Source organism: Trebonia kvetii (assembly GCF_007827045.1).
Classification (GTDB): domain Bacteria; phylum Actinomycetota; class Actinomycetes; order Streptosporangiales; family Streptosporangiaceae; genus Trebonia; species Trebonia kvetii.
In genome coordinates, this window is sequence record NZ_RPFW01000008.1 from 1 (window position 1) to 57041 (window position 57041).

General features: G+C 71.4%; 52 protein-coding genes and 1 rRNA gene (1 of these 53 running past the window's edge). 32 read left to right on the forward strand and 21 right to left on the reverse strand.

Going from position 1 to position 57041, the window contains the following annotated elements:
* Positions 1-7: 7 nt before the first annotated feature.
* From rrf to EAS64_RS34715, 3 genes are all read left to right on the forward strand, one after another.
* Positions 8-124, forward strand: a 5S ribosomal RNA gene (rrf, locus tag EAS64_RS34710).
* Positions 125-416: 292 nt separating this feature from the next.
* Positions 417-2969, forward strand: a complete 2553-nt coding sequence (locus tag EAS64_RS44100) for a tetratricopeptide repeat protein (protein WP_187366390.1) — start codon at positions 417-419, stop codon at positions 2967-2969.
* A 166-nt stretch (positions 2970-3135) separates the two neighbouring features.
* On the forward strand, positions 3136-3501 hold the full coding sequence (locus EAS64_RS34715) for an STAS domain-containing protein (protein WP_281283369.1): 366 nt from the start codon (positions 3136-3138) through the stop codon (positions 3499-3501).
* 32 nt (positions 3502-3533) lie between these two features.
* On the opposite strand, the gene EAS64_RS34720 is transcribed toward EAS64_RS34715, so the two are convergent.
* The gene (locus EAS64_RS34720; RefSeq protein WP_145860059.1) at positions 3534-4919 is read right to left on the reverse strand and encodes a DUF1015 family protein; all 1386 of its coding nucleotides are present in this window, start codon (positions 4917-4919) and stop codon (positions 3534-3536) included.
* Positions 4920-4922: 3 nt separating this feature from the next.
* Here EAS64_RS34720 and EAS64_RS34725 point away from each other — a divergent pair, with 3 nt between their 5' ends.
* The 5 genes from EAS64_RS34725 to EAS64_RS34745 all read left to right on the forward strand — a co-directional run bounded on the left by EAS64_RS34725 (position 4923) and on the right by EAS64_RS34745 (position 9160).
* Positions 4923-5465: a tetratricopeptide repeat protein gene (locus tag EAS64_RS34725; RefSeq protein ID WP_145860061.1), complete on the forward strand. Its 543-nt coding sequence runs from the start codon at positions 4923-4925 to the stop codon at positions 5463-5465.
* A 10-nt stretch (positions 5466-5475) separates the two neighbouring features.
* Positions 5476-6492 carry an HAD-IIA family hydrolase gene (locus EAS64_RS34730; protein ID WP_145860063.1) on the forward strand — a complete coding sequence of 339 codons (1017 nt, stop codon included), beginning with the start codon at positions 5476-5478 and terminating at the stop codon, positions 6490-6492.
* 185 nt (positions 6493-6677) lie between these two features.
* Complete coding sequence (locus tag EAS64_RS34735; RefSeq protein ID WP_145860065.1) at positions 6678-7094, forward strand: cysteine dioxygenase; 417 nt, start codon at positions 6678-6680, stop codon at positions 7092-7094.
* Between the two features lie 177 nt (positions 7095-7271).
* Positions 7272-8216 (forward strand): ABC transporter ATP-binding protein, encoded by a 945-nt coding sequence (locus EAS64_RS34740; RefSeq protein WP_145860067.1) that lies wholly within the window; start codon positions 7272-7274, stop codon positions 8214-8216.
* Positions 8217-8227: 11 nt separating this feature from the next.
* Positions 8228-9160 carry an ABC transporter permease gene (locus EAS64_RS34745; protein ID WP_145860069.1) on the forward strand — a complete coding sequence of 311 codons (933 nt, stop codon included), beginning with the start codon at positions 8228-8230 and terminating at the stop codon, positions 9158-9160.
* 162 nt (positions 9161-9322) lie between these two features.
* Here the strand turns inward: EAS64_RS34745 and EAS64_RS34750 are convergent, their stop codons facing one another.
* Positions 9323-9973, reverse strand: coding sequence for an HAD family hydrolase (locus EAS64_RS34750; RefSeq protein ID WP_246116006.1), 651 nt, complete (start codon positions 9971-9973; stop codon positions 9323-9325).
* Positions 9974-10055: 82 nt separating this feature from the next.
* Here EAS64_RS34750 and EAS64_RS44105 point away from each other — a divergent pair, with 82 nt between their 5' ends.
* Entirely contained in the window at positions 10056-10199 is a 144-nt protein-coding gene (locus EAS64_RS44105; protein ID WP_187366391.1) for a hypothetical protein, read from the forward strand.
* Here EAS64_RS44105 and EAS64_RS34755 read toward each other — a convergent pair.
* The 3 genes from EAS64_RS34755 to map all read right to left on the reverse strand — a co-directional run bounded on the left by EAS64_RS34755 (position 10196) and on the right by map (position 14751).
* Positions 10196-12043, reverse strand: a complete 1848-nt coding sequence (locus tag EAS64_RS34755; protein ID WP_187366392.1) for a serine/threonine-protein kinase — start codon at positions 12041-12043, stop codon at positions 10196-10198. The two genes, EAS64_RS44105 and EAS64_RS34755, sit on opposite strands and share 4 nt — an antisense overlap.
* A gap of 57 nt (positions 12044-12100) precedes the next feature.
* On the reverse strand, positions 12101-13777 hold the full coding sequence (locus EAS64_RS34760; RefSeq protein WP_145860073.1) for a serine/threonine-protein kinase: 1677 nt from the start codon (positions 13775-13777) through the stop codon (positions 12101-12103).
* A 125-nt stretch (positions 13778-13902) separates the two neighbouring features.
* On the reverse strand, positions 13903-14751 hold the full coding sequence (map, locus tag EAS64_RS34765; protein WP_145860075.1) for a type I methionyl aminopeptidase: 849 nt from the start codon (positions 14749-14751) through the stop codon (positions 13903-13905).
* A gap of 20 nt (positions 14752-14771) precedes the next feature.
* Between map and EAS64_RS34770 the strand changes: the two genes are divergently transcribed.
* The 3 genes from EAS64_RS34770 (at position 14772) to EAS64_RS34780 (ending at position 16834) form a co-directional block, all read left to right on the forward strand.
* Entirely contained in the window at positions 14772-14951 is a 180-nt protein-coding gene (locus tag EAS64_RS34770) for a hypothetical protein (RefSeq protein WP_145860077.1), read from the forward strand.
* Between the two features lie 89 nt (positions 14952-15040).
* Positions 15041-15967 (forward strand): heavy metal-binding domain-containing protein, encoded by a 927-nt coding sequence (locus tag EAS64_RS34775; RefSeq protein ID WP_187366393.1) that lies wholly within the window; start codon positions 15041-15043, stop codon positions 15965-15967.
* Between the two features lie 24 nt (positions 15968-15991).
* Positions 15992-16834: a heavy metal-binding domain-containing protein gene (locus tag EAS64_RS34780; RefSeq protein ID WP_187366394.1), complete on the forward strand. Its 843-nt coding sequence runs from the start codon at positions 15992-15994 to the stop codon at positions 16832-16834.
* On the opposite strand, the gene EAS64_RS34785 is transcribed toward EAS64_RS34780, so the two are convergent.
* From EAS64_RS34785 to EAS64_RS34795, 3 genes are all read right to left on the reverse strand, one after another.
* The gene (locus EAS64_RS34785) at positions 16794-17291 is read right to left on the reverse strand and encodes an NUDIX domain-containing protein (RefSeq protein WP_145860081.1); all 498 of its coding nucleotides are present in this window, start codon (positions 17289-17291) and stop codon (positions 16794-16796) included. The two genes, EAS64_RS34780 and EAS64_RS34785, sit on opposite strands and share 41 nt — an antisense overlap.
* A 70-nt stretch (positions 17292-17361) precedes the next feature.
* Positions 17362-17943 carry a hypothetical protein gene (locus EAS64_RS34790; protein ID WP_187366395.1) on the reverse strand — a complete coding sequence of 194 codons (582 nt, stop codon included), beginning with the start codon at positions 17941-17943 and terminating at the stop codon, positions 17362-17364.
* A gap of 111 nt (positions 17944-18054) precedes the next feature.
* The gene (locus EAS64_RS34795; protein ID WP_246116007.1) at positions 18055-18420 is read right to left on the reverse strand and encodes a VOC family protein; all 366 of its coding nucleotides are present in this window, start codon (positions 18418-18420) and stop codon (positions 18055-18057) included.
* A gap of 162 nt (positions 18421-18582) precedes the next feature.
* On the opposite strand from EAS64_RS34795, the gene EAS64_RS34800 reads away from it, so the two are divergent.
* Entirely contained in the window at positions 18583-19566 is a 984-nt protein-coding gene (locus EAS64_RS34800) for a TIGR03557 family F420-dependent LLM class oxidoreductase (protein WP_145860083.1), read from the forward strand.
* Positions 19567-19626: 60 nt separating this feature from the next.
* On the opposite strand, the gene EAS64_RS34805 is transcribed toward EAS64_RS34800, so the two are convergent.
* Positions 19627-20163, reverse strand: a complete 537-nt coding sequence (locus EAS64_RS34805; RefSeq protein ID WP_145860085.1) for a hypothetical protein — start codon at positions 20161-20163, stop codon at positions 19627-19629.
* 167 nt (positions 20164-20330) lie between these two features.
* On the opposite strand from EAS64_RS34805, the gene EAS64_RS34810 reads away from it, so the two are divergent.
* The 7 genes from EAS64_RS34810 (at position 20331) to EAS64_RS34840 (ending at position 25904) form a co-directional block, all read left to right on the forward strand.
* Positions 20331-21020, forward strand: coding sequence for a response regulator (locus tag EAS64_RS34810; protein WP_145860087.1), 690 nt, complete (start codon positions 20331-20333; stop codon positions 21018-21020).
* A complete protein-coding gene (locus EAS64_RS34815) occupies positions 21017-22207 on the forward strand; it encodes a sensor histidine kinase (protein WP_145860089.1) in 1191 nt (396 codons plus the stop codon). The genes EAS64_RS34810 and EAS64_RS34815 overlap by 4 nt, the downstream gene beginning before the upstream one ends.
* A 113-nt stretch (positions 22208-22320) precedes the next feature.
* A complete protein-coding gene (locus EAS64_RS44110) occupies positions 22321-22827 on the forward strand; it encodes a hypothetical protein (RefSeq protein ID WP_187366396.1) in 507 nt (168 codons plus the stop codon).
* Complete coding sequence (locus EAS64_RS34825) at positions 22827-23777, forward strand: FAD:protein FMN transferase (protein WP_145860093.1); 951 nt, start codon at positions 22827-22829, stop codon at positions 23775-23777. The genes EAS64_RS44110 and EAS64_RS34825 overlap by 1 nt, the downstream gene beginning before the upstream one ends.
* Complete coding sequence (locus EAS64_RS34830) at positions 23774-24322, forward strand: ferric reductase-like transmembrane domain-containing protein (protein ID WP_222849840.1); 549 nt, start codon at positions 23774-23776, stop codon at positions 24320-24322. Before EAS64_RS34825 ends, EAS64_RS34830 begins: the two co-directional genes overlap by 4 nt.
* Positions 24319-25599 (forward strand): NADH-ubiquinone oxidoreductase-F iron-sulfur binding region domain-containing protein, encoded by a 1281-nt coding sequence (locus EAS64_RS34835; protein ID WP_145860095.1) that lies wholly within the window; start codon positions 24319-24321, stop codon positions 25597-25599. The genes EAS64_RS34830 and EAS64_RS34835 overlap by 4 nt, the downstream gene beginning before the upstream one ends.
* Positions 25596-25904: a ferredoxin gene (locus tag EAS64_RS34840; RefSeq protein WP_222849841.1), complete on the forward strand. Its 309-nt coding sequence runs from the start codon at positions 25596-25598 to the stop codon at positions 25902-25904. Before EAS64_RS34835 ends, EAS64_RS34840 begins: the two co-directional genes overlap by 4 nt.
* On the opposite strand, the gene EAS64_RS34845 is transcribed toward EAS64_RS34840, so the two are convergent.
* Positions 25851-26465 (reverse strand): hypothetical protein, encoded by a 615-nt coding sequence (locus EAS64_RS34845; RefSeq protein ID WP_145860096.1) that lies wholly within the window; start codon positions 26463-26465, stop codon positions 25851-25853. The two genes, EAS64_RS34840 and EAS64_RS34845, sit on opposite strands and share 54 nt — an antisense overlap.
* Before the next feature lie 102 nt (positions 26466-26567).
* Between EAS64_RS34845 and EAS64_RS34850 the strand changes: the two genes are divergently transcribed.
* Positions 26568-27263 (forward strand): response regulator transcription factor, encoded by a 696-nt coding sequence (locus tag EAS64_RS34850; protein ID WP_145860098.1) that lies wholly within the window; start codon positions 26568-26570, stop codon positions 27261-27263.
* Between the two features lie 18 nt (positions 27264-27281).
* Entirely contained in the window at positions 27282-28613 is a 1332-nt protein-coding gene (locus tag EAS64_RS34855) for a sensor histidine kinase (protein ID WP_145860100.1), read from the forward strand.
* Here the strand turns inward: EAS64_RS34855 and EAS64_RS34860 are convergent.
* Both EAS64_RS34860 and panB read right to left on the reverse strand, forming a co-directional pair.
* Positions 28570-30201: a PrsW family glutamic-type intramembrane protease gene (locus EAS64_RS34860; protein WP_145860102.1), complete on the reverse strand. Its 1632-nt coding sequence runs from the start codon at positions 30199-30201 to the stop codon at positions 28570-28572. The two genes, EAS64_RS34855 and EAS64_RS34860, sit on opposite strands and share 44 nt — an antisense overlap.
* 259 nt (positions 30202-30460) lie before the next feature.
* Positions 30461-31327, reverse strand: a complete 867-nt coding sequence (gene panB, locus EAS64_RS34865) for a 3-methyl-2-oxobutanoate hydroxymethyltransferase (RefSeq protein ID WP_439333637.1) — start codon at positions 31325-31327, stop codon at positions 30461-30463.
* A 90-nt stretch (positions 31328-31417) separates the two neighbouring features.
* Between panB and EAS64_RS34870 the strand changes: the two genes are divergently transcribed.
* The 3 genes from EAS64_RS34870 (at position 31418) to EAS64_RS34880 (ending at position 35835) form a co-directional block, all read left to right on the forward strand.
* A complete protein-coding gene (locus EAS64_RS34870; RefSeq protein ID WP_187366397.1) occupies positions 31418-33193 on the forward strand; it encodes a serine hydrolase domain-containing protein in 1776 nt (591 codons plus the stop codon).
* Between the two features lie 174 nt (positions 33194-33367).
* Complete coding sequence (locus EAS64_RS34875) at positions 33368-34978, forward strand: MFS transporter (protein WP_145860106.1); 1611 nt, start codon at positions 33368-33370, stop codon at positions 34976-34978.
* A 50-nt stretch (positions 34979-35028) separates the two neighbouring features.
* On the forward strand, positions 35029-35835 hold the full coding sequence (locus EAS64_RS34880; protein ID WP_187366398.1) for a TetR/AcrR family transcriptional regulator: 807 nt from the start codon (positions 35029-35031) through the stop codon (positions 35833-35835).
* On the opposite strand, the gene EAS64_RS34885 is transcribed toward EAS64_RS34880, so the two are convergent.
* The 4 genes from EAS64_RS34885 to EAS64_RS34900 form a co-directional block, all read right to left on the reverse strand.
* Positions 35732-36499 (reverse strand): potassium channel family protein, encoded by a 768-nt coding sequence (locus EAS64_RS34885; RefSeq protein ID WP_187366399.1) that lies wholly within the window; start codon positions 36497-36499, stop codon positions 35732-35734. The two genes, EAS64_RS34880 and EAS64_RS34885, sit on opposite strands and share 104 nt — an antisense overlap.
* Positions 36500-36583: 84 nt before the next feature.
* Positions 36584-38401 carry an NAD+ synthase gene (locus EAS64_RS34890; RefSeq protein ID WP_145860110.1) on the reverse strand — a complete coding sequence of 606 codons (1818 nt, stop codon included), beginning with the start codon at positions 38399-38401 and terminating at the stop codon, positions 36584-36586.
* A gap of 121 nt (positions 38402-38522) precedes the next feature.
* Positions 38523-39065: a carboxymuconolactone decarboxylase family protein gene (locus tag EAS64_RS34895; RefSeq protein WP_145860112.1), complete on the reverse strand. Its 543-nt coding sequence runs from the start codon at positions 39063-39065 to the stop codon at positions 38523-38525.
* Positions 39053-40048, reverse strand: a complete 996-nt coding sequence (locus EAS64_RS34900) for a phosphotransferase (protein WP_187366400.1) — start codon at positions 40046-40048, stop codon at positions 39053-39055. The genes EAS64_RS34895 and EAS64_RS34900 overlap by 13 nt, the downstream gene beginning before the upstream one ends.
* 135 nt (positions 40049-40183) lie before the next feature.
* On the opposite strand from EAS64_RS34900, the gene EAS64_RS34905 reads away from it, so the two are divergent.
* The 4 genes from EAS64_RS34905 to EAS64_RS34920 all read left to right on the forward strand — a co-directional run bounded on the left by EAS64_RS34905 (position 40184) and on the right by EAS64_RS34920 (position 45249).
* A complete protein-coding gene (locus EAS64_RS34905; RefSeq protein WP_145860116.1) occupies positions 40184-41131 on the forward strand; it encodes a patatin-like phospholipase family protein in 948 nt (315 codons plus the stop codon).
* Positions 41132-41236: 105 nt separating this feature from the next.
* Entirely contained in the window at positions 41237-42430 is a 1194-nt protein-coding gene (locus EAS64_RS34910; RefSeq protein WP_187366401.1) for a PP2C family protein-serine/threonine phosphatase, read from the forward strand.
* A gap of 82 nt (positions 42431-42512) precedes the next feature.
* The gene (locus EAS64_RS34915; RefSeq protein ID WP_145860120.1) at positions 42513-43784 is read left to right on the forward strand and encodes a PP2C family protein-serine/threonine phosphatase; all 1272 of its coding nucleotides are present in this window, start codon (positions 42513-42515) and stop codon (positions 43782-43784) included.
* Positions 43785-43887: 103 nt separating this feature from the next.
* Positions 43888-45249 (forward strand): glutamine synthetase family protein, encoded by a 1362-nt coding sequence (locus EAS64_RS34920; RefSeq protein WP_145860122.1) that lies wholly within the window; start codon positions 43888-43890, stop codon positions 45247-45249.
* Here EAS64_RS34920 and EAS64_RS34925 read toward each other — a convergent pair.
* Positions 45223-46767 carry a serine/threonine-protein kinase gene (locus EAS64_RS34925; protein WP_342782104.1) on the reverse strand — a complete coding sequence of 515 codons (1545 nt, stop codon included), beginning with the start codon at positions 46765-46767 and terminating at the stop codon, positions 45223-45225. The genes EAS64_RS34920 and EAS64_RS34925 overlap by 27 nt on opposite strands.
* Before the next feature lie 143 nt (positions 46768-46910).
* Between EAS64_RS34925 and EAS64_RS34930 the strand changes: the two genes are divergently transcribed.
* A complete protein-coding gene (locus EAS64_RS34930; protein ID WP_145860126.1) occupies positions 46911-48023 on the forward strand; it encodes a WD40 repeat domain-containing protein in 1113 nt (370 codons plus the stop codon).
* 1 nt (position 48024) lies between these two features.
* Here the strand turns inward: EAS64_RS34930 and EAS64_RS34935 are convergent, their stop codons facing one another.
* Positions 48025-48816 (reverse strand): GNAT family N-acetyltransferase, encoded by a 792-nt coding sequence (locus EAS64_RS34935; RefSeq protein WP_145860128.1) that lies wholly within the window; start codon positions 48814-48816, stop codon positions 48025-48027.
* Positions 48817-48925: 109 nt separating this feature from the next.
* Between EAS64_RS34935 and EAS64_RS34940 the strand changes: the two genes are divergently transcribed.
* Complete coding sequence (locus tag EAS64_RS34940; RefSeq protein WP_145860130.1) at positions 48926-50107, forward strand: hypothetical protein; 1182 nt, start codon at positions 48926-48928, stop codon at positions 50105-50107.
* A gap of 6 nt (positions 50108-50113) precedes the next feature.
* Here EAS64_RS34940 and EAS64_RS34945 read toward each other — a convergent pair whose 3' ends face one another.
* Both EAS64_RS34945 and EAS64_RS34950 read right to left on the reverse strand, forming a co-directional pair.
* The gene (locus EAS64_RS34945; RefSeq protein WP_145860132.1) at positions 50114-50812 is read right to left on the reverse strand and encodes a DUF4097 family beta strand repeat-containing protein; all 699 of its coding nucleotides are present in this window, start codon (positions 50810-50812) and stop codon (positions 50114-50116) included.
* Between the two features lie 173 nt (positions 50813-50985).
* On the reverse strand, positions 50986-52827 hold the full coding sequence (locus EAS64_RS34950; protein WP_145860134.1) for an alpha/beta hydrolase family protein: 1842 nt from the start codon (positions 52825-52827) through the stop codon (positions 50986-50988).
* Between the two features lie 182 nt (positions 52828-53009).
* Between EAS64_RS34950 and EAS64_RS34955 the strand changes: the two genes are divergently transcribed.
* Positions 53010-56147 carry a bifunctional [glutamine synthetase] adenylyltransferase/[glutamine synthetase]-adenylyl-L-tyrosine phosphorylase gene (locus EAS64_RS34955; protein ID WP_145860756.1) on the forward strand — a complete coding sequence of 1046 codons (3138 nt, stop codon included), beginning with the start codon at positions 53010-53012 and terminating at the stop codon, positions 56145-56147.
* A gap of 424 nt (positions 56148-56571) precedes the next feature.
* Here EAS64_RS34955 and EAS64_RS34960 read toward each other — a convergent pair whose 3' ends face one another.
* A protein-coding gene (locus tag EAS64_RS34960) for a hypothetical protein (protein ID WP_145860136.1) crosses the window boundary here: on the reverse strand, positions 56572-57041 show its 3' portion. The gene runs 400 nt beyond the window's last position; 470 of the gene's 870 nt are visible here — the last part of the coding sequence; its start codon lies beyond the right edge, outside the window; the stop codon is at positions 56572-56574.

A 57041-nucleotide genomic window follows, 5' to 3' on the forward strand; every position in this document is an offset into this window, starting at 1 on the left:
ATAGAGTTGCGGCGGCCATAGCGAAAGGGAAACACCCGGTCCCATCCCGAACCCGGAAGTTAAGCCTTTCAGCGCCGATGGTACTGCGAGGGAGGCCTCGCGGGAGAGTAGGACACCGCCGGAACATACTTCCCTAAGAGGGCCGAACCTATTGCAGGATCGGCCCTCTTAGCTGTTTTTCACGAGTTGGTTGTTTTACCGGCTCTACGCCATCGGCATCGATGCGCAACCGCGCACTGGCGCCGTTCACGGCGCGGGCGATCGCGCGCACTCAGCACGAGTGCACGGCAGACGCCCCCGTGAACCGATGGCAGCGGCGATCCGCGCTTGGCTGAAGACGCGAGGCGGGTCGGCGGCGGATTGCCGGGTGCTGATGCCTGAGCGTACGGGCCAGCACGTAGGGTGAAGGATTAAGTGTGCAGGAGGTTGGGATAGTGGCCGAGGACGGCAATGCGCCACAGCGTGGCGACAGCAACGGAGGTTCGCGCTCCGGGAGTGGCGCTGGGCGTGGCTCCGGCGGTGCGGGACGCTCCGGCTACGGCCGTCCCGGAGGCCAGGGCGGGCGTGATGGCGGCTACCGGCGCGACGGCGAGTCGCGCGGCGGCTACGGCGCCGGCCGGTCTTCTTCTGGTGCCAGGGGCGGGTATGACCGCGGTCCCTCCCGTTCCGGTGACAACGCGGGAGACCGCCGTCCGCGCTGGGAACGCGACGGTGAATCCGGCCGCGGTTCCGAGCGTGACAGCGGCCGCCCGGCCAGCGGTGGTAACCAGAGTGGCGGTTACCGCGGCGGCGGCAGTCGCGGGCCTGCGAGCGGGCCGTCGCGGCCATACCGGCGCGACGACGCCGGTTCCGGCGGCTACCGCGGCGATGATCGCGGGCCGCGCCGTGAGGGCGGCTATGGCGACCGTCCCGGCCGTTCCTCCTACGGCGACCGTCCGGGCGGCGACCGTCCCGGCTACGGCAACCGTTCCTCGTCCGGCAGCCAGCGCGACAGCGGTGGCGGCGAGCGCGACGGCGGCTACCGCCCGCCGCGCAGGGACGTCGGCGGCGACGGCGGCCGCGGCTATGACCGTGGACCCAGCGGCGCCCGCCCACGTTCCGATGGCGGCTTCCGCGGCGGTGACCGGCCGCAGTCTCGCGGACCGCGACGTGACTTCGGCTCGGGCGAGCGCGGTTACGACCGCGGCCCAGGCGGCAACCGCGGTGATCGTCCGTCCTACGGCGGCGGCGCCGGCCGCTCGGACAGCGGTTTCCGCGGCGGTGACCGTCCGTCCTACGGCGGCGGCGCCGGCCGCTCGGACAGCGGTTTCCGCGGCGGTGACCGTCCGTCCTACGGCGGCGGCGCCGGCCGCTCCGACGGCGGCTTCCGCGGTGGTGACCGCCCGCAGTCCCGAGGTCCGCGGCGTGACTTCGGCTCGGCCGAGCGCGGCGAGCGCGCCGAGCGCGGCTTCGACCGCCGCCCTGGCGGAGACCGCGACGGCGGCAGGCCGTACGGCGGCGACCGCGACGGCGCGAGGTCGTACGGCGGCGGCGACCGCAGGCCCTCCGGTGACCGGCCGCCCTATCAGGGGGACCGCGACGGAGGCGCACGCGGCGGCGGCTACCGCGGCCGTGATGACGCAGGTCGCGACGGCGGCGACCGCAGGCCGGGCGGCTACCGCTCAGGCCAGGACGGCCCCGCCCGCTCTGACCGGCCCTCCTACGGCCGCTCCGACAGCCGTTCCGGCGGCGCGGGCACGGACCGCCCGGCTCGCGGCCACGGCTTCAGCAGGGCCATGTCGGACAGGATCGGCGGCGCGTTCCCCGATGACCGGCAGGCCAGGTCGCCGCGTCCAGGCGGCACCGGCGCCCGCGGCACGTCCACGGGTGCGGGCAGGACTGGCGCTGGCAGGCCATCCGGCTACGGAGCAAGGCCTGGCGGCGACCGGGGACGGCCCGAGGGGTACCGGGACGACAGGCGAAGCGGCGGCATGTCCGACGCGCCTCGCATTCCGGACAGCGTCACCGACGATCAGCTGTCGCGTGAGGTAAAGGACGAGCTCGGCAGCCTTTCTGCGGACCGGGCGAGCATCGTCGGCAGGTACATGGTCGCCGCCGAGCTGGCCACCGACCCCGAGCAGGCGTACCGGTACGCGCAGGCCGCGCGGAAGATGGCAACCCGCATCGGCCTGGTCCGCGAGGTGTCGGGCATCGCCGCCTACCGGACCGGACGCTGGGCGGAGGCCCTGTCCGAACTGCAGGCCGGCCGCAGGATGACTGGGCGCAACGACTACCTGCCGCTGATGGCGGACTCCGAGCGCGGCCTCGGCCGCCTCGACCGCGCTCTCGACCTGGTGCACAGCGCCGAGGCCAAGCGGCTGCCGCGCGCCGCCCAGATCGAGCTGCGCATCGTCGAGTCCGGCATCCGCCGCGACCAGGGCCTCGCCGACGCCGCGGTCCTCGCCCTCCAGGTACCCGAGCTGACCGACGGCAAGCAGCGCCCCTGGTCCGCTCGCCTCTTCTACGCCTACGGTGAGGCCCTCATCGCCGCGGGCCGCGCCGAGGCCGCGAGGGAAGCCTTCTCCCGCGCGGTCGTCGCCGACGAGGATGAGGAAACCGACGCTCTCGCCCGCCTGGACGAACTGGACGGCATCTCCGTCCAGGATCTGGAAGAAGACGACGAGGACGAAGAGACCCTCGGCGACGACGAGGACGAGGACGAAGAAGACGAAGAGGACCTCGACGACGCCGCCGACGACCTCGCGGATGAAGACGACGAGGATGAAGACGACGAGGACGACCTAGACCTCGACGACGAGTCCGACGACCTAGAAGACGAGGACGAGGACGAGGACGAGGACGGCGAGGACGACCTTGACCTCGACGATGAGGCCGACCTCGACGACGAAGACGACGACCTGGACGACGAGGCGGACAACGACCTAGACGCCAAGCCCGACCCCGAGGGCGAGTCCCCCGCCCACGAGTGAGTAGCCGCGCGCGTCGCCGTAGACCACGCGCGCGCCGGCCTCAGCGGGGTAGGGTCGGCCAGGTGCGTAGCCGGCCATCCTTGCGTCAGCCTGGAATCTGCGGTCGTAGCGATGCCGCTACGCATCGGGCTATTGTCCCAACCAAGAGAGGGGACAGGACATGGAGCTGACGCTGAAGGTGGACCCGGAGGACCATGGGTTCACTGTCATCGCGGTGAGCGGCGAAATCGACGTCTACACCGCCCCCAAGCTGCGTGAACGGCTGATCGGGCTGGTCGAGGCCGGCAGCTACCAGCTGATCGTGGACATGGAGGGAGTCGAGTTCCTCGACTCGACCGGCCTCGGCGTCCTCGTCGGCGGGCTCAAGCGGGTCCGCGCCCACGATGGCTGGATCGACCTCGTCTGCACCCAGGGCCGCATCCTGCGCATCTTCCGCATCACCGGCCTGAACAAGGTGTTCAGCATCCACGACTCGGTGGCCGACGCCGTGACGGCGCACACGCAGCCGGGCCCCGACGACACCCAGGAATAACCAGATCATCCCGGCTTCGCCCGTTCCCGTCGCTACTCGTCGAAGCTGCGCAGCACAAGGCCGGTGCGCGGCTTCGGGCCGAATGACGTGGACTTGCGCGGCACCTTCTCCCCGCGCGCCGCGATGTCCATCACCGCTGCGAGCGGCATCGGGTTGCAGATGACCGCGGTGCCGCCAGAGCTGGCCGCCATCTTGATCGCCTCGTCCGCGTCGTGCGAGATGAGCACGTCACGGTCGTTGTCCTTGATCGACCAGAGGCCGGCCAGCAGCAGTTCCTGCATGACGGAGGCGTCGAGTGCCTGCCACCGCGGTGACGCCGCCGGCGGCATGGCGGAAGCGAGCCGCTCCCGGTCGGGCTCGGTCAGCAGCCACCGGCCGTCCCGGCCGGCCAGCAGGAAGGCCGTCCCCGCCGCGCCAGCGGCCGTCAGGCGATCCAGTGCCGTCTCCGCGGTCACCGGAGTGACCGTGAACGCCTCCGCGGCGAGCCGGGCCGCCTCGGCCGGGTCGAGCCGCGGCAGCACCCGGTGGATGGGGCCGAGGCGCAGCGGGTAGGCGTCCGCGTCCACCAGGTAGGCCAGCCCGTAGTCCCACGGCCCGTCGCCCGCGCCGCCGTCGCGCATCTCCGCGCGCAACTCGCTGTAGGCGGCGTAGCGGTGATGCCCGTCGGCGATGAGCGCGCTGCGCCCGGCGAGATCGGTTTCGATGGCCGCCTGTGCGTCCGGGTCGGTCAGCGCCCACAGCCGGTGCGTCACGCCGTCCTCGGTCACCGCGACGGCGAGCGGTGGCCTGCCGTCCGCGATCTCGTCCACTATGCGCGAGGCGGGCCCGGCGGTGCCCCCGTGCCCGCCGGCGCCCGCCCTCTCGGTCTTGCCAGCACCAGTCAGGCCATTCCCGTCGGCCTCGCTGACACTGCCCCCACCGTTATAGACGAGCAAAATGGGCTCAAGGTTGCTCCTGGTCGCCTTCATCAGTTCCCGCCGCCCGGCGACGGGCCCCGGCATGACGCCCTCGTGCGGCAGCACCGCGCCCGTGCCCACCCTGACCAGCCCGATAAGCCCGCGCTGCACCCAGTCAGTGCCGCGCTGCTCGTACACGTAGAGCGCCGGCGCGTCGTCGGCGGCGAGCGCACCGACCGTCATCCAGTCGGCGAGTCGCGCCGCGGCGAGCAGCCCGGCGTCCCGCGCCGAGGGCTCGCCTGAAGAGATCGACCGGGCAGGCAGGATCAGCCGGACAACGTTGTACGGAGAGTCGGCGAGCAACCGCTCCAGGGTCTCGGGGCCAATCACGTCGTACGGTGGTGATGTGACGTTTGCGAGTCCCCCTACCCGGGATAGGTCATAACGGACGCCGCGAAACGGCGCGAGGACGAGTCCCGCGCCGTAAGCGGAGTCACCGCCGGACGGAAAGTGGGTCTGCACACCATGTCTGAAGTACCAAGCGGCAGCTGGGATTCCCCCCGCAGAGAAAACTTCTCCACGGAACCCCGCGAGCGGCGTGAATCACGGGACTCCCGCGACACAAGGGAGCAGCGCGGACCCCGCGAGCCGCGCGATCCCTACGGGGACGAACCGGGCAGCCCGGATCCCGCCGTGGTGCACGGCTGGTACACCACGGGCCTGGACCTGCTCGGCAAGGGCAGCCCCGCCGCGGCGGCGCAGGTGCTGCAGCGAGCCGCGAACGCCGAGCCGGCCTCCCGCAGCGTCCGCGAGGCGCTGGCCAGGGCGCAGTTCGACACCGGACAGTACAGCGCCGCGGCGGAGAACTTCCGGGTGATCGTCGAGGCGAGCCCGACCGACGACTACGCCCACTTCGGGCTCGGGCTGTCGCTGGCGCGGGCCGGGGAGCACGAGGCCGCCGCCGAGTACCTGGCGCTGGCCGCCGCGATGCGCCCCGACCGCAAGCACTACACCGACGCGCTGCGCCAGGTCCGGGCCACGCTCAAGTTCCGCCGCCTGGACACGTAGGCTTACGCCCGTGCCGAAAACGCTCGCCGAAGCCTACGACGTCCTTCTCTTCGACCTCGACGGGGTCGTCTACATCGGCGGGACCGCCATCCACGGCGCGCCAGCGGCGCTAAAGCAGGCCAAGCGGGCGGGTGCGCACGTCGCCTACGTGACCAACAACGCCTCCCGCACCCCGGCGGCGGTCGCCGAGCTGCTCGACGGCATGGGTGCCCCCGTCACCGAGGCCGACGTGGTCACCTCCGCCCAGGCCGCGGCCCGGCTGCTCGCGGATAAGCTGCCGCCCAAGTCGAAGGTCCTCGTCATCGGGGCCACCGCGCTGCGGCTCGCGATCAGGGAGCGCGGCCTCGTCCCCGTCTCCAGCGCCAGCGAAAACCCGGCGGCGGTCGTCCAGGGCTACGGGCCGGGCATCGACTACACCAGGCTCGCCGAGGGCGGCATCGCGGTGCGCGCGGGCGCCCTGTTTGTCGCGACCAACACCGACTCGACGCTGCCGGGGCCGCGCGGCACCCAGCCGGGCAACGGCTCGCTCGTCAAGGTCATCGAGAACGCCACCGGCGTCACGCCGCTCGTCGCTGGCAAGCCGGAGCCGCCGCTGCACCGCGAGTCGGTGATCCGCACCGGCGCGAAGCGCCCGCTGGTGATCGGCGACCGGCTGGACACCGACATCGAGGCCGCGTTCAACGCCGGCGCCGACAGCCTCCTGGTGCTCACCGGCGTGGACAACCCGCGCACCGCCACGCTCGCGCCCAAGCACCGCAGGCCAACCTACATCGCGGAGAACCTCGACGCGCTGCTGCGGCCCTACCCCGAGGTCACGACGGAGGCGCGGGCCGCGACCTGCGCCGACTGGACCGCGACAGCGGGCGATGACGGCACGCTGACCCTGAAGGGCGACGGCGAGCCGATCGACGGCCTGCGTGCCCTCACCGCCGCCGCCTGGGCAGAACATGACGCAGCGGGCGGCCTTGACGCCGCCCAGATCGCGAAGGCGCTGGACACGCTGGCCGCCGCGGGCCTGCGGATTTGACAACGGCGCGTGATTAGGGTGTGATGGCCCGCATGTCAGCACGTCACATGAGCCACATGGCCATGTCGTGCTGCCCGAAGACGAGCAGCCTCTCGACGGTGGGCTGCTGTCATTTCTCGTGTTGTCGCTGACCCCGCATTCTCAGCCGGAGTCACTAATACAGCCGACACGCGAAGGAACCGTCGTTGAACACCGACCTTTCGGTCGCTCCTGAGATCGCTCAGCTCGCCGCCCCCTTGCTTCCCTTCCAGCAGGCCGCCGCCGCGCCGCGCACCGACGGCAGGATCGCCGGCGACCTCGCCGCCCTGGCCGCCACCCCGCAGCGCTGGTGGGACCTGGTCCGCTTCGACCCGGCCGGCCCGGTCCGCATTCCGGTGCCTGGCGCGCCGGGCGCCTGGCTGCTCGTCCTGCCGCCGGACACCGCGGCGGACTGCGACTGCGCGCAGGCCACCGCGCTGGCCGGCGAGGCGGTCGAGCTTGCCGCGGACGGCGCAGCCCGCCCGCTGCGCCCCGGCCGCGTCCGGGTGCACGGCACCACCGCGCCGCACCGGCTGCGCGCCGCCGGTCCTGGCTACTCGGTCACGCTGCATACCGCGCGTTAGCCGGCCGCGACCGCCCTCAGCGTATTCTCAGGGCTGATGCGGCACTCTCTGCGCGCGGCCGCCGCTTCCGCGGGACTAACCCCGCAGGAGTACTCCGCAAATCATCACCGCGGGTGACGCGCACGTCGGCGGCCCCGAGCAGACTTGGGAACGACCAATAGAGAGGATCGATTTCCCATGATCGAGGTACGGGGCCTCACGAAGCGATACGGCGAGAAGATCGCCGTCAACGGGCTGACCTTCGGGATTGAACCGGGCAAGGTCACCGGCTTCCTGGGGCCGAACGGTGCGGGCAAGACCACGACGATGCGCTGCATCCTCGGGCTCGACTACCCGAACGAGGGCACGGTGACCATTGACGGCAAGGCGTACCAGGACGCCGCGTACCCGATGCGAGAGGTCGGGGCGCTGCTCGAGGCGAAGGCGGTGCACGGGGGCCGCTCCGCCTACAACCACCTGCTGTGCCTGGCGCAGACCAACAGCCTGCCGAAGCGGCGGGTCGGCGAGGTGCTTGAGCTTGTCGGACTGACCGAGGTGGCGAAGAAGCGGTCCAAGGGCTTCTCGCTCGGCATGAGCCAGCGGCTCGGCATCGCGGCGACCATGCTCGGCGACCCCAAGGTGCTGATGTTCGACGAGCCGGTCAACGGTCTCGACCCTGAGGGCATCGTGTGGATCAGGAACCTGATGAAGGCCCTGGCGGCCGAGGGCCGCACGGTCTTCGTGTCCAGCCACCTGATGTCGGAGATGGAGAACACCGCCGACCACCTGATCGTGATCGGCCGCGGCAAGCTGATCGCTGACTGCACGATGCAGGAGTTCGTCGCCGGGGCGTCCGGCGCCTCCGTGCGGGTCCGCACGCCGTCGACCGACCAGCTCGTGCGCGTGGTCTCCGCCAAGGGCGCCACCGCCAGCATCGACGACGATGGCGCCATCGAGGTGCGCGGCATGACCACCGAGGAGATCGGCGACCTGGCCTTCGGCGAGGGCATCAGGCTGCACGAGCTGACCACGATCCGCGCCTCGCTTGAAGAGGCGTTCATGGAGCTGACCGCGGACAGCGTGGAGTACCACGCCGACGCGCCCGGTCACCAGGCGACCACGACGATCGGAAGCGGGGTCTGACCGTGGCGACCATGACAACCTCCGACGTGCGGCTGTCCGCACTCCCTCCGGCTAGCGGTCAGGCGGGGCTGCGCGGCGTGATCGCCTCGGAGTTCACCAAGATCCGCTCGGTCCGTTCCACCTACTTCACGATCGCGGCGCTGGTCGTCGTCAGCGTCGGCATCGCGACGCTCATCGGCTTCGGCATCTCGCAGACCATCCACAACCAGCCCTGGCAGAAGGCGGGCACGGACGGCACCCAGAGCATCCTGATCCCGTTCTTCGAGCTGGGCCAGCTGATCATCGCGGTGGTCGGCGCGATGGCCATCACGTCCGAGTACTCAACGGGGATGATCCGCACCTCGCTGACGGCGATGCCGCGGCGTGGCACCGTCTACCTCGGCAAGCTGATCGTGCTCACCTCGCTGACGTTCATCGTCTCCCTGGTGACCTCGTTCCTCGCATTCTTCGCCGGCTCGGCGACGCTGGCAGGATCGGGCGTGGGCGGGTCGCTGTTCCACTCGGTCACGGTCCCGAGGGACGTCAACATGAGTCCGCCTACGGGCAATCAGGGCGGGCCGCCCAACTACACGTTCATCGGCCACGAGGTCATCACCCAGGGCCACGTGCTCACCGCGATCGTCGGCTCGGCGCTGTTCGTCACCGTGGTGGCGCTGATCGCCTTCGGCCTCGGCGCGATCATCCGGCACACCGCCGGCGCGATCACCTCCGCGATCGGCCTGATGTTCGTGCTGTCGATCATCGTCCAGATCCTGCCGGACAGCTGGCGCTGGGAGATCGTCCGGTTCATGCCCGACGCGGCGGGCCGGGTCATCTCGGTGACGCTGCCGCAGAGGGACAATATGCACCTATGGTCGACGTGGCCGCAGTTCCTTGTGACGGTGATCTGGATGCTGGTCTTCGTCGGCGTCGGCGGCTACCTGTTCCGCAAGCGCGACGCGTAACCGTGTTACACGCAAGTCAAAATCAAAAGCTATGAGGTGACTGGGGTCCAGGAGGATTCCCGCCGGCACTCCTACGGAAGGCCGGCGGAAACCCCCCTCGGACCCCAGTCCGTTTCCAGGGCTGAACCTCAAGGCGTGTCACAGCGGTTAGCGGCCGCGGCATCAGAGGGCGGCTATCTTCTCTGCACTAAGCGCGGTGAGCGAGTCAAGCGTGATACTGGCCAGCTTCAATGCGTCGGCTGCCGGCGGGTACTCGGGACGCGGGACCGCGATGACCGTGCAGCCGGCGGCCGCGGCGGAGCGCAGGCCGTTGGTGGAGTCTTCGATGGCGGCACAGGAGGCCGCGGGCCTCCCCAGGCGGGCGGTCGCTTCCAGGTAGACGTCGGGGGCGGGCTTGCCGCGGGGGACCTCTTCGCTCGACACCGCGGCGGCGAACGCGGGGCGCATGCCGGATGCGTCGAGAACGGCCTCGATGAGCGACTTGGGCGCGGAACTCGCGACCGCGAGCGGCCAGCGACTCGCCAGGGCGAACACGGCGTCGACCGCGCCGGGCAGCAGCGGCAGGTGGACCTGGTACTCCTCTTTCATGGCCGCGATGACCCGCTCGGCGATCTCGGCGGGCGGGAGCGGAATGCCGAAGTCCTCGCTTATGTAGGCGGACCACTCGGCGGTGGACATGCCCATCATCCTGTCCTGCGCGTCGTCGGCCCAGCGCCCGCCGTGCGCGGCGGTGAACGCCCGCCTGACCCGCTCCCACACCGGCTCGGAGTCGACGAGCACCCCGTCCATGTCGAAAACGACCGCTTCGATCACGCCGCCTCCACCGCTCGCTGAACCCGCCACGACTGTCTTCACCCGGCATTATCCCTAGGAGCGGGCCAGGCACGCGCTGACGGTGCTGCGCGGCCGCCGCGACCGGGTCCGGCTCGACCCTGACGACCCGCTGGCTGTCCTCGCCGCGGTCATCGCGGAGGCCAGGGGCCGCTACCCTCTCGGGCCGCAGCGCCGCACGATTCTCGCCAGGCTCAGCCTGGACTAGAAGTAGACATACCCGGCATCGTTGCCTGAGGACATGATGTTGCCGCCGTAGCGAGCCCACTCGGGCTGCACCGTCCACTGGCCGTCGGCGGGGACCGTCGTGATCGTGAAGTTGCAGGTCAACGTCGCGCATACCGGCGAGTAATAGGTGCCGCTCACGTTGCCGGCGGCGTCTTCGAGCAGCAGGATGATCTGCTCGTGCCAGGCCGTCACCGTCACGCCAAGAATGCCGTGCAGGGCCAGTTTCCCGTTGTGCACGCGGATGCACGCCTTGAGCGTCTGACCGGTGACCTTGCCCGTCGCCAGCGTGGCGGGTGCCGCCGTACCGCACTGCCAGGCGGTGTCGGCCGGACCCGTGGGTGACGGCGTGGCCGAGGGGGAGACCGACGGCGAAGGCGTGGCGGACGCTGACGTGGACGACGACGGTGCCGGGGCGATCGACGAGGTGGCCGACGGCGGCGGGGTGGGGGTGCGGCTTCGCGTCGGCGTCGCGGTGCCGGACTGCCCTGGCCGCTGGCCGCGGTGGGTCGCCGGGGCCGTCCCCGGCGTCGCGGTGCCGCCTTGCGTGGCCGTTCCCGCCGAGGCGGTGGCGGACCGGCCTGGGCTCGCGGACTGCCCGGCCGGGCTCACCGAGCCGGTCACGGTGCTGGCGACGCCCGGCGCGGCCTTCGCATGCTTCCCAGACGACAGGCTGACCGCGAACGCGATGACCGCGATGATGCCGGTCGCCGCGGCGAGCAGTACGACAGCCCAGCCGAACCAGAAACCGCTGCGGCGCGGCGGCCGCGGACCGCTCGCCCCGCCGCCGGGCGGCAGGAGATCGCTGGCGTGCACGGTAGCGTCGGTCGGCCCCGCCTCCGTCGGCCTCGCCTCCAACGGCACCGCCACCATCGGCGGCGCCGCGATGGCCAGCACAGCGCCGGCCGGATCCGCGACAGCGCCGCGGCCGGATTCGAGCGCTGCCTCCCTGGGCAGAGTGTCGAGGTCCCACGCGGCGGAAAGGCCCGGCCAGGCGGCGGACGACCGCGAGTTTCCCGGTGCCGTCGGCGTCCACGCCGCACCGCGCAGCGCTTGCTCGAGTTCGGCGGCGCGGGGCCTGCGGCCGGGGTCCTTATCCAGGCAGGCGGCGATCACCTGCCAGGCGGCGTCGGAAATGCCGTCCGGGCGTTCCGCCGTCAGGTGCAGATGGCCGTGCATCACCGCCGCGGGCACGCCGGTGAACGGCGGATGCCCGGCGAGCAATTCGTACAGCGTGACGCCGACGGCGTAGCAGTCGCAGGCGGGGGTGGGCTCTTCCCCCCGGATCACCTCGGGCGCCAGGTAGTGCAGGGTGCCGAGGAAGACGCCCTCGGTGGTGAGGGCCGCCTCGCCGGTGACGAGGGCGATGCCGAAGTCGGTCAGCCGCACCTGGCCGCCGTCGAGCAGGATGTTCGCTGGCTTGAGGTCGCGGTGCACGATGCCCGCGGCGTGCGCCGCGGCGAGCGCGGCACAGACCTGCGCCATGAGTTCCGTCGCCTCGGCCGCGTCCAGCGCCCCGCCGCGCCGCTTGCGGCGCGTGGCCAGGTCGCCGTCGGCGACAAGGTCCATCACCAGGGCGAGTTGGTCGCCTTCGACGATCATGTCGTGCAGAACGACCACGTTCTGGTGCCTGAAGCGGACCAGCGCCGTCCGCTCGCGCACGAACCTGGCAACGGTCGCCGGATCCTGAGCGTGTTCGGGGCGCAGCAGCTTGATCGCGTAGGCGGTCTCCGTTACGGTGTCGCGGCCCCGCCAGACGACCCCGAGGCTGCCTTCGCCGATCCGCTCCTCAAGCTGGTAGTGGCTGCCCAGGCGCAGGGGAGTCATATCGTGTGATGGTAGGGGAAAAGGGACGGCAGCCATGCCGACTTGCCCTTTTCGGAATTAAAAGTCGACGTAACCGGGCTCGTTGCCTGAGGACTGGAAATTGCCCGCTTTGGCCCATTCGGGCAGGACGGTCCATTCGCCGCTCGACGGCACCAGCGACGTGCTGAAGGTGCACGCGGAGGCGATGCAGACCGGCGAGGTGTAGCTGCCGTCGTTGTGCTGCGAGCTGTCCTCGAGCACCAGGATGATCTGCTCGTGCCACCCGGCCTTGGTGCCGTTGAGCGTGCCGCGCAGGTCCAGCTTCCCGTCGCCTATCCGGATGCACGCCTGGAGCGTCTGGCCGGTGGCCTTGCCTGACCCCGACATCGTGGCGGCGGCGACTGTCCCGCATTGCCAGGGCGTGTCGGCGGGCGTGGTGGGAGTCGCGGTGGGCGTGCCGGAGGCAGGCGGCGTCGCCGTGACTGGTGGCGACGCCGGTGCGGTCGTCGGCGGTGCGGAACTCGTCGCGGTGGCGCCGGTACTTTCTGGCGACGGCCGCAGGGTGTGCCCGGGCGGTGTGCCCGGATGCGTGCTGGCCGGCGCTGTGCTGCCGGGCTGCGGGCTCGGCCCGCCGAGATCGGCGCCGGGAATCCTGCCGAGAGCGACCGTGCCCCCTGGGGTCACCTGTTCCGTCACGGTGACGGCGGGCGCCGCGGCGGGGTGCGCCGGCCCGAGCGACCGGCTGACTGCCAGCGCGATCACGGCCACCGCGGCGAGCATCGCGAGCGCACCGAAGGCCAGGCGGCCACGGTTCCTGCGACGGCGCGGTACCCGCGACTCGACCGTGACCGGATCGGCGGCGAGCACCCCGGGGCCGGTGTTCTCCTGCTCCCAGACCGCGGCGGGATCGGTCCACGGCAAGGAGTCCGACGTGTCCCCGCCGACGGAACTGATTGCCCGCCAGGGGTCTGTGCGCAGCGCCAGCTCAAGTTCGGTCGCGTTCGGACGGCGGCGCGGGTCCTTGTCGAGGCAGGCGGCGATCAGCCGCCAGGAGGAGTCGGGGATGCCCTCCGGGCGCTCAGGCGTCAGGTACAGGTGCCCGTGCATGACCGCGGCTGCCTGTCCGGTGAACGGCAGATCGCCGGCGAGCAGCTCGTAGAGGGTGACGCCGACGGCGTAGCAGTCACAGGCGGGCGTCGGCTCGTCCCCCTGGATCACCTCGGGCGCCAGGTAGTGCAGCGTGCCGAGGAAGACGCCCTCGCTCGTCAGTGACGGCTCGCCGGCGATCTGGGCGATGCCGAAGTCGGTCAGCCTCACCCGGCCACTGTCGAGCAGGATGTTGGCGGGCTTGAGGTCGCGGTGCACGATGCCCGCGGCGTGCGCGGTGGCGAGCGCGTTGCAGACCTGCGCCATGAGCTCCGTCGCCTCCGACGGATCGAGCGTCCCGCCGCACCGCTGGCGGTGCGCCGCCAGGTCGCCGTCCGCGACCAGGTCCATCACCAGGGCGAGCCGGTCGCCCTCCACGATCATGTCATGCAGCGCTACCACGTTCGGGTGCCTGAAGCGGAGCAGCACGGTCCGTTCGCGCATGAACCTGGCCACTGCCGCTTCGTCTCGCGCGTGCTCAGGGCGCAGCAGCTTGATCGCGAAGCCGGCCCCGGTCACGATGTCGCTGCCTCGCCAGACAACGCCAAGGCCGCCCTCGCCCATCCGCTCCTCGAGCTGGTAGCGGCTGCCCAGCCGCAAGGGGGTCATATCGGGTGATGGTAGGCCAGATAACAACGTTTAACGGGCCTGTTACATCTTTTTTGCGACAAAGTGCTAGCGGACTGTAGCCAATAAGGCCTGAAATGCCCGGCTTTGATAGCTTTCGTAGGCTCTTACGGCAGGGTCAGGATCTCGTGACCGTCCTCGGTGACGAGGATCGTGTGCTCGAACTGCGCGGTGCGCTTGTGGTCCCGCGTGACCGCCGTCCAGCCGTCGGGCCAGATGTCGTAGCTGATGACCCCGAGCGTGAGCATCGGCTCGATGGTGAAGGTCATGCCTGCTTCCATGGTCACCGTGGACGACGGGTCGTCGTAGTGCGGGACGACGAGCCCGGAGTGGAAGGTCGTGCCGATCCCGTGCCCGGTGAAGTCGCGCACCACCCCGTAGCCGAACCGCTTGGCGTAGGACTCGATTACCCGCCCGACGGCGTTCAGCGGCCTGCCAGGCGCCACGGCGCGGATGCCGCGCATCATCGCCTCCTTCGTCCGCTCGACGAGCAGTCGCGAGTCCTCCGCCACGTCGCCGGCCAGGAAGGTGGCGTTGGTGTCGCCGTGCACACCGCCGATGTAGGCCGTGATGTCCACGTTCACGATGTCGCCGTCGCCGATCACCGTGTCGTCGGGTATGCCGTGGCAGATCACCTCGTTCAGCGAGGTGCACAGCGACTTCGGGTAGCCGCGGTAGCCGAGCGTCGACGGGTAGGCCCCGTGCGAGACAAGGAACTCGTGCCCCACGGCATCCAGGTGGTCCGTGGTGACGCCGGGCCGCACGTGCCGCCCGACCTCCTCGAGCGCCTGCGCCGCGAGCCGGCAGGCGATCCGCATCCGCGCGATCGTGTCCGCGTCTTTCACGTCGGACTCGCCGAGCGTGGGCGCCTTCTTGCCCACGTACTCGGGACGCGGGATGTTCGCGGGAACCTGCCGGGCCGGAGACAGCCGGCCCGGGTGGAGCACAGTGGCCATGTTTTGCGAGTCTAGTAGGCATGGCGAACTCCGACGAGCACGACCAATGGTGGTTCTGTACCAGGCACATGCGGGTCGAGCCCGCTGACACCCCCTGCCCCGGCAAGGATCTCCTCGGCCCCTACGCGACGAAGGAGGAGGCGTCCCACGCGCTCGACAAGGTCAAGGAGCGCAACGAGGCCTGGGACAAACAGGATTAGGCAGTCCCTCGCGGTCCGCATGGACGCCGGCACGACCGATGCGGTATCCATGCGGCCGCCCGGGCGCAAACCGGGCTACGCTAGTGCCTGTGAGCAATGACTTGCCGCCGGCCGCGGAAGCCAGGATGGCCGAGATCAGGAGCAGCGGCACCTGGGGCTCTGCGCTCACCGCCGACGAATTCGCCGCCGTCCGTTCGGCCGGCTTCGAGCCGGCCGGCCAGGTACTCGGCGCGGCTGTCTACAACATCGGCTACACCGGCGGCTACGGCTGCCCGGGCGCGTGGGGCGGTTACTCCTACGCCTGGGCGCCCGCCACGACGCGGACCCAGGTGTCGAGCAGGGGCGGCTACGGCTCGTTCGGCCCGCTGGTCAACACGATGTACGAGGCGCGCCGCAAGGCCATCAGCCGGATGGTCGCCGAGTGCACCGAGCTCGGCGGGCACGGGGTGGTCGGCGTGCGGCTCACCATCGGGTCGTTCCCGTCGGGCGGTCTCGAGTTCAAGGCGATAGGCACCGCGATCCGCGCGCCTGGCGCGCGGCCGCTGCGCCACCCGTTCACCTCCGACCTGTCCGGGCAGGACTTCGCCAAGCTGGTGCACAGCGGCTGGATGGCTGCCGGGCTCGTCCTCGGCATCTCGATCGCCGCCAGGCACGACGACTGGCGCACCGTCGGCCAGACCCGCTGGTCGGCGGGGAACGCCGAGGTCACCGGCTGGACCGAGCTGGTCAACGACGCCAGGCACGACGCGCGCCAGCAACTCGCAGCCGATGTCAAGCGCCTCGGCGGGGAGGGCGTCGTCATCGCGGACATGGACATGCGGGTCCGCGAGCGCGAGTGTCCCGCCCAGGAGGGCGGCCGCGACCACGTGATCGAGGCGGTCAACATCGGTACCGCGATCGTGCGATTCACAAGCAGTCATTCCGAACGGGATCGGCAGACTCCGCTCGCCATCATGTCTCTCGACCCGCAGCGGCGTCAGGCGGCGCGGGTCGATATCGGCCAAAACAGGCGCTAGTGCACGGAAGATAAGAGGACGTCGATGACCAACCAGCAGGTCGACCTGGGCGCGGCGGGCGTACCGCAGGACGCGATCAAGCGGCTCGCCGAGCTGCAGCCGGGCAAGGCGGGGTCGATCTTCACGTCCGACCTTTCGGTGAACGAGTTCCTGCTTGTCCGCGAGGTGGGCTTCCGGCCGCTCGGGCTCGTGCTCGGCTCGTCGATCTACCACGTCGGCCTGCAGATCGGCCGCTGGGGCAAGAACCAGGAGCTCAACGTCCTGTCCCAGGCGATGTACCACGCGCGGGAGCTGGCGATGACCCGGATGGAGGCCGAGGCGGACGCGCTCGGCGCTGACGGCATCGTCGGCGTGCGCCTCGACGTGGAGATGAAGGAGTTCGGCGCGGACATCGCCGAGTTCATCGCGATCGGCACCGCTGTGAAGGCCGATCCTGGCGCGGGCGGCGGCGGGGTGTCGAACTGGCGCAACAACAAGCGCCAGCCGTTCACCTCCGACCTGTCAGGACAGGACTTCTGGACCCTGATCAGGGCAGGCTACGCGCCGCTCGGCATGGTCATGGGCTCGTGCGTGTACCACATCGCGCACCAGCGGATGGGGTCGGTGCTCGGCAACATCGGGCGGAACGTGGAGATCGAGCAGTTCACCCAGGCCCTGTACGACGCCCGCGAGCTCGCGATGAGCCGGATGCAGGCCGAGGCAGAGGAACTGCACGCCGAGGGCATCGTCGGGGTGCAGCTTCGCCAGCACTCGCACACCTGGGGCTCGCACACCACGGAGTTCTTCGCCATCGGCACCGCGGTGCGGCCGCTGCGCGAGGACCATGTCATCGAGCGCCCGACGATGGTCCTGTCCCTGGACGCCTGAGCCATCCGGTCGCGGTCAGCAGCGCGCGGGTGAACCGGCTCAGCGGGATGGACTCTAGTTCCTCCGGCGTGAACCAGGCGATCTCGCTCAGCTCGCCGTCGGCCGGGGCGGGGTCCCCGTCGGTGATCTCCGCCTCGTAGACGGCGGGGATGTAAGCGACGCGGTCGCCGTTCGGGTAGCTGATCTCGTAGTCAGGGCCGCCGAGCACGTCGATCAGCCGTACCAGCCGGATGGCGACGCCGATCTCCTCCCGCGCTTCCCTGACAGCCGCCTCAGCGGGTGACTCGCCGGGATCGACCGCGCCGCCCACCGTGCCCCAGCCGTCGCTGTGCCCCGTGTGCCACGCAAGCAATAGCCGCCCCCGGTCATCGACTGGCAGCACAGTGACGCACGGCAGCACAAGGAGCTCGTGCCCGACGGCCGCACGCAGCCGGGCAACGTGCGGCGATATCCCCATGCGCGCCACCCTACGCTGGCACGCGCCGGGCATCGGGGCCTGCGACCGCTCACTGCGCGGGATGGATCCGCTAGGCGGTCGGGCCGGCGACCGTGTCCAGGAGGCGGGCAATCCTGGCGCGCAGCCCGTCGCGACCACGCGCGGTGCGGCCACGCGCGCCCGCGGCGGCGGAGACGAGGTGCTGGCCCGCGTCGAAGGACAGCGATTCGGGTACCGCGAGGGCCTCGTGGGCCAGGGCGTCGAGTTCCGGGTCGTCGCTGTCGAGCGCGAGGATGGTGGCGCCGGTCTTCCGCGCGTCGCTGACCCGCTCGAGCAGCGGCGCCGGCGCGGTGTCCTCCGCGACCACGAACAGCGTCTCGCCGCGCCTCGCGGCCTCCAGGCGGGCAAGCCCGACCGACAGGTGCGCCGGCGCGCCCGGGGGCGGGGCCCAGCGGATGAGGGTCGGTGCCAGTTCCGCGATGCCAGACAGCCGGGACTCGTCGTCCAGGTGCGCCGTCACGTGCCATGGCTCGAAGTCCGGCGTGCCGACGACGAGCAGCCCGCCCGCCGACCGCGGTGTCGTGCGCAGGGCGCGGCCGAGCACGCGCGCCCGTTCCAGCCAGCCGGAACCGGCCATCAACGCACGGAGCGTAGCGACCTGGTCTGCGTCCACGTACCCAGCATGGGGCCAACGCCGCCGATATGCACCCCAACGGAAAACCCCGCCCCGAGCCGAACCGGATAACAGCAAGAAGCGGCCCGCTGTCTTCCTGGTTGGCTTCTGTTACTGGTCGGCCTGCTGGAACTCCACCCGGTTGCCGAAGGGGTCGTGGGCGTGGAACCGCCGGACGCCGGGAATCTCGCCGTCCGCGCGGACGCAGGCGCGGCCCGCCGCGGTCAGCGCGGCCTCGAGCGCGTCGAGCTCCTCAACGAGCAGCGCGGGATGCGCCTTGCGGGCCGGGCTGAATGGCTCCTCGACGCCCAGGTGCAGCACAGCGCTTCCCGACGCGAACCAGCAGCCGCCCCGTGGCGCGAGCGCCGCGGGCTTGGGCAGTTCGGTCATCCCGAGCAGCCCGGCGTAGAAGGCCCGCGCCTCCGCCTCACGGCCGCACGGCATCGCCAGCTGGACATGATCGAATCCGGTGATCAACGCCCCTCCTAAGCAAGATGTCTCGATATCAAGATAGTCGCTATCAAGGCAGATAGGAAGACGGAAAACGGCGGCGCGGCCACGGCTACCGGCGACGCGCGGCGCCGGCGCGTGCGGGCGGATGAGAGTATCGGAGGCGATGAGATCACTGATGGAGGCGCGATGAAGTTCGCCTGGCTGTGCAGCCACGAGTCCTACCAGCCCGAAGACCTGGTCGAGCAGGCGGTCGCCGCCGAGCGGGCCGGCTTCGACGCCGTTCTTGGCAGCGACCACTTTCACCCCTGGGTCGATGACACGTCCGCGGCCGGGTTCGTCTGGTCCTGGCTCGGCGCCGTGGCTGTCAAGACCAGCGACGTGCTGCTCGGCACGGCCGTCACCTGCCCGCTGTTCCACTACCACCCCGCGCTTGTCGCGCAGATGGCCGCCACCACCGACCGGCTGTCCGGCGGCCGTCTGCTGCTCGGCGTCGGCACCGGCGAGGCGCTCAACGAGCGGCCGATGGGCTTCCCCTTCCCCGGCTACGGCGAGCGGCAGGCCCGGATGCAGGAGGCGCTCGAGATCATGCACCGGATGTTCGCCGGGGAGAAGGTGACGTTCCACGGCGAGTACTACACGACGGAGACGGCCAAGCTCTACTCGCCGCCGGCCGGGGCGGTGCCGGTGCTGATGGCGGCGGGCGGTCCGAAGTCCGCCGCGTTCGCGGGCACGCACGCGGACGGCCTGATCACCAGCGTGAAGGACCCGGCGGACACGGTCGCCAAGGTCATCGCGCCGTACCGGAAAGCGGCCTCGGAGGCGGGCAAGGAGCACCTGGTGCTCGCCACCCGCTGGACCGTGCTCGCCGATGGCCCTGACCGGGCGTGGCAGGCGCTCAGCTCGATGCGCGGCCTGCGCGCGCCCGGCCGCCTCGAGGCGACCGACCCGATGGAACTGCGGATCAAGGCCGACGAGATGGACCGCGCCGAGGTGCTCGCCAGCTACACGGTCGCCGCCGACGCCCAGGGCCTGATCGACGCCTACCGCCCGCTGGTCACCGACGTCGGCGCGGACATCGTCTCGATCCAGGTCATGTCGGAAGACCCGATGGCGACCATCGAGGTGATCGGCAAGGAAGTCCTGCCCGAACTCCGCAAGCTCACCGGCTGACGCCGGCGCGCAGGTCTCTGGCGTCCCCACCGGGACGCCAGAGACCCGCGCGGCCCTGGGCTACTTCGCTGCCCCGTGACGACCGACGCCGTACGGGAATGTCGCGTTCACGACGGCGTTCAGCTGGTTCTTCACCCGGGCGGCCACCGCCGCCTTGCGGGCGGCGCTCCACCCGGTGTGCGCGTCGATCGCCTTGACGGCCCCGGCGAGTATCGCGTTCTCCAGCCCCTGCACCGGCTTGCCCTTGGCCGCCGCCACCTGGGCGAGCGACTTGCCGTCGCGCAGCTGGGCGCGCAGCTGCGCAGGTGTCAGGCCCAGGTAGGCGGCCGCGGACCTGAAGGCCGAGCGCACCACGTGCGGGTGCCGCCACGCGAAGCGGCGGAAGGCTGCGCCCCGTGCGCCGGCGTGCTTCCCGTTCGGTACCGTCACGGCGGCGGCCGAGCCCGGCGTGCCCGTCGCCGTTAGGACGGTGGCTGTGGCCGCCGCCGGAGGCGACGAGCCCGTCGCGGCGATCGCGACCCCGCCGCCGGTGAGCGCCGCCGCGAGCGCCCCGCCCGCCGCAAGCCCGGCCAGCAGGCGCCGCCTGTTGGTTTCCATTCGCCTGGCTCCTTGCTGTGCATCGTGTCCGTGCTTCGGATGTCACCCAGGCTGCCGGGTCAGTGTGAGGCAACGCGGAGCGCTCCGTGAAGCTACCGTGAAGATCGTCGCCGGTCCGGGCACGGCCCGCAACACCGGCCGTACCCTGGGCCAGAGGTGGGTGAGCGATGCCCCGGGTGCTCGTTGTCGACGACGAACCGCATATCCGCACCGTACTGCGCGGATACCTGGAGGCGGCCGGCTTCGCCGTGTCCGAGGCCGTCGACGGTGCGGCGGCCGTCGACGAGGTCCGCCGCGATCCGCCTGACCTTGTGCTGCTCGATGTCATGCTGCCGGGCAGGGACGGACTCGAGGTGCTGCGCGAGGTGCGCACCTTCAGCGACGTCTACGTCATCCTGGTCACCGCGCGCACCGAGGAGATCGACAAGCTCCTCGGACTCGGCGTCGGCGCCGACGACTACATCACCAAGCCGTTCAGCCCGCGCGAGGTGGCGGCCAGGGTGAAGGCGGTGCTCCGCCGTGACCGCGGTCCGCGCGAGGTCGCCGGGCCGGTGCTGCGCTTCGAGGGCCTGACCATCGACAAGGACGCCAGGGAGGTGCGCGTGGACGGCGCGGCGGTGAACCTGTCCGCGCTGGAGTTCGATGTGCTCGCCGCGCTCGCCGAGGCGCCCGGCCGGGTCTTCTCCCGCCGCCAGCTGCTCGAGGGCGTGTGGGGCTACGACTTCTTCGGCGACGAACGGGTCGTGGACGTGCACATTCGCGGCCTGCGGTCCCGGCTTGGCGACGATGCGGGCAATCCGCGGCTGATCGCCACCGTCCGCGGCGTCGGCTACAAGTTCGCCGGGCGTCCGGCATGACGATGCGCCTGCCAGGACGGCTGTTCCTGTCGTACGCGGCGGTGATCGCGGTGGGGGCGGTTGCCGCCTATGTGACGATCCGGCTGCTCGCGCCGAAGTTCTTCGCGCGCGAGGCCGACGCGGTGATCAGGGCACTGCTCGCCGGCCACGGCCAGACGCGCCGCGCGCTGCGCGGCACGGTGCGTGGCGCGTTCGTTTCCGCGCTGACCACCGCGCTGCTGTTCGGCACGCTTGCCAGCGTCGTCGTCGCCGCGCTCGCCGCGGCGCTGATCACCAGGCGCCTGGTGCGCCCGCTGAACGAGGTGCGGCGGGCGACGCGGCTCATCGCGGCCGGCCGCTACCAGGCGAGCGTGCCCGTGCCGCGCGAGCCCGAGCTCGCGGGCATCGCCAGCGACGTCAACACGCTCGCGACCAGGCTCGCGGACACCGAGGAGCGCCGCAGCCGGCTGCTCGGCGAGGTCGCGCACGAGATGCGCACGCCGCTGACCGCGCTCGAGGGGTACCTAGAGGGCCTCATCGACGGGGTGTTCGCGCCGGAACCCGAGGTTCTCGGCGCGGTCAGCGACGAACTGCGCCGCCTGCGGCGGCTCGCCGACGATCTTTCTGCCCTGTCGCGCTCGGAAGAGCAACGGCTCGACCTGTCACTGGCCGCCACCGACCTTGCCGCCCTGGCAGGCAAGGCGGCCACCCGGCTGGCGCCCCAGTTCGCCGACGCGGGCGTCCGGCTGTCCATCGAGGCGGGCGCGCCGCTGCCGGTCTGGGCTGACCCGGACCGTATCACCCAGGTGCTCACCAACATCCTCGGCAACGCGCTCGCCGCGACGCCGCCGGGCGGCGTGGTTGCCGTGCGGACCGCCGCACCGCCTGGGCTGGCCCAGGTGACGATCGCCGACACCGGCGCCGGGCTCGCCGCCGCGGATCTCGAGCGCGTCTTCGAGCGGTTCTACCGCGCGCCGAGACCGCCGGAACCGCCGAGCCCGCCGGAACCGCCGGAACCGCCGGAACCGCCGGGAGCGCCGGGGCGGCCCGGAGGACAGGAACAGCCGCGCCGTGCCACGGGCTCCGGCATCGGGCTGACGATCGCCCGCAACATCGCCCGCGCGCACGGCGGCGACGTCACCGCCGCTTCCGCCGGCCTTGGGCAGGGCGCTGCCTTCACCCTCACCCTGCCGCTGCGCTCCGGATAGCGGCGGCGGTCACCGGGAGGGTCAGCATCCCGGGAGGGGCAGCGGAGAAAGACAACCACTCCTTGACGGGTTCTTGGTCTCGCCTTAACGATCGCGCTGGTGAGATCGGCCGCATGCGAAACGGTTATGACTATCCGGCCGACAACAGTCCCGACTTCCCTGGCCAGCGGGACGATGGACTGCGCCGCCTGCGCACGATCACCTGGCGGGTCACCCAGCTCGGCGCGCTCGCCACGGTCGGCATCGCGACGGTCTTCGCGAAAACCGCGCCGATGCAAGCGGCCAGCCAGACCACCCCGGTGGTCACCCCCACCGCTCCTGCCTCCAGCCAGGCCCCCACCCACGCCGCCGGCCATGCGAAGTCGCACAAGGCGGCATCGTCGAAGAAGCCGGCCGCGGGCGTGGCAGGAGGATCGTCGGCCCAGGCGGGGACCGGCGCCGCGGCGGCCACGTCCACGGCGCCGGCTGCCGCGCCGCAGACAAGCGCCGCGCCGACCAAGGCGGCGCCCGCCACCTCCGCGCCCGCCACCCTGGCGCCGCCGGCCACCACCCCGGCGCCGGCCCCGACCACCGCGGCGCCGGCGCCGACCGCTACGAGCACCTCGACCAAGGGAAACTGATGCCCGCTTCCCCGGCCGGGCAGCACACGTTCAACGCGCTTGGCACCTTCGCCACACTGCTGGTCTCCGACCCGGCGGTGCTGCGGGACGCCACGGAAATCCTCACCGAAGAACTGGCGGCCATCGACCTCGCCTGCTCCCGCTTCCGGCAGGACTCCGAGCTCTGGCGGGCCTGCTCGGCCGGCGGCAGGCCGGTCCAGGTCAGCCCCCTGTTCGCCGTGGCACTCGACGTCGCGCTGAGCGCCGCCCGGCTCACCGACGGGGACGTGGACCCCACCTGCGGCCGTTCGCTCGCCGCACTCGGCTACGACAGGGACTTCGCCATCGTCAGGCAGGACACCAGCCCGGCGAGCCTGCCGCCGGTCGCGGGCGGCGGCTGGCGCGCGATCCGGCTCGACACCGACGGCGGCACGGTGACGGTGCCCGACGGGGTGCTCCTCGACCTGGGGGCCACCGCGAAGGCGCTGGCGGCGGACCGCGCGGCGGCTGCGATCGCGGCGGCCACGGACGCGGGCGTCCTGGTCAACCTGGGCGGAGACATCAGCGTGGCGGGACCGCCACCGGAGGGCGGCTGGCTGGTCGGCGTCGCGGATGACGCGCGTTTCGACACCACCACGAACAGCGTGCGCATCAAGCAGTCGGTACTGATCAGTGACGGCGGCCTGGCCACCTCCAGCGTGCTCGGCCGGTCCTGGCGGCGCGGCGGCACGATCGTGCACCATATCATCGCGCCGCGCACCGGGCTGCCGGCCAGCTCGTGCTGGCGCACCGTCACGGTCGCCGCGGAGAGCTGCGTGGCCGCGAACATCGCCGCCACCGCCGCGATCGTGCGCGGCGAGCCTGCGGCGGACTGGCTGCGGGGGCTGTGCCTGCCCGCCCGCCTGGTCAGGCAGGACGGTTCTGTGAGCACTGTCGCGGGCTGGCCAGCGGATCAGGCGATCGCGGCATGAGCCTTGACCTGCACGGCCCAGGGCTGTGGTACGTCACGAGGGCGACCGGGCTTGTCGCCCTGGTGCTGCTGACCGCGAGCGTCCTGCTCGGCCTGCTCAACGCGGGCAGGTTCCGCGGCGAGCGGTGGCCGCGGTTCCTCACCCAGGGGCTGCACGGCAACCTGTCGCTGCTGGTCCTGGCGTTCCTCACGCTGCACGTGGCCAGTACCGTGCTTGACAGCTACACGTCCATATCGCTGACCGCCGCGTTCGTGCCGTTCGCCTCGTCCTACAAGCCGCTGTGGCTCTCCCTCGGCGCGATCGCGGTTGACCTGCTCATCGCGCTCGTGGCCACCAGCCTGCTGCGCGGCAGGCTAGGCCACCGGGCCTGGCGCCGGGTGCACTGGCTGGCCTACGCCTGCTGGCCGGTGGCGGTGGCGCACGGCCTCGGCATCGGCACCGACCGATCGGCGACGTGGGTGATCGGACTGACGCTTGGCTGCATTATCAGCGTCGCGGCGATCACCACCTGGCGAGTCGTAACCCTCGCGGCGGGAGCACGGTGACCACTCAGCAGACTCAGCTTGGCCGCCGCCAGCTGCCGCGCCTGCTGGCCGGCCTTTCCTATCAGCACCGGGCCGGTCTGGCGGAACACGAGCGGTGCTACGGCCCGCTGCCCGCGGCGACCCACCGGTTGATCGACGTCGTGGATGCCTCAGGCCTGACCGGCCGAGGCGGCGCGGGATTCCCCACCGGACGCAAGATGCGCAGCGTCGCGGCCGCGCGCGGGCGCAAGGTGGTGGTGGCCAACGGCTCGGAAGGCGAGCCGGCCTCGAGCAAGGACCGGCTGCTGCTCACCCGGCTGCCGCACCTGGTGCTCGACGGGATCGTGCTTGCCGCCACGGCGATCGGCGCTGACCAGGCGTACCTGTGCGTGCACGAGCACGAGACGCACCTGCTCGCCAGCCTGGCCGCCGCGGCGGCCGAGCGGCATGACCCGGTGCCGGTCCAGGTGACCGGCATCCCCGGCCGGTACGTATCGAGTGAGCAGTCCGCGATCGTTCAGTACCTGAACGGCGGCCCTGGCATACCCACGTACTCGCCGCCGCGCCCGCACGAACGTGGCGTGCGCGGACTGCCCACGCTCGTCAACAACGTGGAGACGTTCGCGCACCTGGCGCTGATCGCCAGGCACGGCGACCGCTGGTTCCGCTCGGCCGGGCTGCCCGCCGCGCCTGGCACCATGCTGGCCACGGTCAGCGGCGCGGTCTGCCGGCCGGGGGTGTACGAGGTCGAGCTCGGCACCCCGCTCGGGGAGGTGCTGTCCTGGGCGGGCGGCCCCGCCGAGCCCATCAGCGCGCTGCTCGTCGGCGGTTACTTCGGCGCCTGGCTGCCGGCTCAAGTCGCCTGGCCGCTGCCGATGACCCACGCCGCGCTCAAGTCGGTGGGCGGCGCGCTCGGCGCGGGCATCATCGTCGCACTGCCAGAGTCCTCGTGCCTGATCGCCGAGACCGCCCGGGTCGTGCGCTACCTGGCAGGCGAGGGCGCGGGCCAGTGCGGCCCGTGCGTGTTCGGATTGCCCGCACTCGCCGACGCGCTGTCCGACCTGGCCTTCCACGGCGGCAGGGGCCGGGTGCTCGGCCGGCTCGACGCGCTGCTCCCGCTGGTGGAACGGCGGGGCGCCTGCCGTCATCCGGACGGCGTCACCCAGCTCATCCGCAGTGCGCTGCGGACCGGGGCCGCCGACGCGCGCTGGCATGACGCGGCGGGTGCGTGCCACGGTGTCCGCCGGGCGCCGCTGCTGCCCGTCCCTGACGACGAAGTACCGCAGGAGGACGCGTGAGGCTGCACGTCAACCCGATCGCCTGCGTCGGCCACGGCATGTGCGCCGAGCTGCTGCCCGAGATGATCAGCCTCGACCCATGGGGCTACCCGATCCTGACGCCCGAGGACGGACAGGTACCGCGCAGGCTCGCGGCACACGCGCGCCGCGCGGTCGGCGCGTGCCCGACGCTCGCGCTGCTACCCGAGGCCGCCAGCGCCGCCGCGGGCCGGGCGTCCAGCGCGGCGGACGCGGGCAGGAAGGCCGGCGCCTCAGTCGTCCCCGGTCCCCCAGGTGTGCGTGGTGGCCGACGGAATCCCGGCTGAGCACGACACCAGCATGGTCACCCCGGAAGCGCCGGACCCGGCGGCCGGATCGAAGGTCACCTTCGCGGTCTGCGCCGGCCCGCGGTAGACGTCGCCGACGACGAAACCCTGCGCGGGTGACCAGGAGTCCAGGTAGGCGCCGCCCGTCTGGCAGCTGGCCACCACGTCGCCGCCACGCGACGTGAGCACAGTGCCGCCCGGCTGCGTGCCGCCGGCCGTGGGACTGTCCGTCGCACTGGCCGGCGCGTCCGACGGCTGCGCGGCGGAGGACGGCACGGCGGAGGACGGTGCGGCGGAGGACGGCACCGCCGAGTCGGACGGGACCGCGGGGTGCGACGCCCCGGCAGTGCCGACGGTCCCGGAATCGCTGGCCGTGGGCGTCGCGGTCGGCTCCGCCGACTCGCGGGCCAGCGCCCGGTTGACCGCGACCTGGGAGAGCAGCGGCCCGGTGCTGCCGGTGATGCCCTGCCCGAGCAGGGAGACGGCGAGCAGGCTGCCCGCGGTGGCGGTGGCGGCGCCGAGCAGCCAGGCGGCGATGCCGAAGAGAATGCGCCGGTGCATGTCACACCATCCAGGTAACCGCGTTAAGGCGAGGTTAAGCAGACGGTAAGCGAATCACAGGAAGGCGCTCTCACCACCAGGAAACCGGATATTTTCACTTCCGTGGCCCAGTTGCTTGTGGTGGAGGATGACGCGGCGATCCGCGGCGCACTGATCCGCGTGCTCACCGAGCACGGGCATGCGGTGACGTCAACGGCGTCCGCCATGGCGGCGCTGCGCCACGTCCTTGACACCCCGCCCGACCTGATCCTGCTCGACCTGGGGCTGCCCGACCTTGGCGGCTATGAGGCGCTGAAGATGATGCGCGCGGTCAGCGCCGTGCCGGTGGTGGTCGTCACCGCGCATGACGACGAGCTTGAGATCATCCGGGTGCTTGACGCCGGCGCCGACGACTACGTTGTCAAGCCGTTCGGCGTGGGCCAGATCGAGGCCAGGATCCGGGCGGTGCTGCGGCGGTCAGGCCGGGCGGAGACGGAGGGCGGCAGCATCCTGAAGGTCGGCGGGCTCCTGCTCGACCCCGACGCGCACGAGGCGACCCTGGACGGCGTCCGGCTCGACCTGAGCCCGCGGGAGTTCGACCTGCTGCACTACCTGACGAAGCGACCCGGCCAGGTGGTGACCCGCCGCGACCTGCTGACGCACGTGTGGCAGCTGCCCTACGGCGGTGCCGACAAGACCGTGGACGTGCACGTCTCCTGGCTGCGCAGGAAACTCGGCGAGACCGCGCAGGAGCCCCGCTACCTGCACACGGTGCGCGGCGTGGGGATCAAGCTCAGCCCGCCAGGCGAGCCCGGCTGACAGGCAGGCCTGACCCCGATGAGACTGCGGATTGTCGCGGTAGTGGTAGCCACGAGCTCGCTGGTGCTCGTCTCCTTCCTGCTGCCGCTCGCCCTGGTGCTGCGCACCCTCGCCGCCGACCGCGCGGTGTCCGCGGCGATGGCGCAGACCCAGTCCCTGGCGCCGCTTGTGACCAGCCTCCCCGCCCGCAGCCTGCGCCTTACGGTGGCCCAGGTCAACGCGGGCAGCAGCACGCCGGTCACGGTCTTCCTCCCGGACGGAACCGTCATCGGCAGCCCTGCGGCCACCTCGCCGAGCATCGAACTTGCCAAGCACGGCGCCTCATTCAGCACCGCCGTCGCCGGCGGGGTGGAGGTCCTCGTCGCGGTCGACGGGCTGCCCGGCGGGACGGCGGTGATCCGGTCGTTCGTGCCTGACACGGAACTGCACCACGGGGTCGCCAGGGCCTGGCTGCTGCTCCTTGCCGTCGGCGCGTTCCTCCTGGTCCTCAGCGTCGTCGTGGCCGACCAGCTTGCCCGTTCCCTGGTCCGGCCGCTGATCGCGGTCGCGCAGGCCGCCGAGCGCCTGGCGGCGGGCGACCTGTCCGCACGGGCGGCGGTCGCGGGGCCGCCGGAGGTCCGCCTGGCAGGCACCGGCCTGAACCGGCTCGCCATGCGCATCGGCGACCTGCTGGCCAGGGAGCGGGAATCGGTCGCCGACCTGTCGCACCGGCTGCGCACGCCGCTGACCGCGCTGCGCATCGACGCGGAGTCGCTGCGCGACATCAGGCTGATCGACGACGTCGCCATGATGGAGCGCACGGTCAGCGAGATCATCCGCGAGGCGCGGCACCAGCGTGGCGAGGCGCGCGGGATGCCGTGCGACGCGAGCCAGGTGATCGCCGAACGTGCGGCGTTCTGGCGTCCGCTGGCGGAAGACCAGGAACGTCAGATGCGCGTCAGCGTGCCACCGGACCGGGCCCTTGTCCAGGCGTCCCGCGACGACCTCGCGGCCTGCGCGGACGTGCTGCTTGAGAACGTCTTCACGCACACGCCGGAAGGCGCGGGCCTCACGGTCAGGGTGAGCCACCGGGCAGGTGGCGGTGCGTGGCTTGTCGTGTCAGACGACGGTCCTGGCTTCCCGCCCGGCGGGCTGCGCCGCGGCGTGTCGGGCGCGGGCTCAACCGGCCTCGGCCTGGACATCGCACGCCGGGTCGCCGAGGAGTCCGGCGGCACGCTGGCCATCGGGCAGTCTCCCTCCGGAGGCGGCCGGGTCGCCCTTAGCCTGGGCGGCCCGCCGGGCTCCGACGGTCCGCCGCGCCGCCGCTTTACCCGCGGTCTGCCGCGGACGGCGGCTGGCCCGGGTCCTTGATGATCGGCAGCAGCACCGAGTCGCCGTGCCGGAACATCGGTGTCTGGCTGACCCGCTCCTCGATGGACGCCGCCGACATCGTGTACCCGAGGAACAGCAGCAACGACACCGCCTGGACCACGATGACCAGCCAGATCGATGAGCCAGCGAGGTAGTCGTTGAGCGCGTGCAAGATGGCCGCGGTGGCCACGCCGAGCACGATGAGCTGGACACGCCGCCGCGAGTAGTTCAGCCCCATGCCGATGAAGAAGCCCGCGATCCCGGCCCACACGGCGTGCTGGAACCCGTCGACGAAGATCCGCTCGGAGAACGCGAGCACGGCGTTGACCGCCTCGCTCACCGACCGCGCCTGGTTGATGCCGATGATGTCGGTCGAGGTGTAGAAGGCCTGCTCGAAGATGCCGAAGGTGAGCCCGGCGATGGTGCCGAGGAACATGCACATCGGCACGCTGAGTTTCACCTTCCGGTACCGCAGCAGGATGAGCCCGGCGAGCAGCACCGGCAGCGCCTTGGTGATCTCCTCGTTGAAGCCGATCACTAGCGCGGGGAAGAAGCCAATCTTGCCGCTGATGTGCAGCGCGTCGTTGACATGTATCGTCACGACGTTCATCCAGGCCAGTGTCCACACGACGATCCCGGCGGCGGCCCATATCTCCAGCTTGCCGACCCGCCCGGGGCGGATCAGCAGCCAGAAGCCCATGATCCACAGCGGCGCGACGTACAGGCTGTATGCCCAGCCGGGCGTGGACAGCCGCGTCGACGAGCTGAGCGTCGCCAGGAAGATCAGCGGGAGCAGCGCGTAGGCGATGACGAGCAGCCGCAGCCCCTGCCGCCAGCCCTTGTCGTGCAGCCAGCTCTGGATGGGGAACAGGATCCGCAGCGCGGTGCCGATGTCTTCGCCGCTCGCTCCGCCCGGTGGCATCGCCTGCCGCCCCGGTGGCATGACACCCCAGCCAGGCGTCCCCGCGGGCGGCTGGTACCCGCCCTGCTGGTACCCGCCCTGCTGGTATCCGCCCTGCTGGTACCCGGGCTGCTCATAGCCGGGCTGCTGGTAGCCGCCGGGCAGCGGCTGGCCGGCGGGCTGCTGATAGGCGGCAGGTGCGGGCGGCTGGCCGGCGGGCGGATAGCCGGCGCCAGGCGCGAACGCAGTGGACTCATAGCCGGCCGTCCACGGCGAGGGCGCCGCCGCGCCCGCCGCTGCCGGTGCGGCCGCCGGTGCGGCCGCCGGTGCGGCCGCCGGTGACGCCGCCGCGGCCGGTGGCGCGGCCGGCTGCGCAGGTGGCGCCACGGGCTCTGCGCGCAGCACCGGCCCGTCCGCCGAACCCAGCACCAGGGCGAGCGGCCGGTCCACGGTGACCCGCGTGACCTGCTGCCCGTTCACGAAGGTGGGCGCGGACCCGGTGTTCTCGAACTCCCAGCCGCCAGGACCCCAGCGCAGCACCGCGTGCTGTCTGGAAACCGTCGGGACGTCCGTCACGAGCTCGTTGTCCGGATTGCGCCCGATCCGCACTGCCTGACCAGCGCGGACCGCGAGTTCCCTGCCCTCGAATGACAGCCGCAGCGTCCCGCCGGAGTCGTCCATGTCCATGTCTGTCCCCGCCGCCCCACTTAAGTCCCGCTAAAGAATCCCGATGCGATTACACCGCATTTCCCGCCATCGCGCAGCCCCGCCACGGACAAGTCGCCACCCTGCGCGGGCACCACAATTCAAAGGCCTTCGATACAGAACGGGTGCGGGTTTCACGCGATGGTGAAACACGCACCCGTTCGGATGCTAAGCCTTTGATGTTGTTTTGCGGTGATCCGCTGAGCGGATTACGAACTGCGCGGACGGCACGCCGCGCGGCTCACCGGTAGGAGTACTCCTCCGACGGGAAGGTGCCGGCCGCGACCTCGGCGGCGAACTCGTTCGCCGCGTCCCGCAGCACGTTCGCGACCTCCGCGTACCGCTTGACGAACTTCGGCGAGCGGGGCGACAGCCCGGCCATGTCCTGCCAGACGAGGACCTGCGCGTCGCAGTCGGCCCCGGCGCCGATGCCGATCGTCGGGATGCGCAGCGACTCGGTGATCTTGCCGGCGAGCGATGCGGGGATGCCCTCGAGCACCACGGAGAACGCGCCCGCCGCCTCAAGTGCCTTGGCGTCGTGCAGCAGCCGGTCGCCGGCCTCGCCGCGGCCCTGCACCCGGAACCCGCCGAACGCGTGCACCGACTGCGGGGTGAGTCCGAGGTGCCCCATGACCGGGATGCCCGCCGCGGCGAGCTCCTCGACCTGGTGCGCGACCCGCAGGCCGCCCTCCAGCTTGACCGCGTGCGCGCCGGCCTCCTTCATGAACCGGATCGCCGCGTGCAGCGCCTCGACCGGCGATACCTGATAGGAGCCGAACGGCAGGTCGGCGACCACCATCGCCCGCTTGGTGCCGCGCACGACCGCCGCGGTGAGCGGGATCAGGTCGTCGATGGTCACCGGAATCGTCGTGTCGTACCCAAAGACAACGTTGCCCGCGGAGTCGCCGACCAGCAGCACCGGGATTCCGGCCTCGTCGAAGATCCCCGCGGTGAGCGCGTCGTAGGTGGTGAGCATGGGCCACTTCTCGCCGTGCGCCTTGGCGGCGGCGATGTCCCTGACCGTGACCCTGCCCGGCTTCTTGCCACCGTACAGAGCCTCCGACTGGGGCTCTGACTTGCTGGATGACTGCATGGCTGCTGACGACATCGTCGGAACCTCCAAAAGTCTCGAGGCGCCCCTACTGGCGTACCCGGACACTCCGATAATCGCACGCAAGCGACATGCGAGGATATTCGGGTGCCCCGTGACTTGGCTCTCAGTGCAAGCTTTGCCACCGCCGATGACATCGTTCGCTCCTACCACCAACGCGGCGGCCAGCCCGCTATCGCCTACGGAATCGTGCGTGACGGCGAACTCGTGCACGCCGCGGGATTCGGCGCCAGGTCACTCGGCGGCCCGCCGCCCGACGAGCGGACCGTGTTCCGCATCGCCTCGATGTCGAAGTCGTTCACCGCGTCCGCGATCATGCTGCTGCGCGACGAGGGAATGCTCGCGCTCGATGACCCGGCGTCGGCGTACCTGCCGCAGCTGGCCGGCTGGGACAACGGGGCGGCGGACGCCGGGCCGCTGACGATCAGGCACCTGCTGACGATGACCGCGGGCTTCCCCACCGACGACCCGTGGGGCGACAGGCAGCAGGGACTGCCGCTCGCCGAGTTCGACGCGCTGCTCGCGCACGGCGTCGGCTTCAACTGGGCACCAGGTACCCGTTTCGAGTACTCCAACCTGGGCTACGCGATTCTTGGCAGGATCGTGGCGGCCGCCGCTGGCGTGCCCTACGACGAGTTCGTGCGGAACCGGCTGCTGACTCCCCTCAGCATGAGCAGGACCGGATTCGCGGCGGAGGAGTTCCCGGGGTCCGAGCTCGCCCTGGGCTACCGCCGTGGCCAGGACGGCTGGCAGGAGCTTCCGTTCGACCCCTACGGCGCGTTCGCCCCGATGGGCGGCGTGTTCTCCTGCGTCGCCGACCTGGCGACGTGGGCGTCGGGCTTCGCGGCGGCATTTCGGCCGGTCATCGAGGCCCGCCTTGCCGAGTCTGACTGCGTAGCGGGCGCTGCGCACCCGCTCGCCGCCGACTCCAGGCGGCTGATGCAGCTGCCGCAGGCGGTGACCGGCTGGCGCGCGGCGGACCGCCTGCCAGGAGCGCCGCCCGGCTCGCCTGCCTATTACGGCTTCGGCCTGTTCATCGACGAGGACCCGGCGCTCGGCCGGATCGTCAGCCACAGCGGCGGCTACCCCGGCTTCGGCTCGAACATGCGCTGGCACCCGCCGACCGGCCTGGCCGTCATCGCCCTCGGCAACGGCACCTACGCCAGGATGAACGCCGTCGCGGAACTGGTGCTCGGCGCCGTGCTGCCGCCTGCGCCCGGCTATCAGGTCGCCCTCAGCCCGGGCGCGAAGCCGTGGCCGGAGACCCTGGCGGCGCAGGAATCGGTGTCCCGGCTGCTGCTCGGCTGGGACGACGCCGCGGCGGACGCGCTGTTCTGCGAGAACGTGGCGCTCGACAAGCCCTATCAGGAGCGGCTCGCCGACCTGGCGTTGCTGCGGGAACGGATCGGCGACTTCGCGCCCGACACGTCCCGTCCCGCCCAGTCCGACACCCCGGCACACCGCCGCTGGTGGCTGACGGGGGAGGGGGGCACGGTCGCGGTGGCCATCCAGCTCAACCCGCAGCGCCCGCCGCGCGTGCAGTCCCTCGGCATCGCCGTTCCGCCGGCGCCCGGCTCACCGCTCGCCAAGACGCTCACCGCCCTCGTCGCCTGGCTCAACGACCCCGCGGCAGCCTGGCCGGCGACGGTACCCGTCGCTCCGGCGGCCGACGCGGGCCTCATCGCCAGGCGGCTGCGGATGGCCGCCGTCTGGGCCGGCCAGGTGACTTCCGGAGCCTTCCAGGCGGGCGATGGCAGCTCGTCGGCCACGGTCGAGCTATCAGGGGAGCACGCGACGGCGAACCTCGCTGTCCTCATCAACCCCGTCACCGGTGAGCTTCGCCAGGCGGACATAGCGGTGTAAATCGATCACGCACTGTGACCCCGGTTTCGCCCGCAAAGCCCTGTGGAGATTGACTTCCCGGACTCGGAATAGATTCCGATACGGACTCGTTCCGTATCGATAGTGCGGCTACCGGCCTCCCGGAACGACAGTGCCGGAGCCGCGACACGCTTCTCCAAGTCCTTGAAGGGGCTCATGGATACTCAGACGGTTCAACGCAGGCGATGGATCATCCTCGGCGTCCTGGTCGTGGGCCTGCTCGCCATCGTCATCGACAACACCGTGCTCAACGTCGCACTCAAGACCATCGCGAGCCCGGTGCGCGAGGGCGGCCTCGGGGCCAGCCAGTCCGAGCTCGAGTGGGCGATCAACTCCTACACGCTGGTCTTCGCCGGCCTGCTGTTCACCTTCGGTGTGGTCGGCGACCGGATCGGCCGCAAGCGGGTTCTCATGGCGGGCCTGGTGCTGTTCGGCCTCGGCTCGCTCTTCTCGGCCTACTCGCACTCGCCCGACGTCCTCATCGCGGCCCGCGCGGTGATGGGTCTTGGCGGCGCGGCCGTGATGCCGCAGACACTGTCCATCATCGCCAACGTCTTCGAGCCAGGCGAGCGGGCCAGAGCCATCGGCATCTGGACCTCTGCCGTTGGCATCGGCGTCGCCATCGGCCCGGTGCTCGGCGGCCTGTTGCTCACCCACTTCTGGTGGGGGTCGGTCTTCCTGATCAACGTCCCGGTGACCATCGCCGGCTCGATCGCCGCGCTGTTCCTGGTGCCCGAGTCACGCAACCCGGCGCCAGGCAAGGTCGACTACCTCGGCGTGCTTGGTTCCATACTCGGCCTGGTACTGCTCGTCTACGGGATCGTTCAGGGCGGCGACGGCCAGTCGTGGGGCAGCCTCGGCGTGCTCGGGCCGGCCCTCGGCGGCCTTGTCGTACTCGGCCTGTTCGCCTGGTACGAGAGCAGGATCGAGCACCCGTCGCTTGACGTCCGGCTGTTCAAGAACCGGACCATGTCAGCCTCCGTCGGGTCGATCGCGCTGCTGTTCTTCGGCATGGGCGGCGTCTACTTCTTCTCCAGCTTCTACCTGCAGAACGTCCGCGGCTACAGCCCGCTGGAGACGGGCCTGCTCGCGGTGCCGTTCGCTCTCGGCCAGTTCGTGATGTCCCCGCGCAGCGCGTCGCTTGTCAGCCGGTACGGCGTGCGCCCCGTCATGGTCGTGGCCATGCTGCTGAACGCGGCGGCGATCGCCGGCTGGGCGTTCCTGGACCAGTCGTCGCCGATCTGGATCGTCGCGGTCATGTTCTTCGTCCAGGGCTCAGGACTCGGCCTTGCGGTCCCGGCGGCGACATCGAGCGTCATGGCGGCGCTGCCCCGCGAGCGGGCCGGCGCGGGCTCCGCGCTGACCAACACCGCCCGCCAGGTCGCGGTGGCGCTCAGCGTCGCGGTGCTCGGCTCGATCCTTTCCTCGGTCTACCGCAGCTCGCTTAACCCGACACTGTCGGCGCTTCCCGCGGCGGCGCGTGACGCGGCGGGGACGTCTATCACCGCCACCCAGGCGGTCGCGGCGCAACTCGGCCACTCCGGTCAGTTCCTGCTCGGCCCGGCCAACTCGGCCTTCGTCGACGCGATGCGGCTGACAACCGGCATCGCGGCGGCCCTCGCCCTGGCCGGCGGTATCGCGGTGCTGCGCTGGATGCCCGGCCGCAAGCGGCCTACCATCGAGGAACTGGTCGCCGAAGAGATCGCGGCCGCGGAACGGGACCTCGAGGCTCGCCTGGCAGACCGCGCCGAGCTGTCGGACCGGTAAGCCCGCCAGACAGTACACCGTCAACGAAGACGACAGGAGGGTTCCCCGCCATGCGCACTCACCACGATCACGTCACCGACGTGCTCCCCGAGGCCATCGCGGGGGACCCGGACATCGCACCCAACGCCCGGGTGGCCCCGGCTTCGGCCTTGCGGGCCGGGGCGCCCGGCGGCTGGGACTGCGACGTCGAGCCGGACCCGGCCGACCACGCCTCCACATCGGACACGGCGCAGACCGGGTCCGATGGTGAGGACACCGACGTCAAGGACACCGCGCGGCGGCCGGGCCGCCCGCGCAGCGAGCGGGCCGAGCAGGCGATCCTGCAGGCCACGATCGACGCCATCGGCGAGCGCGGCATCGACGGCGTGCACTGCGAGGACGTCGCCGCCAGGGCAGGCGTCGGCAAGGCGACCCTGTACCGGCGCTGGCCGGGCAAGGAAGACCTGCTGATCGCGGCGTTCGCCGCGATGCGCCGCCCGCTGCCGACGCCGCGCGGCGAGTCGGCCCGCGAAGACCTGATCGCCCTGCTCACCGTGGTCGCCGCCGATGCCGACGACCCGCGCTACGCCCAGCAGTACGCGCTGCTGCACGGCGCGGGGGAGCGCTATCCCCGGCTAGTCGCCCGCTACAAGGAACGCGTGGTGGAACCGAGGCGTGACCTGGTCCGCTCCGTCCTCCGCCACGGCATCGAGACCGGCGAACTCCGCCCCGACGCGGACGTCGAGGTCGCGATGCTCCTGCTCACCGGCGCGGTCATGGTCCGCGGCAAGCACGACTCAAGCCCGGCCGCCCCCGGCTTCGTCGAGCGCGCCGTCGACGAACTCCTGCGCGGCATCGCAACCCAGCAGCCAAGTTAACCCAGCCAGCAGCCATGAGCCATAACTCAGGCGGCGGCGGCTGCCGCCTTGCCGTCCCGTACAGGCTAACCAGCCGTGCCACCAGCGTCGCCAGGAACACCTGCCCGCCTAGCGCCTCGATCACCGCCAGTGCCCGGCCGAGGCTACCCGCGGCGGTGAAGTCGCCGTAGCCCAGCGTCGCCAGCGTGACGAAGCTGAAGTACTGGAGCGTCTGCGGGTTCACCGGCTGGTTGTTGGCGAAGAACGGCCCGGATGCGAAGAAGCTGAGCGCGCCGAAAAAGGCCGAGAACATCAGGCCGATCAACAGGTAGGCACTGAACGCGGCGTAAAGGCTCTGCACCGTCACCTCGGACAGCCGCACCACGCGCTCGATGATGATCACCACGGTCATCAGCAGCACCAGGCCGCTCCACAGGCTGCCGATTCCCTCGGCGATCTTGTTCGTCGACGTCACGCAGAACCCGGCCGCGATCGCGCTTACCAGCAACAGGCCGACGGACAGCAGCGTCGCCGAGGTGCGTATCCGGATGTTGCGCAGGGCGAGCAGGCCGATGGCGGTGATGAAGGCGATATTCAGCGGCCCGGCATGGCCGGTGTGCGCCAGCGCCGAGAACAGGTACGCGGCGATCAGCGTGATGAGGAGAAGCCCGTAGCGGCCCGTCAAGGCGGGCTGTTCCCCCTCGTTCATGGGACAAGCAAACTACACAGCAAGCCCCGCACGGCCCATTCAAAACGGGTGATCAGCCGGTCAGCCGGGCAGCGTCTCCCGCCACCGGCTGGTGATCGGCAGCCGCCTGTCCCTGCCGAAGTTCTTCTGGCTGATCTTCGGACCTGGCGGGTACTGCCGCCGCTTGTACTCCGCCAGGTCCACCAGCCGGATCACCCGCGCGACAAGCGCCGGGTCGTGCCCGGCCGCGATCAGTTCCGCGGAGCCCATGTCCTTCTCGACGTAGTCGTCAAGCAGTGCGTCGAGAACGAAATAGTCGGGCAGTGAGTCGGTGTCGAGCTGCCCGGGCGCGAGCTCGGCGGACGGCGGCTTCTCGATCGAGTTCGGCGGGATCGGCGCAGTCATGCCGGCTGCCACTGCGGTCGCGTTGCGCCACCGTGACAGCGCCCAGACCACTGTCTTCGGCACGTCCTTGATCGGGCCGAAGCCGCCCGCCGAGTCCCCGTACAGGGTCGAGTACCCGGTGGCGAGCTCGCTCTTGTTGCCCGTGGTGAGCACGAGGTGGCCCTCGTCGTTGGACACGGCCATGTTGATCACGCCGCGCACCCGGGACTGCAGGTTCTCCGCGGGCAGCCCGGCAAGCGGGAAGTCGCCGAGCCCGTCGCGGAACGAGTCCACGATCGCCTGAATCGCGATGGTCCTCGCGTGCAGGCCCTGCCGTTCCACCAGGTCCTCTGCGTCGGTCACCGAATGATCCGACGACCACTTGCTCGGCATCAGGATCACGTGCACTTGCTCCGGCCCGATCGCGTCCGCCGCGATCGTGGCGACGAGCGCGGAGTCGATACCGCCGGACAGTGCGAGCAGCACCGTGCGGAACCCGTTCTTCCGCACGTAGTCCGCGGTGCCGAGCACCAGCGCCGCGTACACCTCGGCGAGATCGTCAAGCCGCGGCCAGAACGGCCCAGGCTCGGCAGCCGCAGCCGGGTCCACATCCGCCGCGAGCGGCGGCGCCGCGATATCCGGCAGTGCCACCCGCTCGATCGTGATCAGCGACCCGTCGCCCGCGTCGACGGCCTCACCGGAATCCGAGACCGCCGGCGGCAGCTCGAGGTCGGCGACGATGAGTGCCTCCTCGAACTGCGGACCGCGGGCGAGCGGCTCGCCTGACGCGGACACCAGGATCGAGTCCCCGTCGAAGACCAGCTCGTCCTGCCCGCCGACCAGGTTGCAGTACGCGAGGACCGCCCCGGCCTCGCGCGCCCGCCGCTGCACCAGGTCGAGCCGGACGTCGTCCTTGCCACGCTCGTACGGCGACGCGTTGGGCACCACCAGCAGCGAGGCGCCCGCGTGCCGCGTCACCGCGACGGGGCCGCCGTCCTGCCACAGGTCCTCGCAGATCGCGACGGCGATGTCGACCGCATCAGAAGTTCCCGGCACCGGCAGCCGGAACACCGGCAGCGTGTTGCCGGGCACGAAGTAGCGGTACTCGTCGAATACGCCGTAGTTCGGCAGGTGATGCTTGGCCGAGGTGATTACGACCCGGCCGCCGTGCAGCACCGCCGCCGCGTCGAGCGGCGCGCCGGCCGGCAGCCCGGTCCGCGGTGCGAGCCCCGGCCGCCGGTCCAGGTATCCCGCCACCACGGCGATCCCGCCCAGCCCCTCGACGCTCAGCCGCTCGGCCACCTCGCGCAGCACCGCGATCGACGCGTCCACGAAGGAGGCGCGAAGCGCCAGGTCCTCGACCGGGTACCCGGTCAGTGCCATCTCGGGAAATACCACCACCCGGGCGCCGCGCGCCGCCGCGCGCCGCGTCCAGTCCACGACGATGTCGGCGTTCCCCGCCAGGTCTCCGACGGTGACATTCACCTGCGCGAGCGCGATCCGCAACATAACCACGCTCCAAGCTTAGGTCCGCGCTAAGCGCGACGTTCGCGCCCCTGCCGCCGCCGACCATCCGGAACGGGTTCGGCCTACTCCGTCAGCCGCGCGTCTTCCGCACGCCGGGCAGGCCGGGCGGCTACCGCGGTATCTGGTACCCGTGCTCGATGAGGTGAGCCGCGCTCATCGCGTGCTGCGCCGGATCATCGGGCACCGGGGTCGCGAGCCCGTCGACGTAGCGGTTGAACATGCAGAACGCCGCGGCGATGAGCACCGTGTCGTGAATCTCCCTGTCGGTCGCGCCCTCGGCCCGCGCCGCCGCCACCGCCTCGTCCGACACCAGCCGCCCGTCGACGCGCACCTGCCCGGCGATCTCCAGCAGCGCCCGCACCTTCGCGGAGACCGGCGCGTCGCAGGCCGCGCCGGCCAGCGTCTGCTCCACCTGCCCGGCGCCGCCAGGCAGCAGCGCCGCGGCGCTCGCCCCGTGCGACGCCGCGCAGTACTCGCAGTCGTTGCCGCTGGACACGTAGGCGGCGATCAGTTCACGCTCGCCGCGCGACAAACTGCTGTCACCGCGCAGCAGCACCTCGGCGAGACCCATCAGCGGTCCGGCCGTCTCCGGCCGGTATGCGAGCAGCCCCCTGATGCCAGGAAGGTCGTTGCCAAGCTCTATGTGTGCCACGGCGCTAAGCGTGGCACTAACTCGCCCGCGCGTCTAACCAGCGAGCCGAGCAGTTCCCACGACTTGGTCTCGTTGGCGCCGCCGGCGTGCGGACGGAAGAAGTGCGCGGCGTCATAGGCGATGTCCTTGATGTCCCAGCCGAGCCGGTATAGCTCGATCAGCTCGGGCAGCGGCCTGACCCCGGTCACCGCGGCGTACCGGTCGAGCACGCTGCCGTCGCCCGGATCGAGGCTCCACAGGTCCCGCTCCGGCGGCGCGACAGCCACGGTGTCCCAGTCGATGAGCCGCCAGCCGTCCCCGGTGCGCATGATGTTGCCCGGATGAGGTTCCCCGTGCGTCAGCACGTCACGACCGGACCGCTCGCGAGCCAGCGCGACGAGCCCGTCGTAGCGGTCGAGCCAGCGCCGCAGCGGCGCGGCATACTCTCGAAGCAGCCGTGCGACCGCTGCGGTGTAGGGCCCGGTCTCCGGCGGCGACCAGCCGTCGCAGGCCGCCTCGGTCAGCTCACGGAACGGTACGCGGAAGTCATCGGCAAGCGCGTACCTCCGCACCCACGCGGGCGCCATGTGCACTGCCGCGACCATGCCGAACGTCCCGGCCCGCGCGTCGGGGGTCCACTCACCCCAGCCGGACCGCTCCTCGTCCACGAACGGGTAGACCGCGACCGCGAACCGCCCGCCGAACCCCACGGCGGGTTCCCCGCCGTCACCGGGCACCGGCGCGACCACGAACGCGCACCCGGCATCCCGCAGCGCGACCGCCGACAGCAGCGACGCGCGCAGCCGCGCGAAACCGTCGTCGACCGTTTCCGCGTCGCTGACCCGCTTGTTCTCGAGCTCATCGGCGGTGACGAACCACCGGCCGCCGACCTCGTCACGCACGTCCCAGTGATGGCTGCCCCACCCGACCGCCAGGTACTCCAGAGACGCGACGCCGAGCCCCCATCCCCGCGCCAGCGCCCCGCGAAGCGCGTCTTCATCCAAGTCATCAGGCTGGGCAAGCACCCCGCCACCCTACGACCCGCGCGGTCCCGCGGAAAGGGATTTTCCGGCGGCAAACCGGCATGGTGCCGGTTTGCGCGCCGCGTCGCGAGCGTGCTAGCGTTCCGGCGGTCGCCCATGAACTCACCACCTTCTTCAGCTCAGCCCCGCGGTGAGCGAGCACTGGTCCTCCACGGTGGCGGGTCGGCCGGCAACGCATGGGAGATCGGCGTCGTGGCCGGCCTGTGCGCTGCCGGGCTGGATGTGACCGAGGCCGACCTGATCATCGGGACGTCGGCTGGATCGACGGCCGCGGCCCAGATCACCAGCGCGCCCCCGGCCGAACTGCTCGCCGCCATCCTTTCCGCCGCGCCCCCGCCACGGACTGGCCCGGCCGGAAGAGGCGTTCCCGCGCCCGCGGCGAACCATATGGAGATAACGAGCCGGATCATCGCCGCCGCCGCGGATGCGGCCGACATGCGCCGCCGCATGGGTGCGGCGGCGCTCGACATGGACGCGGGTTCGGACGGCTCCGCGCAAACGCGGTGGCGCGCTACGGTCGCCGCCCGGCTGCCCAGTCAGCGCTGGCCGCAGCGCTCGATCCTCATCACGGCGGTCGATGCCCATACTGGTGACCCGGTCGTGTTCGACCGCCACAGCGGAGTCGACCTCGCGGACGCCGTCGCCGCCAGCACAGCCAACGGCATCGGCGTGCCGCCCTACCGCATCGGCGACAGCCGGTACATCGACGGCGGCTACCGGCGCAACGAGAATGCCGATCTGGCAGCCGGATACGAACGGGTGCTTGTGCTGTCACCCTTCGGTGGCAGGTCCAGGCATCCGCAGGAGTGGGGCATGGACCTGGCGACACAGGTCGGCGAGCTCCGCGCCGGCGGCAGCAGAGTCGAGACGATCTTCCCGGACGGCGACTCGCTCGCCGCGTTCGGTACCAGCATGATGGACCGGTCGACGCGTCCGCCCGCCGCTCGAGCTGGTTACGAGCAAGGCCGGGCCCTGGCTGGGCAACTCGTAAAATTCTGGCGCGGGCTCGAAGAAGGGCAGGGCTGGGCGGGCTGCGGTCAATAAGCCCGCGGGAACCTTTCCGTCTCGCATATCGTCACGTTCAGTAGACGATGGGACCCGGGGTGATGTATGCGGACACACCTCGCTAGCGGGACACAGGCGGCGCGCGTGGTAGTGCGGCGTGTCGCCTGGCGTTCCCCCTGGCTGGACATGAGCACGCTCGCGCTCATCACGATCGTGCTTGTCAAATGCCTCGACCGCCGGTGGGACGAGCCGCCGATGCTCGCGCCGCTGCTTGCCGTCCCGCCTGCCCTCGCGGGGATCGGCGCGGCCTCGGTGCGCAGGCCGCTTGCCTATGGCGGGGTCAGCATGCTCGCCGCCCTCTTCGTGTGGCTCAAGCCAACCGAGTTCGCGGGGTCGCTGCCGGGCGCGACGATGTTCACCATTGTGGTCATCACGGCGGTGGCAACCCTTGGCACGGCCGTCAACGTGCGGCAGGAACGGCGCATCGCCACCGTCAGGTCAGTCGCGGAGGCGGCGCAGCACGCGCTGCTGCGACCGCCGCCACAGCGCCTCGGCGGTCTCGGCTTCGATGTCGTGTACGTCGCCGCCGCCGCGGAGGCGATGGTCGGCGGTGACCTGTACGAGGTCACCCGCACGGCGGAGCACGGCATCCGGGTGATCATGGGCGACGTGCGGGGCAAGGGCCTGGACGCGGTCGAGCTGGCGGCCGACATACTCGGCATGTTCCGCGAACTGGCGCATGACGCGCACACGCTCGGCGAACTGGCGATCCGGCTGGACACGGGGCTCGGCAGGAGCCTTGGCCGGTATGAGGAATTCGTCACCGCGCTGCTCGTCGAGATCGACCAGGAATCCGGGCGGGCATCGATATTCAACTGCGGTCATCCGCCGCCGGTGCTGATTTCCGCGGCGGCGGGCGACGCAGAGCCCGGCGACCCGGGGAACCGGTCCGTGGCCCTGATGGAGGTGCCAGCCCCGGCGCCGCCGCTCGGCCTGCTCGCACTCGGCGACTGTTCCGGCGGGCAGCTGTCCCTGCACCTGCAGCCGAATGACCAGCTGCTGCTCTATACCGATGGCGTCACCGAGGCACGCGATGCCAGGCGGCGCTTCTACCCGCTGCCCGAGCGGATCACCGCCCTCGCCAGGGCGGCGGTACGCACGCCGGCGTCCAACGGCAGCGCCCGCCATGGCCTGCTCGACCTGCTCCGCGCCGATCTGCTGAAACACGTCGGCGCCCCGCTCGAGGACGACGCGGCCCTGCTCCTCATCCAGGCGCCCGCAACCTGGTCGCCCTCTCTCGCCACCGTCACCTCCCACGCGGAGCCCATCGTCTCGTAGCGGCCGGACGCGGCACATCGCTACCACAACGAGATCGGCGGACATATCGTCCGCGGTGCCTCTCGTGCTGTATGTAGGGGGTATGCCTAAGCACGTCCGCGGGGGTGCCCGCCAAGCAGCAGAAACCCCCGCGGCGGGCTGGCCGTCACCGGCGCGGTGGCGGGCGCGCTGGCTCGAACTGACGATTGTCCTCGCTGTCGCCGCTGCGGTGGCCGTTTGCCTGGCCGGGGTGTGGCCGAGCCCGCTTCAGCTGGTCCTGCTGCTCGCCGTGCCGCCCGCCCTCGCGGCTGTCGGCTGGGTGAGCGTCTGGCGGATTCTGGCCTACGGCGTCGCCGCGGAGATCGCCGCGGTCGCGATCGACGCCATGCTCAGCGGCGGGGTAACCGCCACCAGCGGCGCGCACCAGCTGCCGCTTGCCGCCACCGGCGCGATCGCCGTCGCGACCGTCGCGGGCATCGCGGGCACCAAGCTCGGCGCGCGTCAGGAGACACCCGACCAGCAGCAGCAGGAGCTGCAGTTCGCCAATGTCACGTCGGTTGCGGAAGCCGCGCAGCGAGCCGTGCTCCGGCCGCTGCCCGAGCAGCTCGGCCCGCTGAAGCTCGGCGTCGTCTACCTGGCCGCGGCGGCCGAGGCGCGGGTGGGCGGCGACCTGTACGAGGTCACCTACACAGAGGGCCACGGCATCCGGCTGATCATCGGCGACGTCCGCGGCAAGGGCCTTGGCGCGGTCGAGGTGGCGGCGGACATCATCGGGCGCTTCCGCGAGGTGGCGCACGGGGTCGGCACCCTCAACGAGGTCGCGCACCGGCTCGACGCCGGCCTGTCACGGCGCTGGGGACAGTACGAGGAGTTCGTGACCGCGCTGCTCGCGGAGATCGACCCGGACCGCGGCAAGCTGACCATACTCAACTGCGGCCACCCACCGCCCATCCTCATCTCGCCGGCCGACGGCGTGACCGTGCTCGAGGTGCGCGCGCCCGCGCCGCCGCTCGGCCTCATCACCCTGGGCAGCGACGCGGGCGCCAAGGAGGTGTACACCTTCAAGCCCAATGACCAGCTGCTGCTCTACACCGACGGCGTGACCGAGGCGCGGGACGCGAGCAGGGAGTTCTACCCGCTCGACGAGCGGGTCAAGGCCCTCGCGCCGCAGGCGGGGCCGAAGGTGACCAAGACCGGCCGGGTCCGCGCGAATAGCTCCGCGCCGACGCTGATCGACCTGGTCCGCGACGACCTGCTGCGGTACGTGGGCGCCCCGCCAGACGACGACGCGGCGCTGCTGCTCGTCCGCGCCCCCGCCGCCTGGCCAGGCATCCGCCCGCAGGCAGGCACCGCGCTGCGGCTGGAAGCGCCGTAGGCGATCACCGGAACGTAACCGCCTGGAAACGCGCGCCCGGTATCTTCGCGGTACCGTGACTGCACTGTCGGAACAACAGCGAGCAGCGTTTAAGGTGATAGCCGTGGACAGGCAGGAAGAATTCGTGCTGCGCACGCTCGAGGAGCGGGACATTCGTTTTGTCCGCCTCTGGTTTACCGACGTGCTCGGTTCGCTTAAATCCGTCGCGGTCGCCCCCGCGGAACTCGAGGGCGCGTTCGCGGACGGCATCGGCTTCGACGGAAGCGCGATCGAGGGTTTCGCCCGGGTGCATGAGAGCGACATGATCGCGCGCCCCGACCCGTCGACGTTCCAGCTCCTGCCGTGGCGCGGAGAGTACCCGGGCGTGGCGCGCATGTTCTGCGACATCCTGCTGCCCGACGGCTCGCCGAGCTACGCCGACCCGCGGTGGGTGCTCAAGCGCAACCTGTCCAAGGCGTCGGAGATGGGCTTCACCTTCTACACGCACCCGGAGATCGAGTTCTTCCTGCTCCGCGAGCGTCCGGAGGTCGGCTCCACGCCGGTGCCGGTCGACTCGGGCGGCTACTACGATCACATCCCGCACAGCGTCGCGCACGACTTCCGCCGGACCAGCATCACCATGCTGGAGGCGATGGGGATCAGCGTCGAGTACAGCCATCACGAGAGCGCCCCTGGCCAGCAGGAGATCGACCTGCGCTACGCCGACGCGCTGACCACCGCGGACAACATCATGAGCTTCCGTCTCGTGATGAAGGAAGTCGCGATGGAGCAGGGCGTCTGGGCCACCTTCATGCCGAAGCCGTTCACCGAGTACCCCGGCTCGGGCATGCACACCCACATCTCGCTTTTCGAGGGCGACCAGAACGCCTTTTACGAGGCAGGCGCCGAATGGCAGCTGTCCAAGACGGCCCGCGCGTTCATCGCGGGACTGCTCAAGCACGCGCCGGAGATCACCGCGGTCTGTAACCAGTGGGTCAACTCCTACAAGCGCCTGTGGGGCGGCGCCGAGCGCACCGCCGGCGCCGGAGGAGAGGCGCCCGCCTACGTCTGCTGGGGCCACAACAACCGCTCCGCCCTGGTCCGCGTCCCGATGTACAAGCCGCAGAAGGGCAACTCCACCCGGCTGGAGTTCCGCTCGCTCGACGCCGCCTGCAACCCGTACCTGGCCTTCTCCGTCATGCTCGCCGCCGGCATGAAGGGCGTGGAGAAGGGCTACGAGCTGCCGCCCGGCGCCGAGGACGACGTGTGGGCGCTGACCAGCGCCGAACGCCGCGCCCTCGGCATCAAGCCGCTGCCCGCGGACCTCAACGAGGCCATCAGGGTCATGGAGCAGAGCGAGCTGGTGGCCGAGGCGCTCGGCGAGCACGTCTTCGACTTCTTCCTCCGCAACAAGCGTGAGGAATGGGCCGACTACCGCCGCCAGGTCACCCGCTACGAACTAGACCGCTACCTGCCGATGCTGTAACCCCGGCCCGCTCTGGGTGGGCGGGCCGCTGCCTGCCGACGTGCCGCTGGCCGCCGGCGACCCGCTCGGCGGTGTCCCGGTTGATGTCGGCGTTCCGCTCGGCGGCGGCGTTCCCGTCAAGGTCGAGGTTCCGGTCGGCGTGGGCGTCCCGCTGGTTGCCGGCGTACGGCTCGGCGACGTCCCGGTGGGCGCCGGCGTTCCCGTCGGTGCCGGTGTTCCGGTTGACGTGGGGGTCCCGCTGGTTGCCGGCGTACCGCTGGGCGACGTCCCGGATGCTGTCGGGGTTCCGGTTGGCGTGGCGCGCTGGGTTGGCGTGGGGGTCCCGGCCGGCGTGGGCGCGGCAGTAGTGGCCCCGCCTGGCGCCGGCGAATTGCTAGCGGTCGCGAACCGATCGCCACCGCCGGGGACCCCAGTGGCGTGCTGAATGGGGGATACGGCGACAGGCAGGACGGCGACGGGCACCGCAGGGCGGGCCGGGTGGCTGCCACGGTGACCGGGCTGGCTGGTACCGACGAGCGGCTTGGATGGCGATTGCGGGGATATCGGTGCGACGGCGCCCGCCAGTGCCCAGCCCGCCATGGCGAGCGCGGGAACCGTGACCGCCAACCCGGCCGCGCGAAGCGGATGCCGCGCGACACGCCCGCTGCGGACCCCGCGGGGGGAGTGGGACGCTGCCCCGGTGACGGACTTGCGCAAGCTTTCCGCCCGTTCGGCGACCTGCGCGGCGCTGGCCGGCCGCGCCCAGGGATCCTTGGCGGTCAGGTCAGCGACCAGCGCGGCGATTTCCGCGGGTACCCACGCCGGCAGCGGCGGCAACGGCTGTTCCAGATGTGCCAGCACCACCGCCATGGGTTCTCCGGTGAAAGGCGGCCTGCCGGTGAGGCACTGGAAGGCCACGATGCCCAGCGCGTACAGATCGGCGGCGGGCGTCGCGGGCGCGCCCACCGTCCGTTCCGGTGCCAGGTATGCCGGAGTTCCCATGAGCGCCTCTGGCCGGGTGAGGTGCGCGGATCCGGCCGCGCGGGCGACACCGAAGTCAGTGACCTTCACCTGCCCGGTCCGGCTGACCAGCAGGTTGCCTGGCTTGATGTCCCGGTGCACCAGCCCGGCCGCATGCGCGGCCTGCAACGCGGCCGCGGCCTGAGCTACCAGGCCCATCGTGTGCGCGGGAGTCAGCGGTCCCTGGTCAAGCAACCGGGCAAGCGACGGCCCGTCGACCAGTTCCATCACCAGGTAGGGCGGATGTGGCGGCTCGGGCCCGCTGTAGTCATAGACCTGCGCGATACCCGGATGCGACAACGACGCTGTATGCCGGGCCTCCGCGCGGAACCTGACCAGGTCCTCCTCGTGGACGGCATACCTGGGCCGCAGCAGCTTGACGGCGACCGGACGGCCAAGCGCCATGTCCGTGGCGCGCCATACCTCGCCCATCCCGCCCACGGCGATACGCTCGTCCAGCCGATACCGACCTCTAAGCGACGATCCAGGCACTATCGGAACAGGTGCAACAGCCACCACACCATTCGCATACCCGGTAACGGCGATCTAACCCATGATCTCCGGCTATGACCGTGCCGTCGGGCATGATCGTGGCAAGGGCCGGCCGGTGTGTATGATCCGGCCATCCACCGGAATTTCGCCATAAAGGGGGAGGCAAGCCGGTGAGCGATGACGAGCCGAGCAGGGCAGAGCAGCGCCTAATCGATCATGCGAGGAAGCAGCAGGCGAAACAGCCCCAACCGTCGGGCAAGGTGACCGTCAAGCGCACCGCCCGCTTCCACGGCGACGAGCCGCGCAACGCGTACTGGCTGTCGCAGGCCTGGTCGCCGGACGGCACGCAGCTGGCCTACGGCGGCAGGACCGCGAAGAATGGCGGGGTCCTTGACGTGTGGGACGGCAACTCGGGTCACCATGAGCCGTTCCGGATGCGCCACCTCACGCATGACCTCGCGGGCATGGTGATCTCGATGGCCTGGTCGCCGGACAGCAAGCACCTGGCCACCGTGGAGGAAGACCACGGGTCCCTGGCGAAGGCCGTGCACATCCGCAGCCAGGCGCAGGGCCCCCGCGCGGTCCAGTTCCCGCAGAAGCTCCCGGTCACGCAGGTCACCTGGTCCCCGGATGGCACCACGCTCGCGCTGAGCGGCCCCGGCTGCCCGCAGACCGTGCTCATCGACGCGGCCACCGGGGCGCAAAAGCACCTGCTCGACAACCTGTCAGGCCCCGTCGCCTGGCGGCCGGACGGCAGCACGATCGCCGGAATCTACGAGACCAGTGTCCTGCTCGTCGATCCGGCCACCGGCGGCCGCGTCGGCAGGCTCGCCGACCACGAGCACCGTCCCACGGCCCTCTCCTGGGCACGGCACGGCGGGCGCCTCGCGGTGGCGGACGGCGAGAAGATCCGCATATACGACGCGGACACCGGTGACACGGTTTCCCGGATCCCCTGGACCACCTCCGAGGGCGACCGCGGTCCCGACCACACGATTTCCAGCCTGCAGTGGCTTGACGGCGGCCGCTACCTCCTGGAGTTCCGGCCACGGGGCGGCGCCTGGCACGACGAACAGGGCTCCGCCTGCTCCACGCTCATCCTCTGGGACGTCGTGGAAAGGTGGCTGTTCGTCGAACTGTTCTCCGAGGTGATCTTCAAGCACCGCCTGCCGGCCGCGGGCGCCGCGCTCGCGCCGGACGGCAGGCGCTGCGCGCTGGCGTTCGACGATCGCCTGCCCGTGATTTGGTCGATCGATGGCGAACTGCCGGACCTGATCCCCTAGCTCACAGGGGCACGTCGTAGTTCGGCTCCTGGCCGAACGCCGTGAACCCTGCCCGCCGCAGGATCGGCCCGGACGTGTCGATCTTGCCCTTGACCAGGGCCATCGAGGCCCCGTGGGTCACGGCGTAGGACAGCCGCTCGGCAAGCACCGCCCGGTAGATCCCGCGGCCGCGCGCCGCGGGGACGACCGCGCCGCCCCAGAGCCGCGCGACGCCGTCCGCCATCATGACGCCGCCGGACCCGGCGGGCTCGCCGTCGGCGTAGGCGACGACCATGCCGCCCCGCCCGGCCGGCACGGTGGCCGCGTCCCTGTCCGCCTCCTGCTCGAGGCGGTCCTCGGGTGGCAGCGCGCCACCGAACGCGGCGACGCCAACCGCCGAACCGTCCCGCTGCGTCTGGACGTCGGTCGCCCAGCGGACGGTCACCTCGACCGAGGGCGGCGGCAGCGACGGCAGCGACGCGGTCCCGCCGGACAGGTCGCTGGCCAGCACGTCGAGCATGGACTCAAGGGCGCCGCCGCGCGCCTCGAGTTCCGCCACCAGGCCGGGCGGGTCGTAAAGCCGGACCTGCCAGCGCACCTTCGGCAGCCCGAACGCCCGCGCCCGCTCGAGTACCGCGTCCACCGCGTCACCGAGCGGCCCGTGCGGCCGGAACGCCACCACGTCAAGCTGGTGATCGAAGTAGTCGGGGAACCGGACGAGGCAGTACCCGGCATCATCGACGACGGTAGCGTTGTCCGGGATCCACACCCATGCCGCGCTCGCCGCCGCGACGGATGACTGTGACAGGGGCATGGCGCTCATCGTAGTCGCGGGCCCCGCACGCGGGACCAAGGTAACCCGGTGGCCCCCGTTGCGCGTCGAAGACACAGATAGCGACACATCCGCCTCAAAGGAGGCCGTCTTGCCCGTTTCCATCACCGCCACGAGACTGGCGCTGGCAAGCGCGGGGGTCGTGGTCGTGGGGCTGGTCGCCGGCCTGGCGTTCGCCGCGACGCGCCCGGCGCCCGCGGCGGCGGTCGCCGGCATCATGACCGGCGTCGCGTGCCAGACGGAGGACAACTGCCTGGCGGTCACCGCCTCGGGGTCAGCGGCGAGCTGGAACGGCAGCGCCTGGCAGCAGGTCGGCGTGCGGCTGCCCGCGGGGGCGCTCGGCGGCGGATTCGGCGGGGTGGCCTGCCCGGGTGCGGGGAACTCGGCCGCGCAGTGCGTTGCGGTTGGCGGCTACACCCCGCCCGGCCACGCCGCCTATACCGTCGCGCTCGGCGACGCGTGGAACGGCACCGCGTGGACGCCGTCCGGCCTGACCACCGACGCGATCACCTGGCAGGCCGCGGTGTCCTGCCTGTCCGCGACCAGCTGCCTGAGCGTGGGCAACGCGCGTTCGCCGGAGGGCGGCTACCAATCCGCGACCGCCTACAGCTGGAACGGCGCCGCGTGGACGCGGCAGAATCCGTCCGTCCCGCCCGCCAACCAGGCCAACGCGTTCAACGGCGTGTCGTGCGTGCCGGGATCCTTCTGCATGGTGGTGGGCGGCGCCGAGTCCAGCCCCGCACTGCTCAGCTACCGGTGGGACGGCAGGAGCTGGCAGCGGCTGACCGCGGCCGCACCGACGGGCATCGGCTCGCCGGCCCTGGACAGCGTGTCCTGCGGCTCGGCGACGAACTGCGTCGCGGTGGGCAACGGCGCCAGCGATTCCGCCGACTTCGCCGAGGTGTGGAACGGCGCCACCTGGTCGGTTACCCCGGCGATCGCCTGGCCCGATGGCAGCACAAGTCCGCGCGTCACCAGCGTGTCGTGCGCGTCGCCGAGCTACTGCGTGGCGGTCGGCGTCATCGACAGGAGCCCGGGGAACACCGGCGGCGGCACCGGCCGCGCCGCGGCCTCGCTGTGGAACGGCGAGAAGTGGACGGCCGTGGCGGTCGCCGCGCCCGCCACGGGCAGGGCCAGCCTGTTCAGCGCCGTCACCTGCCCGCGGCCGGCGTTCTGCGTGGCGGTCGGCGAGAGCAATCAGTACGACTCGGCGGCGGGGACGACCGAGTTGACCGGCTTCCTGACCGGCACGAGCTGGCGCCTGGCCGGCTAACCGGAATCACGCCGGGTCGATCGAGATCGAGCCGAGGTCTGACCTGGCGCTGATCGAGTGCGCGGAACTGTCGCTCCGGTGCACGGTGACCGTCGCGCTCCCGACGAACGTGTGCGTGCTGATCCGGTACGCGGCAGAGCCTGGGACCGTCAGCGTGATCGGCCCGACGTTGGTGTTCGCCGTCAGGGACCGCGGCGCCGACGCGAAGGAGGCGAACACGCCGCCGGCGTTGGACGTGAACGAGGCGGTGGCCGACCGCAGTCCGACGGCCGTGATGAGCCCGGCGGCCGCCCGCGCCGACACCGTCCCGTTAAGCGAGGTCAGCGTGATGGCCCCGGCGCCTGCCGTCACCGTCACGGCGACGCCGCGCGGCACCTGGACGTCATACGTCACGCCGCAGACGATCTCGACGGGGCACGAGTAGGAGATCGTCAGCGTGCCCGCGCGGAGCGAATGTGTCGCATTCGGCGGCGTCTTGGAGTAGGACACCTGCTGCGACACCGTCACCGTGGAGCGCGATGACCCCGTCACGTCGATGGACCCGCTGCCGCCGTGGATGACCACCGCGCTAACCGGACCGGACACCGAGAACGCCTTGGCAGGCGGGTTGTGCGACGGCGCGCCAAGCGCGCCGAGCGTCCCGCAGCCTGCGAGCAGCGGCAGCACGGCGAGTGCCGCGGCGCGGGCCGCTGCGGACCGCGTCAAGGGGGGCATATCCCCAGATTCTCGCGGGTCAGCGGCTCGGCCGCAATCAGGCACGCGCTAGTCTGCCGCCTAGTCCTCATGGTCCGCGGCCCGCGCGGCCGGAACAATGATCATTGTGGGCCATGAGGCCACGCAGACCGGGCCGCCATGCGGCCTTATGGCCCACTACGAGTTCACTCCTCGTGCCGGCCGCCCAGGTACCGCGCGAGGAACTTCTCCGCCGCCGTGTAGAACTTGATCCGGTTCTCCGGCTTGGCGAACCCGTGGCCCTCGTCCGGGAACAGCAGGTACTCGTGGTCGATGCCGGCCTCGGTCAACGCGGCGACGATCTGCTCGGACTCCGCCTGCTTCACCCGCGGGTCGTTGGCGCCCTGCGCGATCAGCAGCGGAATCCGGATGTCGTGCGCACGGGACAGCGGTGAGCGCGACCACAGGAACTCCTGGTCGGTCTCCGGGTTGCCGACCCGCCGGTACAGCTGGGCGATCATCGGCGCCCAGTACGGCGGGATGGTCTCGAGCAGCGTCTTGAGGTTGGACGGCCCGACGATGTCCACCGCGCAGCAGAAGACGTCGGGCGTGAACGCCGCGCCGACAAGCGCCGCGTAGCCGCCGTAGGAACCGCCGTAGATTGCCACCTTCGACCGGTCGGCCCAGCCCTTGGACACCACGTAGTCGACGGCGTCGATCAGGTCGTCGTGCATCTTGCCGCCCCACTCCCGGTCGCCGGCGGCGACGAACGCCTTGCCGTACCCGGTGGAGCCCCGGTAGTTCACCTGGACGCACAGGTAGCCGCGGTTGGCCAGCCATTGCGCCTCGGGGTTGTACCCCCAGGCGTCGCGGACCTGCGGGCCGCCGTGCACGTTGACCACCGCAGGCAGGTTCTCCCGGCCGAGGCCGGGCGGGAAGGTCGCGTAGCCGTGCACGACAAGGCCGTCCCGCGCGGTGAACGCGAACGGCTCCATGGCGGCCAGCTCGTATCCGGACAGGGCAGGCCGCGCCTCGAAAAGCAGCCGCCCGCTCTTCGCCGCGCGGTCAAACATAAAGTAAGTGACGGAGCCGGCGTCCACGTTGAACGCGATCAGCCAGGTCGTGTCCGCCTCGTCCCGGCCGGAGAAGCTCGGGTCGCCCGGGTGCAGCGCGCGCACCGCCTTCAGGTCGTCCTCGACGGACGGGTCGAGGACGGCGTACGTCATCCGGTCCTTGAGCACGGAGACGATCTGCGGGTCCCTGGTGTCCGGGTGCAGCAGCACGCCCGCGACGTCCGCCTCGGCGTCCTCGAAGAGCACCGCGGAGTCGCCAGTCGCCAGGTCGACCCGGGTCAGCCGCCCGGTGTCAGTGCCCGCCGCGCTGATCATCAGCAGCGACCGGCCGTCGCCGCTGAACGAGACCACGTCGGTGGAGGTCGCGTCCTCGGCGGGGATGGTCAGCAGGTGCCGGAACTGGTCCGCGGCGCTCTCCCGGATGAGCACGTTGAACGACCCGTCGGGCAGCGGCGCGATCGCGCACCTGACCACCAGGTCCTCGTCGGCGACCCACCCCGCGTAGCCGGGGTTCTCGATCTCCTTGACAAGCGCGCCGGAGACCAGGTCCAGCCGGTATACGTCGTGCAGCTGCGGGTTGTCCGCGTTGAGGCCGACGAGCACCTCGGTCGGCCGCCGCTTCGACGTGCCGATGATCGTCGCGTGGATCTTCTCGAACGGGGTCAGGTCGCGCCGCTCGAGCGTCTGCGGGTCGACGTCGTAAAGCCGCCAGTTCTCGTCGCCGCCGACGTCCTGGATGTACAGGAGGTGCCGGCCGTCCCGCGCCCAGGCGTACGCGCGGACGCCCCGGTCCCTGTCCTCAGTCACCACCCGAGCCGCGGCCCAGTCCACGCCGGAGTCGATCGGCGCCACCCACAGGTTAAGCACGCCCTCGTCCGGGGCGATCCAGGCCAGCGAGCCGCCATCCGGTGAGATCTCAGGACTGGTCCGCTCGGGGTTGCCGAAAAGTACGCTGCGCGGGATCAAGTCGACCATGCCCTCATGCCTATCACACGTGCAGGCGCAGCCTGGCCTGGCGCGAGTCAGCCGAACCCGTTCGGGATCAGCAGTCGTGGAAGCGGCGGGTTACGGGCGCGTTTCCCGGCCTGCCGGATTGCCGGTATACGCTCTTGATCGTGAGCGGCGCGCGTACCTCGCTGTCCGGGTGGCTGGCCAGGATGGGCTTCGCCGACGTCCCGAGGGCGGAACGCGATCTTGCCGCGCTCGGGATCGGCGGCGAGGTCCAGCCCGTCCTCGTCGCGCTCGCCCAGGCCGCCGATCCCGACCTGGCCCTGTCCGGTCTCGCGCAGATCGCCTCGCGGTACGAGGGGCTTATCGCCGCGCTCACCAATGACCCGTCGTTCCGTGCCCGGCTGATCGCGGTGCTCGGTGTCAGCAAGTTCCTTGCCGACCATCTCACCCGCCATCCGGAAGACAGCGCGCTGCTGCGCGGGCCGGAGGCGGCCCGCAGGCCCGACGCGAAGGCGATCCGGGCCGAGTTCCTCCGCGCCGTCGGGGCCGGCCCCGACGACACCGAGCCGGTCGCGAGCGACCCGTCGGGGGCGCCCGCGGCCCTCGCCGCCGCCTACCACCGGCGGATCCTGCACCTGACCGCCCGCGACATGACGGACGTCGCGACCGTCGACGAAGTGGCCGAGGAACTCGCCGACCTGGCCGACGCGGTGCTCGAATCGGCGCTCGCCATCGCCCGCGCCGAGCTGCCCGCGGACGCCGCGCCGGTGCGGCTCGCGGTGGTCGCGATGGGCAAGTGCGGCGCACGGGAGCTGAACTACTCCAGCGACATCGACGTGATCTTCGTGGCGGAGCCGGTACCGCGTCCCGACGGCAGTCCGGCGAATGAGGAGGCCGCGCTCAAGACGGCCACCAGGCTCGCCACCGGCCTGATCAAAGCCTGCGACCAGGTCACGCCCGAGGGCACGCTGTTCCCCGTCGACCCGAACCTGCGCCCGGAGGGCCGCCAGGGCACGCTGGTCCGCACCCTCGCCAGCCACCTGGCCTACTACGATCGGTGGGCGAAGACCTGGGAGTTCCAGGCACTGCTCAAGGCCCGGCCCGCGGCGGGCGACCTGACGCTCGGCAGGCGCTACGCGGACGCGGTGGCGCCGCTTGTGTGGCAGGCGTCCGCGCGGGAGAACTTCGTCGAGGACGTGCAGTCGATGCGCCGCCGGGTGCTCAACACGCTGCCGAAGAACATGGCGGGCCGCGAGCTCAAGCTGGGCCCTGGCGGGCTGCGCGACATCGAGTTCGCCGTCCAGCTGCTGCAGCTCGTGCACGGCCACACCGATGAGCGGCTGCGCGTCCCCGCCACGCTGCCCGCGCTCGCCGCCCTCGCGGACAACGGCTACGTGGGCCGCGCGGACGCCGAGGAACTGGCCACGGCGTACCGCTTCCTGCGGCAGACCGAGCACCTGCTTCAGGTCTACCAGCTCCGCCGCACCCACACGCTGCCGACCGACGCTGCCGTGCTGCGCCGCCTCGGCCGGGCGCTCGGCACTGGCGTCAGACCGATGATCCCGAACGTGCGCGTGGCACCGCCCGACGGGCACGCTCCTGTCGCACCCAAGGTGCCGCCGGGCGGCGCGCGCCAGGCCGCCCCGGCCCGCGCCGACCTCGCGAAGCCGCCGGAGGAGGCGTTCAACGAGGCCTGGTCGAAGACCGCGCAGCGAGTGCGCAGGCTGCACGAGAAGCTCTTCTACCGGCCGCTGCTCGACGCGGTGGCGAAGCTGCCCACCGAGGCGGCGCGGCTCACCCCCGAGGCGGCCATGGCTCGCCTTGAGGCGCTCGGCTACCGTGACCCGGCGGGCGCGCTGCGCCACATCGAGGCGCTGACCTCCGGCCTGCGCCGCCGTGCCGCGATCCAGCGGACCCTGCTGCCCGTGCTGCTCGGCTGGTTCGCGGACGCCGCGGAGCCGGACGCTGGCCTGCTCGCGTTCCGCCAGGTCAGCGAGGCACTCGGGGAGACTCCCTGGTTCCTTCGGCTGCTGCGCGACGAGACCAAGGCCGCGGAGCGGATGGCCGCCGTGCTCGCGTCGAGCCGGTACGCGACCGGCCTGCTGCTGCGGGCGCCCGACGCGGTGGCGCTGTTCGCCGACGACGCCGAGCTGGTGCCCAAGCCGCTCGACGCGCTGCGCGCCGAGATGCTGGCGGCGGCGCGGCGGCATGCCGGCGACGCGGAGCAGGTCGCGGTCGCGGTCCGCTCGCTGCGCCGCCGCGAGCTGTTCCGCGTCGCGGTCGCGGACGTGCTCGGCCTGATTGACCTGTCGGAGACCGGCGAGGCACTGACCGCGATCACCACGGCGTCGCTCGACGCCGTGCTCACCGCGACGATCGCGAAGATCGAGACCGAACAGCGCGGGCCGCTGCCGGTCAGGTTCGCGGTCATCGCGATGGGCCGCTACGGCGGTCACGAATCCGGATTCGGCAGCGACGCCGACGTCATCTTCGTGTTCGACCCGCTGCCCTTCGAGGACGCTGCGGGGGAGCGACGCGCCTCCGAGGCCGCGCAGGCGGTCGGCGCCGAGCTGCGCAGGCTGCTGCAGATCCCGGCGCCCGACCCGCCACTGCTCGTCGACGCGGACCTGCGCCCCGAGGGCAAGCAGGGCCCGCTTGTCCGCTCGCTTGGCGCCTGCGAGGCCTACTACGCGCGCCGCGCGGCCGTCTGGGAATGGCAGGCGCTGCTGCGCGCCGAGTTCGCCGCGGGCGACACCGAGCTCGGCGCGAAGTTCATCGCGGTCGCGGACAAGTACCGCTACCGGAGCGGCGGCCTCACCGAGGCCGCCGCGCGGGAGATCCGCCGGATCAAGGCCCGCGTCGAGGCCGAGCGGATACCGCGTGGCACCGACCGCGCGCTGCACCTCAAGCTCGGCCCCGGCGGCCTGTCCGACGTGGAGTGGACCGTCCAGTTGCTGCAGCTGCAGCACGGCCACGCGGTGCCCGGCCTGCGCACCACCAGAACCCTGGCCGCCCTCGACGCGGCGCTGGATGCCGGCCTCGTCACCGAGTCCGACGCCACCGCGCTCAGCGAGGCCTGGCGGTTCGCCGCACGGATCAGGGACGCGATCATGCTGGTCCGCGGCCGCCCCGGCGACACCCTGCCGGCCAGGCAGGACGAGCTAACCGCGGTAGCCAGGCTGCTCGGCTACAAGCCGGCCGCATCCAACGGTTCGGCCCCGCACGTCGACACGTCGAACGGACCGTCCTCCTGGTCAGACACCCCGGCGGCGGCCCTCGAGGAGGAGTACCGCCGCACCGCCCGCCGCGCCCGTAAGGTCATGGACCGCCTGTTCTACGGCTAACCCGGGCAGCGTGTCACGGTCCGTACTTGAGCACGGCGGTAGTGAGGTCCACGGAGTCCACCTCGCCGGTTGCCCACAGCGAGCGGGTACCAGATCCCGCCTCGCCCGTCGGACGCGACCGGCGCGCCGGTGATCGGGTGGCCGCCGAACGGGAGGCTGACCCGCGTCCACGACGTGCCGTTCCAGTGCACGAGGAACCCAGGCCGGACCGGCAGCCGGACCGACGGCCGGGTTGGCGGCCCGCACCGCCGCGGTCGCCGCGCTTCCTCCGGCGAACAGCACCGCGGTGCTGGCGGCGAGCACGGGCAGCATGCGCCGGGCTGGTGGCTTGGGCAAAGGGGACCGCCAATCCGCGCGATAGCCAGCGCCTCGAGGTGTGTTACCGGCGCAAAGCATCTCACACAGGCCGGACGTTCCCGGAATGTCAGCCCCGGCCGTTGGCGCGCAGGATGCGCAGGTTCTCCACCGTCAGGAAGCCGCGCCAGTCGGCCGCCGCGGCCGGAGACCAGGCCATCCAGTTGAACGTCCAGCCGCCGTCCTCGCGCTGCGCCCCGGCCAGGTGGTCCAGGTGCGCCTCGATGACGACAGGCTCGAACAGCCGCCTGGCCATCGAGTCGGGGAGCGGCGCGAACTCGAGCGGGCTCTGGATCTCGCCAGGCGCGTCTGGGTCGAGGGTGACGATGCCGCGCGACAGCAGCAGCGGCCCGACCCGGTCGAACACCGACTCGGCCCGCGCCCGGTCGGGCACGTTCTCGAGGAACGCGAGCACGCCGAACATCTCGTAGCCGCCCGGCTCGGCCAGCGCTTCGAGCCGCGACCACATCAGCTCGGTGGCCCGGTCGCGCCACGGATGCTCAAGCCCGCGCGCGTAAAGCAGGCCGGCGATCTGCCCGG

What these genes read in the sequence shown, in the direction of transcription:
- EAS64_RS34725 (WP_145860061.1), top strand. Translation starts at nt 4,923, where the DNA reads ATGTCTGAAGTACCAAGCGGCAGCTGGGATTCCCCCCGCAGAGAAAAC.
- EAS64_RS34740 (WP_145860067.1), top strand. Translation starts at nt 7,272, where the DNA reads ATGATCGAGGTACGGGGCCTCACGAAGCGATACGGCGAGAAGATCGCC.
- EAS64_RS34745 (WP_145860069.1), top strand. Translation starts at nt 8,228, where the DNA reads ATGACAACCTCCGACGTGCGGCTGTCCGCACTCCCTCCGGCTAGCGGT.
- EAS64_RS34755 (WP_187366392.1), bottom strand. Translation starts at nt 12,043, where the DNA reads ATGACTCCCCTGCGCCTGGGCAGCCACTACCAGCTTGAGGAGCGGATC.
- EAS64_RS34760 (WP_145860073.1), bottom strand. Translation starts at nt 13,777, where the DNA reads ATGACCCCCTTGCGGCTGGGCAGCCGCTACCAGCTCGAGGAGCGGATG.
- map (WP_145860075.1), bottom strand. Translation starts at nt 14,751, where the DNA reads ATGGCCACTGTGCTCCACCCGGGCCGGCTGTCTCCGGCCCGGCAGGTT.
- EAS64_RS34770 (WP_145860077.1), top strand. Translation starts at nt 14,772, where the DNA reads ATGGCGAACTCCGACGAGCACGACCAATGGTGGTTCTGTACCAGGCAC.
- EAS64_RS34780 (WP_187366394.1), top strand. Translation starts at nt 15,992, where the DNA reads ATGACCAACCAGCAGGTCGACCTGGGCGCGGCGGGCGTACCGCAGGAC.
- EAS64_RS34785 (WP_145860081.1), bottom strand. Translation starts at nt 17,291, where the DNA reads ATGGGGATATCGCCGCACGTTGCCCGGCTGCGTGCGGCCGTCGGGCAC.
- EAS64_RS34800 (WP_145860083.1), top strand. Translation starts at nt 18,583, where the DNA reads ATGAAGTTCGCCTGGCTGTGCAGCCACGAGTCCTACCAGCCCGAAGAC.
- EAS64_RS34805 (WP_145860085.1), bottom strand. Translation starts at nt 20,163, where the DNA reads ATGGAAACCAACAGGCGGCGCCTGCTGGCCGGGCTTGCGGCGGGCGGG.
- EAS64_RS34810 (WP_145860087.1), top strand. Translation starts at nt 20,331, where the DNA reads ATGCCCCGGGTGCTCGTTGTCGACGACGAACCGCATATCCGCACCGTA.
- EAS64_RS34815 (WP_145860089.1), top strand. Translation starts at nt 21,017, where the DNA reads ATGACGATGCGCCTGCCAGGACGGCTGTTCCTGTCGTACGCGGCGGTG.
- EAS64_RS44110 (WP_187366396.1), top strand. Translation starts at nt 22,321, where the DNA reads ATGCGAAACGGTTATGACTATCCGGCCGACAACAGTCCCGACTTCCCT.
- EAS64_RS34825 (WP_145860093.1), top strand. Translation starts at nt 22,827, where the DNA reads ATGCCCGCTTCCCCGGCCGGGCAGCACACGTTCAACGCGCTTGGCACC.
- EAS64_RS34830 (WP_222849840.1), top strand. Translation starts at nt 23,774, where the DNA reads ATGAGCCTTGACCTGCACGGCCCAGGGCTGTGGTACGTCACGAGGGCG.
- EAS64_RS34845 (WP_145860096.1), bottom strand. Translation starts at nt 26,465, where the DNA reads ATGCACCGGCGCATTCTCTTCGGCATCGCCGCCTGGCTGCTCGGCGCC.
- EAS64_RS34855 (WP_145860100.1), top strand. Translation starts at nt 27,282, where the DNA reads ATGAGACTGCGGATTGTCGCGGTAGTGGTAGCCACGAGCTCGCTGGTG.
- EAS64_RS34860 (WP_145860102.1), bottom strand. Translation starts at nt 30,201, where the DNA reads ATGGACATGGACGACTCCGGCGGGACGCTGCGGCTGTCATTCGAGGGC.
- panB (WP_439333637.1), bottom strand. Translation starts at nt 31,327, where the DNA reads ATGTCGTCAGCAGCCATGCAGTCATCCAGCAAGTCAGAGCCCCAGTCG.
- EAS64_RS34875 (WP_145860106.1), top strand. Translation starts at nt 33,368, where the DNA reads ATGGATACTCAGACGGTTCAACGCAGGCGATGGATCATCCTCGGCGTC.
- EAS64_RS34880 (WP_187366398.1), top strand. Translation starts at nt 35,029, where the DNA reads ATGCGCACTCACCACGATCACGTCACCGACGTGCTCCCCGAGGCCATC.
- EAS64_RS34905 (WP_145860116.1), top strand. Translation starts at nt 40,184, where the DNA reads ATGAACTCACCACCTTCTTCAGCTCAGCCCCGCGGTGAGCGAGCACTG.
- EAS64_RS34915 (WP_145860120.1), top strand. Translation starts at nt 42,513, where the DNA reads ATGCCTAAGCACGTCCGCGGGGGTGCCCGCCAAGCAGCAGAAACCCCC.
- EAS64_RS34935 (WP_145860128.1), bottom strand. Translation starts at nt 48,816, where the DNA reads ATGCCCCTGTCACAGTCATCCGTCGCGGCGGCGAGCGCGGCATGGGTG.
- EAS64_RS34950 (WP_145860134.1), bottom strand. Translation starts at nt 52,827, where the DNA reads ATGGTCGACTTGATCCCGCGCAGCGTACTTTTCGGCAACCCCGAGCGG.
- EAS64_RS34955 (WP_145860756.1), top strand. Translation starts at nt 53,010, where the DNA reads ATGGGCTTCGCCGACGTCCCGAGGGCGGAACGCGATCTTGCCGCGCTC.